The 57,671-nt window shown below is 71.9% G+C and carries 42 protein-coding genes, 3 pseudogenes and 1 riboswitch (1 of these 46 running past the window's edge); of the genes and pseudogenes, 22 read left to right on the forward strand and 23 right to left on the reverse strand.

Annotated elements, in window-relative coordinates; genetic code table 11:
- From AB0D48_RS23490 to AB0D48_RS23530, 9 genes and pseudogenes are all read right to left on the reverse strand, one after another.
- A pseudogene (locus AB0D48_RS23490) lies at window positions 1–158 on the reverse strand (sulfate adenylyltransferase small subunit); the annotation flags it as partial.
- Window positions 155–700, reverse strand: coding sequence for an adenylyl-sulfate kinase (gene cysC, locus AB0D48_RS23495; RefSeq protein WP_362400159.1), 546 nt, complete (start codon window positions 698–700; stop codon window positions 155–157). The pseudogene AB0D48_RS23490 and the gene cysC, both read right to left, overlap by 4 nt.
- A gap of 35 nt (window positions 701–735) precedes the next feature.
- On the reverse strand, window positions 736–1,449 hold the full coding sequence (locus tag AB0D48_RS23500; RefSeq protein WP_362400162.1) for a phosphoadenylyl-sulfate reductase: 714 nt from the start codon (window positions 1,447–1,449) through the stop codon (window positions 736–738).
- A complete protein-coding gene (locus tag AB0D48_RS23505; protein ID WP_362400165.1) occupies window positions 1,446–1,625 on the reverse strand; it encodes a hypothetical protein in 180 nt (59 codons plus the stop codon). Before AB0D48_RS23505 ends, AB0D48_RS23500 begins: the two co-directional genes overlap by 4 nt.
- Window positions 1,622–3,331: a nitrite/sulfite reductase gene (locus AB0D48_RS23510; RefSeq protein ID WP_362400167.1), complete on the reverse strand. Its 1,710-nt coding sequence runs from the start codon at window positions 3,329–3,331 to the stop codon at window positions 1,622–1,624. The genes AB0D48_RS23505 and AB0D48_RS23510 overlap by 4 nt, the downstream gene beginning before the upstream one ends.
- 212 nt (window positions 3,332–3,543) lie before the next feature.
- Entirely contained in the window at window positions 3,544–3,627 is an 84-nt protein-coding gene (locus AB0D48_RS23515) for a putative leader peptide (protein WP_362400341.1), read from the reverse strand.
- Window positions 3,628–3,898: 271 nt separating this feature from the next.
- Window positions 3,899–4,462 (reverse strand): GNAT family N-acetyltransferase, encoded by a 564-nt coding sequence (locus tag AB0D48_RS23520; protein ID WP_362400170.1) that lies wholly within the window; start codon window positions 4,460–4,462, stop codon window positions 3,899–3,901.
- 5 nt (window positions 4,463–4,467) lie between these two features.
- Window positions 4,468–5,778 (reverse strand): GAF domain-containing protein, encoded by a 1,311-nt coding sequence (locus tag AB0D48_RS23525; RefSeq protein WP_362400173.1) that lies wholly within the window; start codon window positions 5,776–5,778, stop codon window positions 4,468–4,470.
- 365 nt (window positions 5,779–6,143) lie between these two features.
- The gene (locus tag AB0D48_RS23530) at window positions 6,144–7,787 is read right to left on the reverse strand and encodes an acyl-CoA dehydrogenase family protein (RefSeq protein WP_362400176.1); all 1,644 of its coding nucleotides are present in this window, start codon (window positions 7,785–7,787) and stop codon (window positions 6,144–6,146) included.
- A 17-nt stretch (window positions 7,788–7,804) separates the two neighbouring features.
- On the opposite strand from AB0D48_RS23530, the gene AB0D48_RS23535 reads away from it, so the two are divergent.
- Window positions 7,805–8,929: a YihY/virulence factor BrkB family protein gene (locus AB0D48_RS23535; protein WP_362400179.1), complete on the forward strand. Its 1,125-nt coding sequence runs from the start codon at window positions 7,805–7,807 to the stop codon at window positions 8,927–8,929.
- 99 nt (window positions 8,930–9,028) lie between these two features.
- The gene (locus tag AB0D48_RS23540; protein WP_362400182.1) at window positions 9,029–9,763 is read left to right on the forward strand and encodes a helix-turn-helix domain-containing protein; all 735 of its coding nucleotides are present in this window, start codon (window positions 9,029–9,031) and stop codon (window positions 9,761–9,763) included.
- Here the strand turns inward: AB0D48_RS23540 and AB0D48_RS23545 are convergent.
- Together AB0D48_RS23545 and AB0D48_RS23550 are read right to left on the reverse strand one after the other, a co-directional pair.
- On the reverse strand, window positions 9,694–10,095 hold the full coding sequence (locus tag AB0D48_RS23545) for a VOC family protein (RefSeq protein ID WP_362400185.1): 402 nt from the start codon (window positions 10,093–10,095) through the stop codon (window positions 9,694–9,696). The two genes, AB0D48_RS23540 and AB0D48_RS23545, sit on opposite strands and share 70 nt — an antisense overlap.
- A 78-nt stretch (window positions 10,096–10,173) precedes the next feature.
- Window positions 10,174–10,575, reverse strand: a complete 402-nt coding sequence (locus AB0D48_RS23550; protein ID WP_362400188.1) for a hypothetical protein — start codon at window positions 10,573–10,575, stop codon at window positions 10,174–10,176.
- 176 nt (window positions 10,576–10,751) lie between these two features.
- Between AB0D48_RS23550 and AB0D48_RS23555 the strand changes: the two genes are divergently transcribed.
- The 4 genes from AB0D48_RS23555 (at window position 10,752) to rsgA (ending at window position 14,895) form a co-directional block, all read left to right on the forward strand.
- Window positions 10,752–12,032 carry a histidine kinase gene (locus AB0D48_RS23555; protein ID WP_362400191.1) on the forward strand — a complete coding sequence of 427 codons (1,281 nt, stop codon included), beginning with the start codon at window positions 10,752–10,754 and terminating at the stop codon, window positions 12,030–12,032.
- Window positions 12,020–12,676 (forward strand): response regulator transcription factor, encoded by a 657-nt coding sequence (locus AB0D48_RS23560; protein ID WP_362400194.1) that lies wholly within the window; start codon window positions 12,020–12,022, stop codon window positions 12,674–12,676. The genes AB0D48_RS23555 and AB0D48_RS23560 overlap by 13 nt, the downstream gene beginning before the upstream one ends.
- Window positions 12,673–13,521 (forward strand): hypothetical protein, encoded by an 849-nt coding sequence (locus tag AB0D48_RS23565; RefSeq protein ID WP_362400197.1) that lies wholly within the window; start codon window positions 12,673–12,675, stop codon window positions 13,519–13,521. Before AB0D48_RS23560 ends, AB0D48_RS23565 begins: the two co-directional genes overlap by 4 nt.
- A gap of 264 nt (window positions 13,522–13,785) precedes the next feature.
- Window positions 13,786–14,895: a ribosome small subunit-dependent GTPase A gene (rsgA, locus tag AB0D48_RS23570; protein ID WP_362400200.1), complete on the forward strand. Its 1,110-nt coding sequence runs from the start codon at window positions 13,786–13,788 to the stop codon at window positions 14,893–14,895.
- A gap of 318 nt (window positions 14,896–15,213) precedes the next feature.
- Here rsgA and AB0D48_RS23575 read toward each other — a convergent pair whose 3' ends face one another.
- The 3 genes from AB0D48_RS23575 to AB0D48_RS23585 all read right to left on the reverse strand — a co-directional run bounded on the left by AB0D48_RS23575 (window position 15,214) and on the right by AB0D48_RS23585 (window position 17,186).
- Entirely contained in the window at window positions 15,214–15,612 is a 399-nt protein-coding gene (locus tag AB0D48_RS23575; protein ID WP_362400202.1) for a VOC family protein, read from the reverse strand.
- 86 nt (window positions 15,613–15,698) lie between these two features.
- A complete protein-coding gene (locus AB0D48_RS23580; protein ID WP_362400204.1) occupies window positions 15,699–16,184 on the reverse strand; it encodes a DUF456 domain-containing protein in 486 nt (161 codons plus the stop codon).
- A 24-nt stretch (window positions 16,185–16,208) separates the two neighbouring features.
- Entirely contained in the window at window positions 16,209–17,186 is a 978-nt protein-coding gene (locus tag AB0D48_RS23585) for a helix-turn-helix domain-containing protein (protein ID WP_362400207.1), read from the reverse strand.
- A gap of 201 nt (window positions 17,187–17,387) precedes the next feature.
- On the opposite strand from AB0D48_RS23585, the gene AB0D48_RS23590 reads away from it, so the two are divergent.
- The 4 genes from AB0D48_RS23590 to AB0D48_RS23605 all read left to right on the forward strand — a co-directional run bounded on the left by AB0D48_RS23590 (window position 17,388) and on the right by AB0D48_RS23605 (window position 25,515).
- Entirely contained in the window at window positions 17,388–21,170 is a 3,783-nt protein-coding gene (locus AB0D48_RS23590; protein ID WP_362400209.1) for a S8 family serine peptidase, read from the forward strand.
- Window positions 21,171–21,272: 102 nt separating this feature from the next.
- Entirely contained in the window at window positions 21,273–23,120 is a 1,848-nt protein-coding gene (locus AB0D48_RS23595) for a protein phosphatase 2C domain-containing protein (protein ID WP_362400212.1), read from the forward strand.
- Between the two features lie 90 nt (window positions 23,121–23,210).
- Window positions 23,211–24,953 (forward strand): pyruvate dehydrogenase, encoded by a 1,743-nt coding sequence (locus AB0D48_RS23600; protein ID WP_362400215.1) that lies wholly within the window; start codon window positions 23,211–23,213, stop codon window positions 24,951–24,953.
- 31 nt (window positions 24,954–24,984) lie between these two features.
- Complete coding sequence (locus AB0D48_RS23605) at window positions 24,985–25,515, forward strand: ATP-binding protein (protein WP_362400218.1); 531 nt, start codon at window positions 24,985–24,987, stop codon at window positions 25,513–25,515.
- A gap of 50 nt (window positions 25,516–25,565) precedes the next feature.
- Here AB0D48_RS23605 and AB0D48_RS23610 read toward each other — a convergent pair whose 3' ends face one another.
- Window positions 25,566–26,627, reverse strand: a complete 1,062-nt coding sequence (locus AB0D48_RS23610; protein WP_362400221.1) for a DUF2637 domain-containing protein — start codon at window positions 26,625–26,627, stop codon at window positions 25,566–25,568.
- 197 nt (window positions 26,628–26,824) lie between these two features.
- Complete coding sequence (locus AB0D48_RS23615; protein WP_362400224.1) at window positions 26,825–27,697, reverse strand: (2Fe-2S)-binding protein; 873 nt, start codon at window positions 27,695–27,697, stop codon at window positions 26,825–26,827.
- 103 nt (window positions 27,698–27,800) lie between these two features.
- Between AB0D48_RS23615 and AB0D48_RS23620 the strand changes: the two genes are divergently transcribed.
- A complete protein-coding gene (locus AB0D48_RS23620) occupies window positions 27,801–28,460 on the forward strand; it encodes a GntR family transcriptional regulator (protein WP_362400227.1) in 660 nt (219 codons plus the stop codon).
- Between the two features lie 394 nt (window positions 28,461–28,854).
- Here AB0D48_RS23620 and AB0D48_RS23625 read toward each other — a convergent pair whose 3' ends face one another.
- Entirely contained in the window at window positions 28,855–29,637 is a 783-nt protein-coding gene (locus AB0D48_RS23625; protein ID WP_362400230.1) for a hypothetical protein, read from the reverse strand.
- 167 nt (window positions 29,638–29,804) lie between these two features.
- Window positions 29,805–31,484: a PucR family transcriptional regulator ligand-binding domain-containing protein gene (locus AB0D48_RS23630; protein ID WP_362400233.1), complete on the reverse strand. Its 1,680-nt coding sequence runs from the start codon at window positions 31,482–31,484 to the stop codon at window positions 29,805–29,807.
- Window positions 31,485–31,738: 254 nt separating this feature from the next.
- On the opposite strand from AB0D48_RS23630, the gene AB0D48_RS23635 reads away from it, so the two are divergent.
- The 6 genes from AB0D48_RS23635 to AB0D48_RS23660 all read left to right on the forward strand — a co-directional run bounded on the left by AB0D48_RS23635 (window position 31,739) and on the right by AB0D48_RS23660 (window position 40,054).
- Window positions 31,739–32,635, forward strand: a complete 897-nt coding sequence (locus AB0D48_RS23635) for a xanthine dehydrogenase family protein subunit M (protein ID WP_362400236.1) — start codon at window positions 31,739–31,741, stop codon at window positions 32,633–32,635.
- 2 nt (window positions 32,636–32,637) lie between these two features.
- Entirely contained in the window at window positions 32,638–33,249 is a 612-nt protein-coding gene (locus tag AB0D48_RS23640) for a (2Fe-2S)-binding protein (protein WP_362400239.1), read from the forward strand.
- Between the two features lie 2 nt (window positions 33,250–33,251).
- Window positions 33,252–35,657 carry a xanthine dehydrogenase subunit D gene (gene pucD, locus AB0D48_RS23645; RefSeq protein WP_362400242.1) on the forward strand — a complete coding sequence of 802 codons (2,406 nt, stop codon included), beginning with the start codon at window positions 33,252–33,254 and terminating at the stop codon, window positions 35,655–35,657.
- 332 nt (window positions 35,658–35,989) lie between these two features.
- Window positions 35,990–37,453, forward strand: coding sequence for an NCS2 family permease (locus AB0D48_RS23650; protein WP_362400245.1), 1,464 nt, complete (start codon window positions 35,990–35,992; stop codon window positions 37,451–37,453).
- A gap of 74 nt (window positions 37,454–37,527) precedes the next feature.
- Window positions 37,528–38,688 (forward strand): XdhC/CoxI family protein, encoded by a 1,161-nt coding sequence (locus AB0D48_RS23655; RefSeq protein WP_362400248.1) that lies wholly within the window; start codon window positions 37,528–37,530, stop codon window positions 38,686–38,688.
- Between the two features lie 130 nt (window positions 38,689–38,818).
- Window positions 38,819–40,054, forward strand: coding sequence for a YncE family protein (locus AB0D48_RS23660; RefSeq protein WP_362400251.1), 1,236 nt, complete (start codon window positions 38,819–38,821; stop codon window positions 40,052–40,054).
- A 140-nt stretch (window positions 40,055–40,194) separates the two neighbouring features.
- Here AB0D48_RS23660 and AB0D48_RS23665 read toward each other — a convergent pair whose 3' ends face one another.
- Complete coding sequence (locus AB0D48_RS23665) at window positions 40,195–42,411, reverse strand: germacradienol/geosmin synthase (protein ID WP_362400254.1); 2,217 nt, start codon at window positions 42,409–42,411, stop codon at window positions 40,195–40,197.
- Window positions 42,412–42,522: 111 nt separating this feature from the next.
- Window positions 42,523–43,089 (reverse strand): annotated as a pseudogene (locus tag AB0D48_RS23670) (ABC transporter ATP-binding protein); the annotation flags it as partial.
- Window positions 43,090–43,221: 132 nt separating this feature from the next.
- On the opposite strand from AB0D48_RS23670, the gene AB0D48_RS23675 reads away from it, so the two are divergent.
- The 4 genes from AB0D48_RS23675 to AB0D48_RS23690 all read left to right on the forward strand — a co-directional run bounded on the left by AB0D48_RS23675 (window position 43,222) and on the right by AB0D48_RS23690 (window position 49,148).
- Window positions 43,222–44,682 (forward strand): site-specific integrase, encoded by a 1,461-nt coding sequence (locus tag AB0D48_RS23675; RefSeq protein WP_362400257.1) that lies wholly within the window; start codon window positions 43,222–43,224, stop codon window positions 44,680–44,682.
- Window positions 44,683–44,759: 77 nt separating this feature from the next.
- Window positions 44,760–46,499, forward strand: coding sequence for a hypothetical protein (locus AB0D48_RS23680; RefSeq protein WP_362400260.1), 1,740 nt, complete (start codon window positions 44,760–44,762; stop codon window positions 46,497–46,499).
- A 247-nt stretch (window positions 46,500–46,746) separates the two neighbouring features.
- The gene (locus AB0D48_RS23685) at window positions 46,747–48,675 is read left to right on the forward strand and encodes a hypothetical protein (protein WP_362400263.1); all 1,929 of its coding nucleotides are present in this window, start codon (window positions 46,747–46,749) and stop codon (window positions 48,673–48,675) included.
- The gene (locus AB0D48_RS23690; RefSeq protein ID WP_362400266.1) at window positions 48,672–49,148 is read left to right on the forward strand and encodes a hypothetical protein; all 477 of its coding nucleotides are present in this window, start codon (window positions 48,672–48,674) and stop codon (window positions 49,146–49,148) included. Before AB0D48_RS23685 ends, AB0D48_RS23690 begins: the two co-directional genes overlap by 4 nt.
- Window positions 49,149–49,238: 90 nt before the next feature.
- Here AB0D48_RS23690 and AB0D48_RS23695 read toward each other — a convergent pair whose 3' ends face one another.
- From AB0D48_RS23695 to cobN, 3 genes and pseudogenes are all read right to left on the reverse strand, one after another.
- A complete protein-coding gene (locus tag AB0D48_RS23695; RefSeq protein WP_362400269.1) occupies window positions 49,239–50,267 on the reverse strand; it encodes an aminoglycoside phosphotransferase family protein in 1,029 nt (342 codons plus the stop codon).
- Between the two features lie 150 nt (window positions 50,268–50,417).
- Window positions 50,418–51,869: pseudogene (locus tag AB0D48_RS23700) on the reverse strand (ABC transporter ATP-binding protein/permease); the annotation flags it as partial.
- 518 nt (window positions 51,870–52,387) lie between these two features.
- On the reverse strand, window positions 52,388–55,996 hold the full coding sequence (gene cobN, locus AB0D48_RS23705) for a cobaltochelatase subunit CobN (protein ID WP_362400272.1): 3,609 nt from the start codon (window positions 55,994–55,996) through the stop codon (window positions 52,388–52,390).
- A gap of 53 nt (window positions 55,997–56,049) precedes the next feature.
- Window positions 56,050–56,131, reverse strand: a riboswitch (cobalamin riboswitch).
- Window positions 56,132–56,547: 416 nt separating this feature from the next.
- Between cobN and cobG the strand changes: the two genes are divergently transcribed.
- Window positions 56,548–57,671 carry the 5' portion of a precorrin-3B synthase gene (cobG, locus tag AB0D48_RS23710; RefSeq protein WP_362400275.1) on the forward strand. Its footprint extends 175 nt past the window's final position, so 1,124 of the gene's 1,299 nt are visible here — the first part of the coding sequence; its start codon is at window positions 56,548–56,550; the stop codon falls past the right edge of the window.

Raw genomic sequence — 57,671 nt, forward strand, 5'->3', positions numbered from 1 at the left:
ATCGAGTCCTTGCCACCGGAGAACAGGATCACCGGCTTCTCGAACTCACCCGCCACCTCACGGAAGATGTGCACCGCCTCCGACTCGAGGGCGTCGAGGTGCGACAGCGCGTAGGGAGCGTCCGTCTCGTCGTGGACGTGTGCGACGGTCGTCGTCATGCCAGACCCCTCTCGGTGAGCAGCGCGTGCAGGGCCGAAGCCGACTCCTGCACGGACTGCGTGTGCGACTCGATACGGAGGTCCGGGGACTCCGGTGCCTCGTACGGGTCGTCGACCCCGGTCAGACCGGAAATCTCGCCCGCCGCCTGCTTGGCGTACAGGCCCTTGACGTCACGCTCGGAGCAGACCTCGACCGGGGTGGCCACGTGGACCTCCAGGTAGGAGGTGCCCTCGGCGCCGTGCCGCTTGCGGACGGCCTCACGGCTGTCCGCGAACGGCGCGATCACCGGCACCAGCGCCTTGACGCCGTTGCTCGCGAGGAGTTCGGCGACGAAGCCGATCCGCTGCACGTTGGTGTGCCGGTCCTCGCGGCTGAAACCGAGGCCGGCGGAGAGGAACTCGCGGATCTCGTCGCCGTCGAGGACCTCCACGCGGTGCCCCTCGGCGCGCAGCCGCTCGGCCAGCGCATAGGCGATGGTGGTCTTGCCCGCGCTCGGCAGCCCGGTCAGCCACACGGTGGCGCCCTGGTCGCTCACGCTCATCTGCTCTGTCTCCGTAAGTTCTTCGCTGGTCGTCATCAGCCGTGCAGTCCGCACTCGGTCTTGCCGCGCCCGGCCCACCGGCCGGCCCGCGCGTCCTCGCCCTCCGCCACGCGGCGGGTGCACGGGGCGCAGCCGACGGAGGCGTATCCGTCCATCAGCAGCGGGTTGGTCAGCACCCCGTGTTCGGCGACGTAGGCGTCCACGTCGTCCTGGGTCCAGCGGGCGATCGGCGAAATCTTGACCTTCTGCCGCTTCTCGTCCCAGCCGACCACCGGGGTGTTCGCCCGGGTCGGGGACTCGTCGCGGCGCAGGCCCGTCGCCCACGCGTCGTACGCGGTCAGGCCCTCTTCGAGCGGCTTGACCTTGCGCAGCGCGCAGCACAGGTCGGGGTCGCGGTCGTGCAGCTTCGGGCCGTACTCCGCGTCCTGCTCGGCGACCGTCCGGCGAGGGGTGAGGGTGATGACGTTGACGTCCATCACCGCCTCGACCGCGTCACGGGTGCCGATGGTCTCCTCGAAGTGGTAGCCCGTGTCGAGGAAGACCACGTCCACGCCGGGGAAGGCGCGGGACGCCAGGTGGGCGACGACCGCGTCCTCCATGGAGGAGGTCACGGCGAACTTCTTGCCGAAGGTCTCGGCCGCCCAGGTGAGGATCTCCAGTGCGGAGGCGTCCTCCAGGTCGCGGCCCGCCCGCTCGGCCAGTTCCTTGAGCGTCGCGGCTTTGAGACTCACGTCTTGAGTGGTGGTCATATCTCGTCCCCTCCAGCGGTCTTGGACTGAACGCCCCGGGCCAGCAGCCCGAGGTACTTCAGCTGGAAGGCTCGGTTGCAGGCCCTGCATTCCCAGGCGCCGTGGCCCGTCTCGTGGGGAAACAGGTCCTCGTCGCCGCAATACGGGCAGTAGAACGGTGCGGCGCGCTCGCTCACGAGAGGCTCTTCTCGTCCGCGCGGGCGACCCACGCCGCGAAGCGCTCGCCGTCCTCGCGCTGCTCCTCGTACTGCTTGACGACCCGCTCGACGTAGTCGGGCAGACCGGCGGAGGTGACCTTGAGGCCGCGGACCTTGCGGCCGAAGCCGGCCTCCAGGCCGAGGGCGCCGCCCAGGTGGACCTGGTAGCCCTCCACCTGGTTGCCGTCGTCGTCCAGGACCAGCTGGCCCTTGAGACCGATGTCCGCCACCTGGATACGGGCGCAGGCGTTCGGGCAGCCGTTGATGTTGATGGTGAGCGGCTCGGCGAAGTCCGGCAGGCGGCGTTCCAGCTCGTCGATCAGCGAGGCGCCGCGCGCCTTGGTCTCGACGATGGCCAGCTTGCAGAACTCGATGCCGGTGCAGGCCATCGTGCCGCGGCGGAACGGGGACGGGTTGACCCGCAGGTCGAGCGCCTCCAGGGCCGCGACCAGCGAGTCGACCTGGTCGGCCTCGATGTCGAGGACGATCATCTTCTGCTCGGCCGTGGTGCGCAGGCGGCCTGAGCCGTGCTGCGCGGCGACGTCCGCGATCTTGGTGAGGGTGGCGCCGTCCACGCGGCCCACGCGGGGCGCGAAGCCGACGTAGAAGCGGCCGTCCTGCTGCTGGTGGACGCCGACGTGGTCGCGCCACTGGCCGCTGGGCTGCTCGGGCGCGGGGCCGTCGGTCAGCTGGCGCTTCAGGTACTCGTCCTCCAGCACCTGGCGGAACTTGGCCGGGCCCCAGTCGGCGACGAGGAACTTCAGGCGGGCGCGGGTGCGCAGCCGGCGGTAGCCGTAGTCGCGGAACACCGAGATGACGCCCTCGTAGACGTCGGGGACCTCGTCGAGCGAGACCCAGGTGCCCAGGCGCACACCGAGCTTGGGGTTGGTGGAGAGGCCGCCGCCGACCCAGACGTCGAAGCCGGGGCCGTGCTCGGGGTGGTTGACGCCCACGAACGCCACGTCGTTGATCTCGTGCGCCACGTCGAGCAGCGGCGAGCCGGAGACCGCGGACTTGAACTTGCGGGGCAGGTTGGAAAAGGCGGGGTTGCCCACGATGCGGCGCTGGATCTCGTCGATGGCGGGCGTGCCGTCGATGATCTCGTCCTGCGCGATACCGGCGACGGGCGAACCGAGGATGACGCGGGGCGTGTCACCGCAGGCCTCGGTGGTCGAGAGGCCGACGGCCTCCAGACGGCGCCAGATCTCGGGGACGTCCTCGATCCGGATCCAGTGGTACTGCACGTTCTGCCGGTCCGTGAGGTCGGCGGTGCCGCGCGCGAACTCCTGCGAGATCTCGCCGATGACGCGGAGCTGCTCGGTGGTCAGCCGGCCGCCGTCGATGCGGACGCGCAGCATGAAGTACTTGTCGTCCAGCTCCTCCGGCTCCAGGATCGCGGTCTTGCCGCCGTCGATCCCGGGCTTGCGCTGGGTGTAGAGACCCCACCAGCGCATGCGGCCGCGCAGGTCGTTGGGGTCGATCGAGTCGAAGCCCGACTTGGAGTAGATCGTCTCAATGCGTGTCCGCACGTTGAGACCGTCGTCGTCCTTCTTGAACTGCTCGTTGCCGTTGAGGGGCGTGTGGTGTCCCACGGCCCACTGACCCTCACCGCGGTGTCGGCCGGTCTTGCGGCGCGCGGCGGCTGCGGGAGCTGCGGCTGCGGGCGTTTCGGGGGTGGCGGCCATGGCGGTACGTCCTTCTTCGGCGGCTCAAGGCAAGGGCAGGGGGAGGCGGCGGCGTAGCGTGACCCCTGGACTCTGAGCGGGTGTGGCAGATGCCCGCTCCCTTGCCGGGGTTGCCGGCGGGCAGGGCGGTACATCGGCCTCAGGGGGCTATCGGGTGATCGGCGCGTCCGCGGCGGCGGGGACGGCGACGACGTGCGGCGTGGCTGGTTCCGTCAGCGCACCGGACAGATGGCGCTGGACATGCGGCCGAGGTCGACGTGCCGCCGACTCACCAAGGCAATTCCAGCTCCATTCATGGCGGAAGCGTGTCATGTGCCGATTGGAGGAGTCCACTACTGTCCATGATGCGGACGAACTCGTCCCGCATGGTGGACGACGTGATCGGGGTCACGCACCGCGGCCCTTCTCGTGGAGCCGGATGCGGCGCCGTTGCCAGGGTCTCTGCCCCCGGACTCTTCCGGAATCCGTCCGGGGGACCCCAGCGCCTCGAACCCCAGCGGCCGTCGGGGAGGCACCCACGGCGGGGCCGGAATCGCCCTGCGGGCGATCCAGCCGCAGCCAGACCGGCTACGCGCCCGGCCAGGGGCCCGGCGTCGGGGTGTCCTGCTTGGTCTCCGTTTCCGTCTTGAAGAGCTTGAAGCCGCGGCGGAGGTAGTTGTCCATAGCCGTCGGGCCGTCCTGGCTGCACGTGTGGAGCCAGACCCGGCGGGTCGGCTCGCGGGCCGGCCAGCGCTCCGCGAGGTCCCAGGCGCGGGCGATGCCCACCGACAGCAGGTGCCCGCCGATGCGGCGGCCCCGGAAGTCGGGGAGCAGTCCGAAGTAGATGATCTCCACCACACCGTCGGCCTGCGGGTCGAACTCGACGTAGCCCGCCGGCGTGCCCCGGTCGTACGCCACCCACGTCTCCACGCCCGCCCGGCCCAGCTGCTCCACCCACTGCGCCCGCGTCAGGGACAGCCGGTCCGTCCAGTGGATGTCACCGCCCACCGACGCGTACAGGAAGCGGCTGAACTCGGGGGAGGGCACCTCCGCCCGGGCGATGGTGATCTCCGGGCCCGGGGGAGTCGCGGGTATCAGGTCCTCCGGGGAGGTCATCTCCAGGGACCAGGTGGTGAGGGTGATGGTGTCCATGCACGTCAGGGAATCACGCCGGGCCCGGAACGGCCCAGGCGGGCCCGGATCACCGCGGGAGCGGTGGAATGGGGGAGGAGTGCGACCGGGGCCTCCGGGCGGATCAGCTCCACCTCCACGTCGTCCGCGAAGCGGTACGGCCGGTGGGTCAGCACCCCCGCCAGGTTGCGTCGTACGCGGGACATCTCCGCGCGGACCGTGACCGTGCGCGTCGGGTCCCCGAACAGCTCTCCGGACAGCTCGGCCGCGGAGCGCCCCCGCGGGCTCTCCGCCAGCAGGAACAGCAGCTCCGCGTGGCGCGGGCTCAGCTCCTGCGACCAGCTCCCGGCGGCCCCGTACACCGTCACCGACCAGGACCCCGCCCGGCTGACGTCGAGCACGACCCGGGTCACGCCCGTGCTCGTACGGTCCTGCGCGATCCGCAGCAGCCAGCCGCCGGGCAGCGGCTCCACCGCGCAGTCGCCGAGCTGCGGCACCCACACCCTCCCCGGCCCGAAGGACTTCGGCAGCGGGACCCGGTCCACGGGGGCCAGCCCCGTCACGGCCGCAGTCCAGCCGTCGGGGTCCACGGCGAGCGCCCGCCCCGGCAGCCGGGCCAGCAGCGGGGCCGCCACCGCCCGCAGCCGCTCCAGCGACTCCAGGTGCCGTACGCGCAGCTCCCGCTCCGCCAGCCGGGCCACCGAGCTCACCCACGCCAGGGTCGCCGGGTGCATGGTGGCCAGCGGCCCGCTCACGTCGACCACACCGAGCAGCCGGCCGTCCCGCGGGTCCCGTACGGGGGCACCCGCGCAGGTCCAGTCGTGGTGACTGGAGACGAAGTGCTCCGCGGAGAACACCTGGACGGGCCGCCGGACCACCAGGGCGGTGCCCACCCCGTTCGTGCCGACCACGGCCTCGTCCCAGTCGGCCCCCACCCCGAAACCGAGCCGGTCCGCCTTGCGCAGGATGGAGGCGTGGCCCTCCCGCCACAGCAGCCGCCCCTCCGCGTCGGCCACGACCATGATGTGCAGGGCCTCGTCCAGCGCCGGCAGCAGTCCCTCCCGCAGCACCGGGAGGATCTCCCGCAGCGGCGACACGTGCCGCCGCTCCTCGGTCTCGGCGGCCGACAGCATCCGCGACCGCGTGTCCCTGTCCGGGTGCACCCCGCCCGCCAGCATCCGCCGCCAGGACTCGGCGATCTCCGGCCGCGGCGCGGCCGGCGGGCGGTCCCCGGCCAGCGCGGCCGCCCGTACGCCCTTGAGCAGACGCGCGGCGTCCCGCGCGTCCATGGCCGAGATGCGGGCCACATCGACCGTACGGCCGGTGGTGTCGGCCATCGGAACCTCCCCGTGCGAACAGGACGTACGACGCCAGCCGCCGGGGCGGCTGCCGGGTTCAAAGGTTGCAACGGTATGCAACTCTCGCCAAGTCCCGGTCGCCCGACCGAAACTGTCCGGACGTCGCTGAGCGGCGTGACAGCTCCTCCTCGGGGCTTCTCGGATCAGGGGTGGTGCCGAGTCGGCGCGGCACCATCCCTGTTCCCGGTACGGGCCCGGATCCCGGCTGGGAGCGGTTCGGGGACCGCAGGGGTGCCCGGCGGCCCCCCGTCCCCATGGGGTGTCCTGCCGATCAAGCCGGGCTGACACCCCCGGGCCGTGTCGTCAGAGTCCCGTCTGGCCGGCGGGGCTGTCGACGACACTCCCTAGCCCGCGATCCGTGCCCGTTCCACGACCGTCCGCAGGTCGAGGCTGTGCGGCAGCGTGCCGAAGGCCGCGCCCCAGTCGCCACCCAGCCGCGAGGCGCAGAACGCGTCCGCCACCTCCGGCGGGGCCCACCGGACCAGCAGCGACCCCTGCAGCACCAGAGCCATGCGCTCCACCACGCGGCGGGCCCGGGCCTCGATGCCGTCCAGGTCGGCGAGGTCCGTCAGCAGGTCCTTGATGGCCGAATCCAGCCGGTGGTCAGCGCCCCGGGCCAGGCCGACCTCCTGGAGGAAGGCGTTCAGTGCCTGCGGCTCACGCTGGAGCGCGCGGAGCGCGTCCAGTGCCTGGACGTTGCCCGAGCCCTCCCAGATGGAGTTCAGCGGGGATTCGCGCAGCAGTCTCGGCAGCCCGGACTCCTCGACGTAGCCGTTGCCGCCCAGACACTCCAGGGCCTCTGCCACCATCGGCGTACAGCGCTTGGTCACCCAGTACTTGGCGGCGGGCACCGCGAGGCGCAGGAAGGCCTTCTCCTGCTCGGTCCCGGCGTCGTAGGCGGCTGCGAGCCGCAGGGTCAGGGTGGTGGCCGCCTCCGACTCCAGCGCGAGATCGGCGAGGACGTTGCGCATCAGCGGCTGGTCGATGAGCGGTGCTCCGAAAGCGGAGCGGTGCTCCGCGTGGTGCACGGCCTGCGTCAGCGCCTGCCGCATCAGCGAGGCCGAGCCGATGACGCAGTCCAGCCGGGTCGCCGCGACCATCTCGATGATGGTCCGCACGCCACGGCCCTCCTCGCCCACCCGCCGCGCCCAGGTCCCGTCGAACTCCACCTCGCTCGACGCGTTCGACTTGTTGCCCAGCTTGTCCTTCAGCCGCTGGATCGCGAAGACGTTGCGCGTGCCGTCGGGCAGCACCCTCGGCACCAGGAAGCAGGTGAGGCCTCCGGGCGCCTGCGCCAGCACCAGGAACCCGTCGCACATCGGCGCCGAGCAGAACCACTTGTGCCCGGTCAGCAGGTACTCGCCCGACGCGTCCAGCGGCACCGCCGCCGTCGTGTTCGCCCGTACGTCGCTGCCGCCCTGCTTCTCCGTCATCCCCATGCCGAAGAGCACACCCGCCTTCTCGGCGGCCGGCCGCAGCCCCTCCTCGTACACGTGCGAGGTCAGCCGGGGCTCCCACTCGGCGGCCAGCTCCGGATCTGCCCGCAGCGCCGGTACGGCCGCGTGCGTCATCGAGACCGGGCAGCCGTGTCCCGCCTCGGCCTGGGACCAGACGAAGAACCCGGCGGCGCGGCGCAAGTGCCCGGCCGGGCGCCCCCAGGCGTCGGTGAGCCCGGAGGCCACCGCCTTGCCGAGCAGGTGGTGCCAGGCCGGGTGGAACTCCACCTCGTCGATCCGGTTGCCGTACCGGTCGTGCGTCCGCAGCTTCGGCGGATTCTCGTTCGCCTGCGCCCCCCATTCCTGGGCCTGCGCGGAGCCCGCCGAGCGCCCGATGCGGGTGAGCTCCTCCTGTACCTCACCGAGCAGTTCGGGGTCCGCCGGGGCGAGATGACGCTCCACGCCCTCGGTGAGGGCCCGGTCGCCCCCGTAGACGTCGTGGCCCACGAGGGGCGGGGCCTGATTCGTGACTGTGTGGGTGGTGGCTGCCATGCGGATACCGTAAGGACGTGCAGCCAGCAAAAGAAACACCCGAGCGGATCCTCGGACGCCAAGGACGGCTCCACCGGGCCCGCGCCCTTTACCGCAACGTCTCGAAGCGGAAGATGGGCTGGCTGCTCCTGAAGGACACCGTCAACTCGTGCATCGAGTACCGGATCCTCGGGCTCGCGGCCGAAGCGGCCTTCTTCACCCTGCTCTCGCTGCCCCCGCTCTTCCTCGGCCTGCTCGGCCTCCTCGGCTACGTGGACGGCTGGACGGACACCCGTACCGTCGAGAGCATCGAGGAGAACATCCTGCGGGCGGTCGGCACGGTCCTGTCCGACCGGGGCGTCAACGACATCGCCAGGCCGCTGCTCGACGACGTCACCGGGCGCGGCCGCCCGGACCTGATCTCGCTCGGCTTCGCCTTCGCCCTGTGGTCCGGCTCGCGCGCCGTCAACGTCTTCATCGACACCATCACCGTGATGTACGGGCTCGACGGACAGCGCGGCATCGTGAAGACCAGGCTGCTGGCCTTCCTGCTGTACGTCATCGCGCTGCTGATCGGCGCGATCGTGCTGCCGCTGATGGTGGTCGGACCCGACGCGGTGGTCCGGCTGGTGCCCTGGGGCACCGAGGTGATCGCGGTCCTGTACTGGCCGACCGTGACCCTGCTGTCGATCGCCTTCCTGACGACGCTCTACCACGTCTCGGTACCGGTGCGCTCGCCCTGGATCGAGGACGTGCCGGGCGCGCTGGTGGCCCTGGCCATGTGGGTGCTGGGCTCGTTCCTGCTGCGGATCTACCTGACCAACACCGTGGAGGGGCCGACGATCTACGGCTCGCTGGCCGCGCCGGTGGCGGTGCTGCTGTGGATCGGCATCTCGGCCTTCGCGGTCCTCGTCGGCGCGGCCGTCAACGCGGCGATCGACCGGGTCTGGCCCTCGGTGGCCACGGCTGCGGCGCGCGAGGCGAACGAGCGGGCCCGCGAGGCGGAGGCCGCGCAGCTGATCGCGCGGGCCGCGGCCTGGCGGGCGATGGCGGAGGGCGAGTCGGAGGACGACGAGGACGAGGGGATGCCGTCCGAGTTCCCGGAGCGCTGGTCGAAGTTCCTGCCGCCGGAGGACTACTCGTCGCGGCTGCGCAAGCACTGACGCGCGGGCACTGGCGTGCGGCTGCGCCGGCACTGACGTCCGCTGCGGGGCACTGGCGTGCGGCTGCGCGAGCACGGACAGCGCACCTAGCCTGAAGGGGTGTACGAGGAGCAGCGGTCGCAAGCCGTGCCCGGGGCCGTGCTGTGGCGGGCCGGAGGCGGCAGCGGGGTGGTGCTTCCCGACGGGTGCATGGACCTGCTGTGGGCCGACGGGCGGCTGCTCGTGGCCGGGCCCGACACCGGGCCGCACCCCGCCGGGGAGGTGCCGGGCGGGGCCTTCGCCGGGATCAGGCTGGCGCCCGGCGCCGCGCCCGCGCTGCTCGGCGTACCGGCGCACGTGCTGCGGGACCGGCGCGTCGAGCTCGCCGACCTGTGGCCCGCCCGGGAGGTGAGGCGCCTGGCCGCGCAGGTGGCGGCCTACGGAGACCCGCGCGCCGGGCTGGAGGCGCTGGCCGCCCGCCGCGCCGCCGACACCGGCCCGCCGGACCCCCTAGCCGCCGAGGTCACGCTCCGGCTCCGGGCCGGGGAGGGCGTGGCGCGGATCGCCGCCGCGGTCGGCCTGGGCGAGCGGCAGCTGCACCGGCGCTCCCTCGACGCCTTCGGGTACGGGCCCAGGACGCTGGGGCGGGTGCTCCGGCTGCGGCGCGCCCTCGCCCTGGCCCGCGCGGGCACGCCGTACGTGGAGGTCGCCTGCGTCGCCGGGTACGCCGACCAGGCCCATCTCGCCCGCGAGGTGCGCGCGCTGGCCGGGACCACACTGAGCGCCTACGTCGCGGGCTCCGAGGGAGCGAACAGCGAGACCCCGCAGCCGTCCGGATCGAGGACCACGGCGTAGCGCTGGCCCCAGAAGGCGTCCCAGGGCTTCAGGTGCCCCGGGTGCCCGGCGCCGGTCAACTCGGCGTACAGCGCGTCCACCTCGGCGGGGGAGTCGCACAGGAAGGCCAGCTCCCGGCGGCTGTCACCGGTGGGCCGGGTCCATGACGGGTCGAAGGAGCGGACGGTCTCCTCCGTGTCCCATCCGATCCGCAGTCCCCCGGGCAGAGCCGCTTCCACGTGCGGCTGGTCGTCGGCGCCGGCCGGGACGTCCAGCCCGAGGCGCCGGTAGAAGGCGAGCGAGGCGGCCATGTCGGAGACGACCAGGCCGATCATGTCGAGTCGAGGAGTCATACGGGCAGGCTAGGCACGCCCCGGCCGGTCCGTCTTGAACGAAACGGACACGCCCTGCCCCGCCGGAGGACGCGGAGCTCAGCCCTGCCGGCGTACGGCCACGGCCGCGCACGCCACGGCCAGGGGCAGCTCGGCGCCCGCCGCCAGCAGCAGCGCCATGCCCTGCTGGCCGGTCCCGAGCGAGGTGGTGACGTCGAACCAGGCGTCCATCGCCAGCAGTGCGGCGGTCGCCGCCGCCACCGCGGACGCCCGGGGGTCCCCCTTGCGCAGCAGCAGCCCGGTTCCGGTCAGCCCGGCGGCCAGCATCAGGTCCAGGCCGATCCACGCGGCGGCCCAGTTCGAGACCTCGGCCGTCCGCGGCATCGTCTTCGCCAGCACCAGCATCCACGGCACCAGCGCCACCCCCGCTCCGGTGAACAGGGCGGCCGTCGCCGTACGGGGGGTGCGCCAGGCGCGGGCCTGCGGGGCGACAAGTGCCATGGCTGGGGGTCTCCTTCCGGCCCGGCGGTCCGTCCCCCGGGCACACCACCAGCCTGGTCCGCCGGGTCATCGAGGTCACTCACACCACTGTCCGAAGCCGGGGTGGTGCCAGGTACACCCCCGGGCGGGTACCAGGGTGATGGCACCCCCCTGACCAGTGCGATTACCGTACGGGCATGGCAATTTCCGGCGCGCCGAGGCGTATCTACACCTGGATCGCGGCGCGCACCCCGTGGTCGGCGTGGGCCCGGCACCACACGGTGTTCACGGTGGCCGCGATCCCGCCGGCCCTGCCCGCCCTCCTCGGCTTCACGTGCACGGCCCTGGCGCCCGGCCGGAGCCCGGTCCCGTTGCTCCTGCTCCTGGTTCTGGTCCTCTCTCCGCTGCTCACCACGCTCCAGCGCAGCCGCTTCCGGGCGCTGCTCGGCCTCGACGTGCCGGAGATCGTGCGGGAGCGGCGCTGGTGGAGCCCCCGCGGGCTCGCCGAACGGCTGCGCTCGGAAGCCACCTGGCGGCAGTACGGCTACCACCTCCTCGTCAGCCCGCTCGCCGCCGCCGCCGGGGCGCTGGTGGTCCTGGCGTGGGTCTGCGGCGCCGTCGGCGCGAGCGTCTACGCCTGGTGCTGGATGCTGCCCGCGGACACCCGTACCCCCGGCTGGACCGGCGACTACGACCTCATCACCGGCGCCGGCGTCCTGCTGCTGCTCGCCGCGCCCTGGTGGGCCGTCCTCGTGGCCCGCCTGGACGCCTTCGCGGCGGCGGCCCTCCTCGGCCCGAACCGGTCCCGGGAACTGGAGCGGCGGGTGGAGGACCTCGCGGAGAGCCGGGCCGGCGTCCTGGACGCCGCCGACCTCGAACGCCGCCGCATCGAGCGGGACTTGCACGACGGCGCCCAGCAGCGGCTCGTCGCCCTCGCCATGAACCTGGGCATCGCCCGCGCCACCCTCCCCGACCTGCCGCCCGAGGCCAAGGCCGTCATCGACGAGGCCCACCGCGAGGCGAAGGAGGCCATCGAGGAGCTCAACAACCTGGTACGGGGCCTGCATCCGGCCGTACTGGAGGACCGCGGGCTCGACGCGGCGCTCTCCGGGATCGCCGCCCGCGCCCCCTTCCCCGTCGAGCTGACCGTGGACATCGGGACCAGGCCGGGAGCCACCGTGGAGGCCGTCGCCTACTTCGTGGTCTCCGAGACCCTGGCCAATGTGGCCAAACACGCCCGGGCCGACCGGTGTTCGGTACGGGTCGTACGCGGTCCCACGCCGGGCGGGGCCGGCTGCCGCGGAGACCTGCTGCGCGTCACCGTCACCGACGACGGGGTGGGCGGAGCCGACCCGTCGGGCGGCACCGGTCTGGTCGGCCTGCGCAAACGCGTAGGGTCGGTCGACGGAACCATCATGATCGACAGCCCCCTCGGGGGCCCGACCGTCATCACCGTGGAGCTGCCGTGCGGGCTGTGATCGCCGAGGACTCCGTCCTGCTGCGCATAGGACTCGTCAAAGTCCTCGAAATGGCCGGTTTCGAGGTGGCCGCCGAGACCGGCGACGCCGAGGCTCTGCTCGCCGCCGTCGAGGAACACCGGCCCGCCCTCGCGCTCGTCGACGTACGGATGCCGCCCGGTTTCACCGACGAGGGCGTCCGGGCGGCCCTGATGATCCGCCAGCAGAGCCCCGGTACGGCCGTGTTGCTGCTCTCCCAGTACGTGGAGGAGCGGTACGCCGCCGACCTGCTGGCCGCCCCCAGCGGTTCCGGCATCGGCTACCTGCTCAAGCAACGGGTCGCCGACGTCGAGGAGTTCATCGACGCCCTGCGGCGCGTGGCTTCGGGCGGCACGGCGCTCGACCCGCAGGTCGTCGCCCAGCTCCTGCTGCGCCGCGGCGGCGGCCCGGACCCGCTGGAGCGGCTCACCCCGCGCGAGCGCGAGGTGCTGGCCCTGATGGCGGAGGGCCGCTCGAACGCCGGGATCGCGGCCGGACTCGTCGTGAGCGAGAGCGCGGTGGCCAAACACATCAACAACATCTTCGCCAAACTCGACCTGCCCCCGGCCGACGGCGACCACCGCCGGGTCCTCGCGGTCCTGCGCTTCCTGGACGGCACGCCGTGACGGCAGCCCCGGCTCCGGGGCCGGATCCGGTCGCTCCCGCCCAGTCCCCTGACCGTTCCGGGCAGCGGCTCGCGTGGACCGTCGCCGCGTTCCTCAGCGCGCTGCTCGTCGTCGCGCCGCTCACCTGGCAGGCATGGTCGTACGGGACCGCGCGGAGCCGCGTCCTGCAGGGCGGCAGCGGCGGCCGCCCGGTGACCGCCCTGGAGATCGTGGGCGGCGACTCCGACGTCGCCGTCACCCCCCGCGGGGACCAGGAGGTCGGCTACCGCGCCGAGGTCAGCTGGTCGCTCGAGGCGCCCACCATCGAGCAGAGCTGGCTCGGCGACACCCTGCGGCTCACCCCGCACTGCCCCGGCGCGGGCTCCTGGGTGACCGCCGGGGCCGGCTGCTCGGTGCGGCTGCGGGTGACCGTACCCCTGGGCATCCCGGTGAAGGTGACGGCCGGCGCCGGCCGGGTCTCCCTCAGCGGCCTGGGCGGCAACGTCGACGCGCAGGTCGACTCCGGCCAGGTCGACATCACCGGACTGCGGGGCGCCCTGCGCGCGGAGATCGGCTCCGGGCGCCTGCGGGCCGCCGACCTCACCTCCGCCCAGGCCGACATCCGGGTCGGCTCCGGCCGCGCCGACACGGCCTTCATCGCCCCGCCCGACCACGTGACCGCCCGCGTCGGCTCCGGCCACCTCGCCCTCACCGTGCCCGCGGCCACCCGCTTCCGGGTCCGCTGCGAGGCCGGAGCCGGCCACTGCGGGATCCCGGACGCCCTGCGCGACCCCGGCTCGCCCCGCACGCTGGACATCGAGGCGGCGTCGGGCCACGCCGAGGCCTCGTACCCGGACAGCCCTTAGCTTCTTCCGGGCCGCCGAAAAAAGAACTGGCGGGCGCGTGAGGGGACTTGTTAGGGTGAGCCCGTTCCCGCCGACCGGTGCGGAACCGTCAGCACGTGCATGACCCGGAGGTGAGTTCATTGATGACTGTCGTCACGCAGGGCGCTGCCCGCACTCAGAAGACCATCAATGTCACTTCCGTGGTCTCCGGCTGACCTCACACACTTCTTCGCGTGCCGCCACCGGGCGGGCGCGCTGCCGGGGCCACCCTGTGAAGGGTTTCCCTTGTCTTTCTCTTCTTTCCCGCAGGCCTCTTCGCTCTCGCACGTGCTCAGCCCGCTCGGCTGGGACGACGCCTGGGCGGCCGAGTTCACCCCGTACGCCGAGCAGGGTCTCGTGCCCGGCCGGGTCGTACGCGTCGACCGCGGTCAGTGCGACGTCATGACCGAGGACGGCATCGTCCGCGCCGACACCGCCTTCGTCACCCCGCACGACCCGCTCCGGGTCATCTGCACCGGCGACTGGGCGGCGGTGGAGGCGGCCGGCATCCCGCGCTACGTGAAGGCGTACCTGCCGCGCCGGACCGCCTTCGTACGGTCCACCTCCTCGCAGCGGTCCGAGGGGCAGATCCTCGCCGCCAACGTCGACCACGCGATCATCGCCGTCTCCCTCGCCGTGGAACTGGACCTCGGGCGCATCGAGCGCTTCCTGGCCCTGGCGTGGGAGTCGGGCGCCCAGCCGCTGGTCGTCCTCACCAAGACCGACCTGGTCCCCGACCCGGCGACGCTCGCGCACCTGGTCCAGGACGTGGAGACCACCGCGCCGGGAGTCCAGGTCCTCACCGTCTCCTCCCTCACGGGGGAGGGCACGGACATCCTCTCCGCCGTCGTCGCGGGCGGTACCAGTGTGCTGCTCGGCGTCTCGGGCGCCGGGAAGTCGACGCTGGCCAATACGCTGCTCGGCGCCGATGTCATGGAGGTCCAGGAGGCCCGCGAGGTCGATGGCAAGGGCCGCCACACCACGACGACGCGCAACCTGCTCGCCCTGCCGGGCGGCGGCGTCCTGATCGACACGCCGGGACTGCGCGGCGTCGGGCTCTGGGACGCCGAGGCCGGGGTCGGCCAGGTCTTCTCGGAGATCGAGGAGTACGCGGAGCGGTGCCGCTTCCACGACTGCGCGCACGAAGCGGAGCCGGGATGCGCGGTGCTGGCCGCGGTGGCCTCGGGCGAGCTGCCGGAGCGCCGCCTGGACAGCTACCGCAAGCTGCTGCGGGAGAACCAGCGGATCGTGGCGAAGACGGATGCCAGGCTCCGCTCGGAGATCCGCCGCGACTGGCGGATCAAATCGGCGGAGGGCCGGGCCAATTACGCGGCGAAGCGCGGCGGCCGGGCCTGACCCTGGGCGAAGCACCGCCCACCGGCTGCGCCGGCCCAGCCCCTGCCGCGGCCTTGGCGGGGCAGGGCCGGCGCCAGGATGGGCGGGCGCGCCGCGTTGCTGGGGGCGGAGCCCCAGGGCTTTGAGGCGCGCCCGGGACGGGGTGGTGCGGGTCCGGGCAGAGCCCGGTCGGGAAGGGGCGGGCCGGGGGAGAGGCTCCACGCAGCGGAAGCCGTGGGCCCGGGCCGTCAGCCGCCGGCCTCGCGGCTGCCGAGTCCCGCGGCATCGGGCTCCGGACCTGGCCGGCCTCGGCCGAAAGGCCCCGGTCCGCCCCCGCCGTCACGCCGGCAGGTTCAGCTGCCAGGAGACGCCGAAGCGGTCATTCACCCAGCCGAACTTGAGGCTGAAGCCGTACGAGCCCAGGGGCATCAGCTCCGTGCCCTGTTCGGCGAGGGCGCCGTAGAGGCGGTCGAGTTCGGCCTCGGTGTCGCACTGGACGAAGAGCGACACCGCCGGGGTGAAGCCGAAGCCGTGCTTGACGTGGCTGTCGATGCACATGAAGCGCTGTCCGGCGAGCGAGAACGTGGCGACCTGGACCGTGCCCTCCGCGCCGGGGCCCTCCGGGCCGTAGCGGGCGATGTCGACGACCTCGGCGTCCTCGAACAGCGAGGTGTAGAAGGTCAGCGCTTCCTCCGCCCTGCCCTCGAACATCAGGAACGTGGTGATCTTCTGCGGCATCGAGGCCATGGTGCTGCCCTCCAGGTGCTGGGGTGCCTTCCAGGCCGAGGCTAGGACACGCCTCCGACCATCGGCCCCACGGACACTCACGGCCCCGCCAGCACCGCCCCCAGCCACGCCCCCACCACCATCAGGCACGCGACCAGCTCCACCAGCACACTCGTGCCCACCGCTCGCATCACAGCCCGTACCGACGCCCACGCCTCGCCGTGGGACCCGAGGCGGAGCCGCTCGCAGAGGTAGATGCCGCCCACGAAGCCCGGGACCGCCCCCACCACCGGGATCAGCACGAAGCCCAGTACCGCGCCGGCGCCCGCGTACACCAACATCCGGCGGCTCACCCCGACGCCCCGCAGCCGTCGTGGCGGGAGCAGCCACTTCACCACCTGGACCACCAGCAGCAGGGCCGTCGCCGCGACCAGCAGGGCCCAGGCCGGCGCCGACCGCACGTGCAGCGCCCACCACATCAGCCCCGCCCACACCAGCCAGGTGCCGGGGACGCCGGGGACCAGTACCCCGAGCACCCCGAGCAGCAGCACCAGCCCCACCAGGAGCAGCTGAGGCGGATCCATCTGCTCAGCGTGACCGATCAGGGGCTACCGGGCCACCCAGCCCCGCTCGTACGCGTGCCAGCCCAGCTGGAGCCGCGTCGTGACCCCCGACAGCTCCATCAGGCCCTTCACCCGCCGCTGCACCGTCCGCAGGCCCAGTTCCAGGTGCTTCGCCACGCTCGCGTCCGTCATCCCCGCCAGCAGCAGGGTCAGGATCTCCAGGTCCGTGGCGTCCGGACCGCCGTCGGACTCCTCGGGCGAGCCCGACGCGCCCAGCCGCAGCGGCAGCGCCTCCCGCCACACTGCCTCGAACAGTCCCATCAGGGACTCCAGCAGCCCCGACGCGTGGACCACCAGCGCCGCCGGCTCCGCCCCGCGCGCCGTCAGCGGGACCATGGCGAGGGTCCGGTCTGCGATCACCAGTTTCGTCGGGACCTCCCCCGTCACCCGGACCCGTTCGCCCCGGGCCAGCGCCGTCGACGCCTCCCGGATGCCGCTCGGCGCGCTCAGCACCTCCCGCTCGATCACCACCCGGTAGTCGACACCGCGTACGGAGGCCCGGTCCTCCGCCTCGTTGTCGGTGCCGGTCACCACCTGCGGGCGGCCGGTGACCAGCGCGCACACCTCCTTCTCCGCGCCCAGCTGGAGCTGGTGGAAGCGGTGCGCCACGGCGCTCGCGCCCTGCACCACCTCCACGAGGTCGTGCACGGCGGGCTCGGCCGCCTCCGCCCGGAACTCCTCCGCCAGCAGCGCGGCTGCCAGCTCCGCCTGCTCCAGCTCGTGCCGCTGCTGGGTGAGCAGCGCCCCCAGCGCGACCCCGGGCGGCGCCGCAACCCAGCGCCCCGGGCGCGCCGACGACTGGGCGGCCAGGCCGTGTCGCTCCAGGTGCCGCAGCGCCCGTTCGGTCTGCGGCACGGGCAGGGTCAGCCGGTGCGCGAGGTCGGGCACCTCCGCCGCCCCCAGCGCCACCAGCGCGCGGTACGCCGACTCCTGGCCCTCGTCCAGGCCTATCGCACCCAGCAACCCGTCCACCCACCTCTCAGCACACGCCGCCTGGCGGGAAGCGGCCACGGCGCGAACCCGCCGCGCACATCATCGCCGCACCCCCCGCCACTCTGCCAAGGTGACGCCACCGCAGCACCAACATCCGCTGGCCAGAAGCCATTTACGCGGCAGCTTTGCCGTGCAATGCAGCAGTTGGCCGGAATTCACCTGGGGAGAGCGATGCGCCCGATATCGCGTACGGCACTAGGGGCGGCCACCGCGGCCGTCCTGGCTGTCACCGCCGTCGGCCCGTCGACGGCACAGCCGAGCGACGGAGCGTCCGGAGCGGGAAAGCGACCACTCGTGGGGAGTGAGGCGGCCGGAAGACAGCCCACCGCCCCCGTCACGGTGACCCTCGTCACCGGCGACCGGATCGCGGTCTCCACCGACGCGGCCGGCCGGACCGCCGCCACCGCCATGCCGCGGGAGGACGGCTCGCAGCCGGTCGTACAGACCCGCCGGTCCGGCGAGGAGCTGTACGTCTACCCCGAGAGCGCGGTCAAGGCGCTCGCCGCGGGCAAGGCCGACCACGAACTCTTCAACGTCACCGGACTCGTCCGGCAGGGCTACGACGACGCGCACGCCAAGAAGCTCCCGCTCATCGCCGTCTACGACGGCTCCGTGAACGTGGCGCGCAGCGCCCCTCCCGTGCCCCGCGGCGCCGACCGCTCCCTCGTCCTCGGCTCCATCGGCGGAGTCGCCCTCGCCGCTGACAAAGCCCAGGCCGCCGCCTTCTGGGCCGACGTCACCGCCGACGCCACCGGTACGGACGCCCGCACGCGCTCCGGCTCCGGCGGGCTGAAGAAGCTGTGGCTGGACGGCAAGGTCCGGGCGAACCTGGAGCGCTCCACCAAGCAGGTGAACGCCACCGCCGCCTGGGCCGCCGGATACGACGGCAAGGGCACCAAGGTCGCCGTCCTCGACACCGGCACCGACCTGGAGCACCCCGACCTCAAGGGCCGCGTCTCCGCGTCGAAGAACTTCACCGACTCGGACACCGACGCCGACCGGCAGGGTCACGGCACCCACACCATCTCCACCGTCGGCGGCTCCGGAGCCGAGAGCGGCGGCGCCAAGAAGGGCGTGGCCCCCGGCGCCGAACTGCTCAGCGGCAAGGTCCTGGGCGATGCGGGCTACGGCCTCGACTCGTGGATCATCGCCGGCATGGAGTGGGCCGTCGAGTCCAAGGCCGACGTGGTGTCCATGAGCCTCGGCGACCCCTCGCAGACCGCCTGCGACGACCCCCTCGCCGCGGCCGCCGAACGGCTGTCCCAGCAGGGCCCGCTGTTCGTCATCGCCGCCGGAAACTCCGGCCCCGGCAACAACACGGTCTCCTCGCCCGGCTGCGCGGCCAGTGTGCTGACGGTGGGCGCCGTCGACCGCGACGACAAGACGGCTTCATTCTCCAGCCGCGGCCCGGCCGGGCTCCGGCACACCCTGAAGCCCGAGATCGCGGCCCCCGGCGTCGGGATCTCGGCCGCCGCGGCGGGCGGGCGCGGGGTGTACGCGTACCAGTCCATGTCCGGCACCTCGATGGCCACCCCGCACGTCGCGGGCGCCGCCGCCATAGTCAAGCAACGCCACCCCGAATGGACGTCCCAGCAGGTCAAGGCCGCTCTCGTCGGCTCGGCCGACACGGGCGTCCCCGGGGACGTACGGGAGACCGGAGGCGGCCGCCTCGACGTACGGGCCGCCATCGGCACCCCCGTCACCGGCGCGCCCGCCGTGCAGGGCGGCACGTACAACTGGCCGCAGGACCGCAGCGACCGCACGACGGTCGAGGTCCCGTACACCAACACGGGCAAGAGCCCGGTCACGCTGAACCTCGCCGTCGAGAAGGTCACCGGCAACGACGGCTCCGCCGTCCGCAGCCAGGTCGCCCGCCTCGACCGGCGGGCGGTGACCGTCCCGGCCGGCGCCACCGTCACCGTGCCGCTCGCCCTCGACCCGGCCGCCGGACTGGAGCGCTCCCAGTACGGGGACGTCACCGGCCGCGTCGTCGCCACGGCGAGCGGCGTGCGCGTCTCCACCCCGTTCTCCCTGTACGTGGAGCCCGAGACGGTGACCCTGCGGGTCAAGCTGATCGACCGCTCGGGCGAGCCGGCCGCCGGACCGTCCTCCCTGGACGTGATCGGGACCGACGACGCCACCGGCGAACGCCGCTTCAACGGGGGCTCCGTGGACCAGGTCTACCGGGTCCGCCCGGGCGCGTACTTCCTCTCGGCCTTCGTCGCCACGCCCGACGCGGGTGAAGGGGCCGAACTGACCGACTCCCTCACCTACCTCGGCCGCCCCCAGGTCGAGGTGAAGAAGGACACGACCGTCGTACTCGATGCCCGCAAGGCCGGGCGCCTGGCCATCGCGGCCGACAAGCCGGCCGAAGCCCGAAGCACCACCCTCGCCTTCGCCCGCAGCTGGGACGACGCCTGGCTGCACGCCGGCACCGCCATGGGCGGCCGCACCATCCGCGGCTACTACGCCTCCGTCGAAGGCCGCGCCGAGGACGGGGACTTCGAGTTCGGCAGCTACTGGCGGGCGGGCGCGCCGCTCGTCTCCGAGCTGAAGGCCGTGGGCGGTCCGGTCCTGCACCCCATCACCGCGTCCACCGGCAGCGACAACCTCGACGGGAACGGCAACGCGCCGCTCGTGAACGCGGGCACCGGCACCCCCGAGGAGCTCGCCGCGGTCGCCGCCAAGGACGCGATCGTCCTGGTCAAGGCCACGGACGGAGCGCTGTACGAGGTCGCGCGGAACGCGCAGGCCGCCGGTGCCAAGGCACTGCTCGCCTACCGCGAGGCCCCCGGCCGCTGGGTCGGCTTCACCGGCTACGCGGGCGGCGCACTGCCCGCCCTGGCCATCGAGGCCGCCGAGGGCAAGGCGCTGCTTGACAGGCTGGCGGCGGGCCGGGTCACGCTGTCCTGGAAGGCCACGGCGAAGAGCCCGTACGTCTACTCGCTCGCCTTCCCCGAGACGGGAGAGGTCAAGGGCGGCCACACCTACCGGGTGCGCGACCGCGAGCTCGGCCAGGTGGAGTCCACCTACCACTCCATGGGCGTGGCGGCCGACTTCGTCGACCTGGCCGGGGCCTACCGGCCGATCGGCAGCGCGGTGTACTTCGGCGGGTTCGAGAGCGTGGCGGCGCCGGGCCGGCGGACCGAGTACTACTCCGCCGGGGAAACGGCCTGGGACCAGGTGCTCTCCAGCAGCTTCCCCTGGGGCGAGTTCATGGTCGGCGCGCAGCACACCTACGCGAAGGGCCAGAAAACCAAGGCCAGTTGGTACGACGGGGTGACCGGCCCGGTCGCGCCGCGTGACAGCGCGGGCAAGGAGGTCCTGGCTGCCGAGAGGCAGGGCAACCTGATCGGCTTCGCCTCCGCGATGTGGGGGGACAGCAGCCACTCCGCGCAGCCGGGCAGCTTCGGTGACATCGGCAGCCTCCAGCTCAAGCGCGACGGGGAGGTCATCGGCGACAGCTGGTACCCGTTCGGGGTCTTCGAGATCCCGGCCGAGGAAGGCCGGTACGAACTGACCCAGGCCATCGAGAAGATCGGCCCGCCCGCGCGGGTCTGGCAGCGGTCCACCGCCGTCCGGACGACCTGGGGTTTCACCTCGAAGCTCGACGCGTCGGCCTACTCGCAGGGGCTGCCGATCCTCTTCCCGCGCTACGAGGCTCCGCTGGACGGGATGAAGACGGTCGCGGGGGCGAACGGCCAGAGCATCGGACTGGGCGTCACCGGGCACGCGGGCTACGCGCCCGGAGCGCTGAAGTCTGCGAAGCTGTCGTACTCCTACGACGGTGAGCACTGGACCGAGGCGAAGGTGAGCGAGCGCGGCGGAAAGTGGACCGCGGTCGTCGACCACGCCGGAGCCGCGGGCAAGCCGGTCTCGCTGAAGGTCGAACTGACCGACGCGAACGGCGCATCCGTGACCCAGACGGTCGCTCGGGCGTACGACGTCCGCTAGTCCGTACGGGTAGTGCCGGAGGGGTCCACCGGGCGGCGGTCCGGTGGACCCTTTTCGCGCATTCGGCGTTTTCCGCCCGTGCGGTAGGCCGAGAATGAGGGCATGAGTCAGCAGGGCGCGGGCGCGGACGACTGGTGGCAGAAGCTCTACGAGGACCCGGACGCGGTCCCGGAAGCCGACCCGGGGGACACCCTGGACAACCGCTTCCGCTCGGCGTCGGTCCTGACGACGGACCCGGTGCCGGGAGCGGACCCGGGCCCGGCGTCCGGCCCAGGACCGGGCTCGTTTACGGGCTCGGTTCCGGCGCCGCCGGGGCCCGAGCCGGTGCCCGGGCGCCCGCCGGCGCCGCCGCCCGCCGCCCCCGCCCCGCCCGCCGCGGAGCCGCTGCTCCCGGGCCCCCGCCGTTCCCCGCCCCCACCCCCGCCGGGCTGGCCGCCCGCCCCACCTCCGGCTCCGCCACTGCGGTCCGCCGCACCGCAGCCCCCGCTGCCGGGCACGGACCGGGCGCCGGGCCGGGATGCGGCCCAGCCGGGAGGGCCGCCGCAGGGGGCGCCTATGGCGGGGGCGGACCCGACCCCGGCGGCTCCGCCGTCCTATCCGGCGAGGGAGTCGGGGCCGCCGCAGCCCCCGCTGCCGGGCACGGGCCGGGCGCCGGGCCGGGGTTCGGCCCAGCCGGGAGGGCCGCCGGACGCGGCTCCGCCGGTGGGGGACTGGTCAGCCCATGTGGCCGTGCCGTCACCCGTGGCCCCGCCGGGGGAGTTCGCCCCGGCGGAGCCGACGGAGGTCCCGCCGCCCCCGGCTGCGCCGCCGGGCCCGGGGCCGGCCCCGGAAGGAGGTCCGCCGGGGCCGGGGCTGCTTCCCGGGCCGCGGGTGGCCGCTGAGCAGCAGCCGCCCGCACCGCCCGCCCCGCCCGCGCCCCCGCAGGATCCGCGGGCCGGGGGTGTCACCGGGTACGTCCTCGGGGACGTGGACGTGCCGCCGGTGCAGCCGCCCGGGCTGCCTGCCCGGCGCCGGGACGCACCGCGGCCCGGACCCGCACCCGTACCCGAGCCGGCGGAGCCGGACCGGAGGGCCGAGGTGCGTCACCTCGGCGACCGCGCGCCCACGTACGCCGCCGAGCCCGGCGCGCTCCCGCCCGCCGACCCGGCCGCACTCGACGGGCTGATCCCCGACACCGTCCTGGAGGGCGCCCGCTACGGCACGTACACCCTGCGCGCCGCCTCCCTGCGCGGGGACTCCGCCCGCTTCCGCGGCGAGGCCCGCCGGGACTTCCTGCTCACCGCCCGCTTCGGCGGCGGCGACGACGCCCTGGTCCTGGTGGCCCTCGCCGGCGGCGACCGGGCCGCCCCCGGAGCCTCCGAGGCCGCCGCCGAGCTCTGCCGGACCATCGCGGCGGCCGTCGGGCGCAGCCAGGAGCGGCTCGCCTACGACATCCGGGCCGGGCGCCGCGACGCCCTTCGCTCCGGCCTCCAGCGCCTCACCGACCGGGGGTACGGGCGGCTGCGGGCCCGCGCCGCGGAGCTGGGGCTCGCCGAGGACGCGTACACCGCCGGAGTGCGCGGGCTGCTGCTCCCGGTGGACCCCGAATGCCGGACCCGGGTGTGCTTCGGCGCGGGCGCGGGCGGGCTGTTCCGGCTCCGGGCCGGTGCGTGGCAGGACCTGGAACCGGTGGCCGGGACCGTCCCGCCCGCGGACTCCGCCGAAGCCGGCGAGCCCGCGGACGGCGGCTTCCGGTTCCGCGCGTCCGTGGCCCGCCCGGGCGACACCCTGCTGCTGTGCTCCGGCGGCATGGCCGAGCCGATGAGGGAGGAGGCGGTCCTCGTGGCCGAGCTCGCCGCGCGCTGGGCCGACCCGGAACCGCCCGGCCTCGCCGCATTCCTCGCGGACACCCAGCTCCGCCTCAAGGGCTACGCCGACGACCGCACGGCCGCCGCCGTCTGGGAGGCGTAACCGGCGCACACATGGCTGGATGGGAGGCACACGCATCGGAGAACCGGACGGGATCCGCCCGGACCGGAGACCGCGAAGGGTGCCTCCCCCATGGCCAAGCAGAACGTGGCAGAGCAGCTCGTCGACATCCTCGTGCGCGCCGGCGTCCGCAGGATGTACGGGGTCGTCGGCGACAGCCTCAACCCCGTGGTGGACGCGATCCGCCGGTCAGGTGACATCGACTGGATCCAGGTCCGCCACGAGGAGACGGCGGCCTTCGCGGCGGGCGCCGAGGCCCAGATCACCGGGCGTCTCGCCGCCTGCGCGGGCTCCTGCGGCCCGGGGAACCTGCACCTGATCAACGGCCTGTACGACGCCCACCGCTCGATGGCCCCGGTCCTCGCGCTCGCCTCCCACATCCCCTCCTCGGAGATCGGCCTCGGCTACTTCCAGGAGACCCACCCCGACCGGCTGTTCACCGAGTGCAGCCACTACTGCGAGCTGATCTCCAACCCGCGGCAGATGCCCCGCGTGCTCCAGACCGCCATCCAGCACGCCATCGGCCGCAGCGGCGTCGGCGTGGTCGCGCTGCCCGGCGACATCGCCGCCGAGCCCGCGCCGGAGAAGACGGTGGAGCACGCTCTCGTCACCGCCCGGCCCTCCGTACGCCCCGGTGAGGGAGAGATCGAGAAGCTGGTCCGCCTCGTCGACGAAGCCGACAAGGTCACGCTCTTCTGCGGCAGCGGCACCGCCGGAGCGCACGCGGAGGTGATGGAGTTCGCCGGCCGGGTCAAAGCGCCCATCGGGCACGCCCTGCGCGGCAAGGAATGGATCCAGTACGACAACCCGTACGACGTCGGCATGAGCGGGCTCCTCGGCTACGGCGCGGCCTACGAGGCGACCCACGAGTGCGACCTGCTGATCCTGCTCGGCACGGACTTCCCGTACAACGCCTTCCTCCCCGACGACGTGAAGATCGTCCAGGTGGACATCCGCCCCGAACACCTGGGCCGCCGCTCCCAGCTGGACCTCGCGGTCTGGGGGGACGCACGGGAGACCCTGCGCGCCCTGAACACCCGGGTGAAGGTCAAGACCGACCGCCGCTTCCTGGACCGGATGCTGAAGAAGCACGCGGACGCGCTGGAGGGCGTGGTCAAGGCCTACACGCGCAAGGTGGAGAAGCACACGCCCATCCATCCCGAGTACGTTGCCTCCGTGCTCGACGAACTCGCGGACGAAGACGCCGTGTTCACCGTCGATACAGGCATGTGCAATGTGTGGGCCGCGCGCTATCTTTCCCCGAACGGAAAGCGGCGCATCATCGGCTCCTTCAGTCACGGTTCCATGGCCAATGCCCTCCCGCAGGCCATCGGGGCACAGTTCACCGACCGGAACCGTCAAGTGGTGTCGCTGTCGGGCGACGGCGGTTTCTCAATGCTGATGGGAGATTTCCTCACCCTGGTGCAGTACGACCTACCCGTCAAAGTGGTCCTCTTCAACAACTCATCCCTCGGTATGGTCGAGTTGGAAATGTTGGTTTCCGGCCTGCCCTCCTACGGGACGACGAACAAGAACCCCGACTTCGCCGCCATCGCCCGCGCGGCGGGCGCCTACGGGGTCCGTGTGGAGAAGCCCAAGCAGCTCACAGGGGCTTTGAAAGACGCGTTCAAGCACCGGGGACCCGCTTTGGTGGACGTGGTGACCGACCCCAACGCCCTGTCGATCCCGCCGAGGATCAGTGCCGAGATGGTGACCGGATTCGCACTTTCCGCCAGCAAGATCGTGCTGGACGGCGGGGTGGGACGGATGATCCAGATGGCTCGATCCAACCTCCGCAACGTACCGCGCCCATAAGCCCGCAGGAGTGCGGAACCGCCCGGGGGGCATGCATCCCGTAGACCTGTTCGAGAGCAGTGGACGCGGGAGGGACATCGCCGTGCGGGTGGGGGCGAAGACAGGGAAGCCGTGGAGGAGGGGCCGGCCCGTATCGCGCGAACCGTCGGTCGAGGACGGGGGAGCGGTGGAGGGGGCGGAGATCACCCGGAGCGTGCCCCGGGCGGATCTGAAGGCCGTGGGCGAAATCCGGCGGGCACTGCGGGAGTTGATGCGCCACCGGTGCCGGACCGACAGCGCGGAGGTGGCCGAACTCCTGGTCACCGAACTCGTCACCAACGCCCTGGTGCACACCGAGCAGGGCGCGGAGGTGTCCGCGAGCCTCGCCTCCACCCGGTTACGGGTGGAGGTCCGGGACTACGCCTCCCGCCGGCCCCTGCAGTACGTACCGGCCGCCGACGACGGTACGCACGGCAGGGGGCTGATGCTGGTGCAGGCGCTCGCCGACGCGTGGGGCGTGGAGGCGGTGGAACCGGGCCGCGGCAAGGTCGTCTGGTTCGAACTGGACGGAGGGCTCGCCTGAGAAAGGCGAGCCCTCCGGGGTACGAACCGGATGTTCCGGTGCAGGACCGGTCAGCCGAACTGCTGCTCCAGGTCCTTCAGTTTGCGCTCCAGTGAGTCGAGCCGGGGGATCGTCTGGGTGTCGTCCTCGGCGGTGAGGTCCACCGTCCGGGGGCCGGTCACCTCAAGGGACTCGGTTGCGTTGACGGCCTGCAGGGAGGGCCTTCGGCGCAGGGATGGCAAGGGGTCCCGTTCCGGTATGGCCGGCTCCGCGCCGACCGGCGCGGAGCCCGTTCCGGGGGCCAGCCCCGGCATGTCGCCCTCGCGGGCGCGTGCCCGCCCGAATGCCCTGTTCTGCCGGCCCAAGGCCCTGATGTGCGCGCGGTCCAGGCGGTGTTGCTCCCGCCTGCGGTGCCGGTCGTTCTCCTTCTCCTTCTTGTCCTCGCGCACCTCGTCCACGGCCTCGTCGAGGGTGCGCACCCCCTCCAGCAGCATGAGCGACCACGCGCCGAAGGTCTCCCGGGGCGCCCGCAGCCAGCGGACCATGCGGATCTGCGGCAGCGGCCGGGGGATCAGACCCTGTTCGCGCAGCGCCGCCCGGCGGGTCTGCTTGAGGGCCCGGTCGAAGAGCACGGCCGCCGAGAGCGACATGCCGGCGAAGAACTGCGGGGCCCCGTCGTGGCCCATGCCGCGCGGCGCGTGCACCCAGTTGAACCACGCGGCCGCGCCCGCGAACAGCCAGACCAGCATGCGCGAGCCGAGGGCCGCGTCGCCGTGGCTGGCCTCGCGGACGGCGAGCACCGAGCAGAACATGGCCGCGCCGTCGAGCCCGAAGGGGACCAGGTACTCCCACCCTCCGGAGAGGTTGAGGTTCTGCCGGCCGAAGCCGACCAGCCCGTGGAAGGAGAGCGCGGCGGCTACCGCCGCGCAGCAGAAGAGCAGGACGTACGAGGCGGTTCCGTAGACGGCTTCCTTGCGCCTGCGGCGCTCCTCGCTGCGCTCCCAGCTGTCCTCGGCCGCGGCCTTCTCGCTCTCGCGCTTGCCCCGGGCCAGTACCGCAACTGCCGCAAGTACGCCCAGGATCAACAGGCTGCCGGGCAGCAGCCAGTCCAGCGATATGTCGGTCAGTCTCATGCGGATTTCCTTGCCTCGCGTCTGCGGCTGTGCGGCTTCCGGGCGCCATAGTGGCGCAGCCGGTCGGCCGTACACGCGGGATTCGGGGCAAGTGGACGCCATCGGGGGGCGGGGCCCGCCGGATAGGGTGTTGTTCTTCGAACTGGCGCCCGTACGGCCTGAGTTGAGTTCGATTACGGTCACCCCTGCGGGTGGGTTCAGGCGGTGGCGGCCGCGGTGAGCCGGGTGACGCGGTCCGCGTCGCAGGTACGGGGGCAGGTGACGCACGTGTCGTCCGGCCGGATCGTGTAGAAGAGGCAGCAGCTGGCCCGGTCCCGCGTGGGCAGCTCCGCGCCGTCCGGGCCCGTGAGGGTACGGAATCCCGCGCCCCCGGTGTACGGGGCGGTCGAGCCGGGCAGGAGCGCCTCCAGCTCGGCCATGGCCCGCTGCTCCTCGCCGAGCAGGTGGCCTGCGTACCAGAGGCTCTCGACGACCTCGTCGGTCACCATGCCCCACAGGGCGCGCCGGCCGCGCCGCATGCGCGGGCCGAAACCTTCCAGCACGGGGCCGAGGTGTTCGGCCACCGCCGCCCGCACTTCACCGCGCAGCGCCTCCTCGTCGGGCACGACACGGGCCCCCGGGAGAGCGGCAGCCGGGTCGTCCGGCAGGCAGGCGAAGCCTTCGACCCGGACGGTCATCCGGCCCAGCGTCCGGTGGAAGGCCACCTCGGAGGCAGGGAGCCGGGGCACCCGCCGGTGCAGGAACCAGGGGACCGTGATCAGCAGGCAGGCCGGCCACGCGTACCGGTGCAGCCCGAAGCTCGCGACCACGTCAGGGCGGGCCTGGCGCCCGTAGTCCCGCAGTACCTGGGCGCCGTCCCAGGCGAGGAAGGTGTCCAGGGCCGGTCCGCCCGTCGCGAGCTCGTCCGCGCCGACCCAGCCCACACCGCTGGGCGGATCTTCGTGCGCGGCCCGTTCGGTGACCCGCAGCCCGGCGAACGCCTCCGCCAGACGGGCGTACGCGTCCGCCACCGCAGAGCCGGGCGGGGCGGACGTGACGTCCTGGGTGGGGGGTACGGCCGTGACTGTCATGACGGACCACCGAATCGCGCGATCGTTAACAGGTTAGCCTTACCTTACCCGATGGCGATCAGGTCGTATCCTCAGAACAGGTCGAGACCTGTAGGAGGACCGCGTGCCGTCGATTCCGGCGCAGAAAACCGCCCGGAAGGTGCTACGCCATTCGGTGCGCGGGCAGATCCTCGACGCCCTGCGGGCGGCGCTGGTGGAGGGCGAGCTGGTGCCGGGCGAGATCTACTCCGGGCCGGCGCTGGGGGAGCGCTTCGGGGTGTCCGCGACCCCCGTACGCGAAGCGATGCAGCAGCTGGCGCTGGAGGGGGCGGTGGAATGCCTCCCGAACCGCGGCTTCCGCGTCCGCTCGCACACCCCGCGCGAGCTGGCCGAGCTGGCCGAGGTACGGGCCCTGCTCGAAGTCCCCGTGATGCTGCGGCTGGCCCGCGGGGTGCCTCCGGAGACGTGGGAGGCGCTGCGGCCGTCGGCCGTCGCGACGGCGGAGGCGGCGGCGGCGGGCGACGTGCCGGGGTACGCGGAGGCGGACCGGGCCTTCCACCGCGAGGTGCTCGCGCTGGCCGGCAACGAGCAGCTCGTCCAGGTGGCCGAGGAGCTCCACCGGCGGGCGCAGTGGCCCCTGCCGGGTGCTCCGCGGGTGCGGCGGGCGGATCTCGTCGCCGATGCGGCGGAGCATGCGGCCCTGCTGGAGGCCCTGATCGCCGGTGACCTGCCGGTGGTGGAGTCCCTCGTGCGCGAACACTTCGCGGGCGCGGCCGCCCTCTGACCCCGCGGCCCGGCTGCCGGGGCTCCGCCCCGGACCCCGCGCCTCAAACGCCGGCGGGGCTTGAAGGTGCGGCGCCGCTGCCGGCGGCTCCGCCCCCGGACCCCCTCCCCCAGACTCCGTCCGGGGGGACCCCCAGCGCCTCAAACGCCGGCGGGGCTGGATTTGCCTGGCGGCAGCCCAGAAGTGCGCGCAGCGCAACCGTGCGCCCGGCGGGGCTGGATTGCCCGCAGGGCAATCTCAGCCTCGCCGGCGATTGAGGCGCGGGGTCCGGGGCGGAGCCCCAGGTCTTTGAGCCGCGCCGGCGATTGAGGCGCGGGGTCCGGGGCGGAGCCCCAGGTCTTTGAGCCGCGCCGGCGATTGAGGCGCGGGCCGGAGCGCCGTGTCGGTTGGGGGGTTACGCCGCCGGCGAGGGGGCCGGTTGGAGTTGGTCCGCCAGCCAGGTGGGGATGCCGCCCAAGAGGTGGAAGAGGCGGCGGGCCTCCGCGCGGAGGCGGGCCGCCTCGGGTTCCGGCTCGGCCTCGGCCAGGGCGGCCAGCGCCGGGGCCGTGCCGATCAGGAAGCCCAGCTCCTCCCGGATCCGCAGGGACTCCAGGAACCCCTTGCGCGCCTCCGCCACCTCGCCGTCCCGCAGGGCCAGCGCCGCCAGGTGCCGCCAGGTGAAGGACAGCAGCAGCGTGTCCCCGTGGGCCACCGCTCCGGCGTGGGCCCGGTGGTACGCCGGACGGGCCGACTGCGGGGCGTCCGCCAGGTGCTCGGCCACCAGGCCGCGACGGAAGTCGAGCAGCGGGCGGGTCCGGGACCCGGGGGACAGCAGGGCCGCGGCCCGGCCCAGCGCCGAGCGGGCCTCGTCGGCCCGGTCGCGTACGCCGAGCACGGTGGCCGCGTACGCCAGGTGACCCCGTTCGCACGCGGCCGCGCCCCGGTCGTCGTCGTCGCGGGCCACCGCCTCGGCGACCCGCAGCGCGTCCTCGGCCTCGGCCCAGCCCTGACCCGTGAACAGGCACCGCTCGACCAGCAGCGCGGTCCGCTGCACGGCGGCTCCGGCGTGCTCCACGTGCGGCGTCAGCAGCGCAGCCGCGTCGGTCCAACAGCCGCGCGAGCGCAGCCGCCATATCGCCCGCTGGAGGGGGTCGTCTCCCCCGGTGGATCCCGCACCCGACATGGCGGTATCCGCCACATTGCCCTCCCCAAAGCAATCAAGCAGCACATCGTTGAGCCCTGGGGCGAAATGAGAGCACGGATCGGCGGCTCCGGCCAAGGGGTCGGGTGAACCTTTTCACAAAGTCCGGACGGATCATCAGCCACCCCCCGGGCCGGACCCGCCGGCCGGGGAGGTGGATCTTCTCAGCTCATGCGCAGTGCCAGGAAGAAGTCGAGCTTGTCCTCCAGCCGGGACAGGTCACGTCCCGTCAACTGCTCGATTCGCCCGACCCGGTAGCGCAGCGTGTTGACGTGCAGGTGCAGCCGCGTCGCGCAGCGGGTCCAGGAACCGTCGCAGTCCAGGAAGGCCTCCAGCGTCGGGATGAGCTCCGCCCGGTGGCGCCGGTCGTAGTCCCGCAGCGGGTCCAGCAGCCGGGCCGTGAAGGCGCGGCGCACGTCGTCCGGCACGAACGGCAGCAGCAGCACGTGCGAGGCCAGCTCGTGGTGGCCCGCCGCGCAGACCCGGCCCGGGCGGGCAGCCGCCACCCGGCGGGCGTGCCGGGCCTCCTCCAGCGCGCCGCGCAGCCCCTCTGCAGAGTGCACGGCCGCGCTGACGCCGAGCGTGAGGCGCCCGTCGTCGGCCAGACCGGCCTGCAGGGGGTCCCGGACGGCCGTGAGCAGCTCGTCGGCGTGCAGGGCCGAGTCGGGGCCCTTCTCCTCACCGCCCTCCCCGGACAGCGACGGCAGGGGGACCAGGGCGATGGCCTCGTCCGCGGCGTGGGCGACGGCGATCCGGTCCGAGGGCTCCGGTCCCGAGACGGACGGGTCGACGAGGATCTCCTCCAGCAGCGACTGGGCCACCGGGCCGCCGGGGATGTCCCCGCCGTCCCAGTCGACCCGGGCCACGACGACCTGCCAGTGCGGGGCGGCGCCCAGTCCGGGCAGCAGCACCGGGGCCGCCACCCGCAGGCGTGCGGCGATCTCGGCGGGCGGGGCACCCGTCTGGACCAGCTCGAGGACTTCCTGTGCGAGGCGGCGGCGCACCGTGCGGGCCGCGTCGCGCCGGTCCCGCTCGACCGCGATCAGCTGGGTGACGCCCTGCAGCAGGTCCAGGCGCTCGGCGGGCCAGTCACCGGCGTCCGCCTCGACGGCCAGCAGCCAGTCCGACAGCACGCTCTCGCGCACGTCCCGGGAGGCCGGACCAGCGGCTCCGCGGCCGTGTCCCCTGATCGGGAAGAGGGAGTAGGTAATACCCTGAATGGAGATCCGGTGCGGCCCCCTGCGGCCTGTCCGGACCGCCGCGAGGTGCTCACTCGCCAGCGCCGAGCAGATGCCCGGTGTCAGCGGCTCCCCGGCCCCGGCGATCTGCCGGCCCGTGGGCGAGAGCACCCAGGCCCGGAGATCGAGGTCGGTGGTGAGCAGATCCAGCACCACATCGGGTCCGCCGCCCGCCGGGCCCGAGGTCATCAGACGGCGATGGCGGTCGACGACGGCCGCAAGATCGCCCGCGCGCTCGCCGGAAACCTGGCGCACCACGTACTCGGTGATCGTGGCGAATGCAACGTCTTCGTTCACAGCGAACAGCGGCAGCCGGTTGCGCCGACAGGCTGATACCAGATCATCCGGGATGTCTCCCAGCTCCGCCTCGCCCGCGGCGAGCCCGGCGACGCCGGCGCTCGCGAGGATTCGTACGAACGGCTCTGAGTCGGCTGAATTTCGCCGCCAGGCCAGGCCGGTGAGGACGAGTTCGCCCCCGGAGAGGTATCGGCTGGGATCGCGCAGGTCGGTCGTCATGACCCCGCGCACCGTCCGGTCGAGTTCGTCCTCGCCGCCCAGCAGCCGCAGCCCCAGCGCCTCGGTTTCCAGCAGTGCGCGCAGCCGCATGATGTCGCCGCCGATCTGTCTCGAATGTTGCCGTTGGAAATCGGGCAGGTCGTTGCATCCTGCCTTTCATACGAATCTACAAGACGAGGGAGGGCGCCAGCCAACTCCTTCATGGTTTCGGTGACTGCACCCGGGGGACGCGCGGCTTGTGTACTGACTCCACACCGCATTAACAGCACGTGAACGACCGGTCGAGGGCCCCATGGACTCCTGGCTTGAAGTGAACGACACGATGAAGAAGAAGAGAGCCGCTCATGGACTTCCTTCGCCCCGCCAGCTGGGAGGAGGCGCTCGCCGCTAAGGCCGAGTTCCCCACCGCTGTGCCGATTGCGGGTGGCACCGACGTGATGGTCGAGATCAACTTCGACCACCGCCGGCCGGAGTACCTTCTGGACCTGAACCGCATCGGTCTGCTGCGGGAGTGGGAGGTCGGCGAGGACGTGGTCCGTCTGGGCGCCTCCGTCCCGTACACGCAGATCATGGAAAACCTCCGCACGGAGCTCCCGGGACTCGCGCTCGCCTCGCACACGGTCGCGTCCCCGCAGATCCGCAACCGCGGCGGCGTCGGCGGCAACCTCGGTTGCGCCTCGCCGGCCGGTGACTCCCACCCCGCGCTCCTCGCGGCGGGAGCCGAGGTCGAGGTGGAGTCCGTACGCGGCTCTCGCCTGATCCCGATCGACGAGTTCTACACCGGCGTCAAGCGCAACGCGCTCGCCGCCGACGAGCTCATCAAGACCGTCCACGTCAAGAAGGCGGACGGCCCCCAGCAGTACTCCAAGGTCGGCTCCCGCAACGCGATGGTCATCGCGGTCTGCGCGTTCGGTCTGGCACTGCACCCGCAGACCCGCACGGTCCGCACCGGCATCGGTTCGGCGGCGCCGACCCCGATCCGTGCGAAGGCCGCCGAGGAGTTCCTGAACGCCGCGCTCGAAGAGGGCGGCTTCTGGGAGTCCGGCAAGGTCATCACCCCGTCGATCGCCAAGCAGTTCGGTGACCTCGCCTCCGGCGCGGCCAACCCGATCGACGACGTCCGCGGCACGGCGAAGTACCGCCGTCACGCGGTTGGCATCATGGCTCGCCGCCAGCTCGTCTGGACCTGGGAGCAGTACCGCGGTACCGGCAACGGCCGCTCGCTTGAAGGGGCTGCGTAATCATGCGCGTCAATTTCACTGTCAACGGCCGTCAGCAGGAAGCCGACGACGTGTGGGAGGGCGAGTCCCTTCTCTACGTCCTGCGCGAGCGCCTGGGCCTGCCGGGTTCGAAGAACGCCTGTGAGCAGGGCGAGTGCGGTTCCTGCACCGTCCGTCTCGACGGCGTGCCGGTGTGTTCGTGTCTGGTGGCCGCCGGTCAGGTCGAGGGTCGCGACGTCGTGACCGTCGAGGGCCTGGCGGAGTTCGCCAAGCAGCGCGAGGAGCACGGCCACGGAGGTGCCTGCGGCACCGGCGGCGGCTGCGGCGGCAAGGGCGTGTCCCTGGACGCGGCCAAGCAGTGGCAGGCGCACGGGCGGGCGGGTGACTCGCAGACCGGCGAGGGCGTGGAGCTCTCCAACATCCAGCAGGCGTTCATCGACGCCGGCGCCGTCCAGTGCGGTTTCTGCACCCCGGGCCTCCTGGTCCAGGCCGACGCGCTGCTGGAGGAGAACTCCTCCCCGTCCGACCAGGACATCCGTGAGGCCCTGTCCGGCAACCTGTGCCGCTGCACGGGCTACGAGAAGATCCTCGACGCGGTCCGCCTCGCGGCCGCCCGTCAGGCAGAGGCGGTCTGACCATGGCCCAGAACACGCGCACGGTTCCGGCGGGCAAGCCGACCAACGTCACGCAGAAGCACAACAAGGGCGGCATCGGCGAGTCCACGCTCCGCCCGGACGGCACCCTCAAGGTCACCGGTGAGTTCGCGTACTCCTCGGACATGTGGCACGAGGACATGCTGTGGGGCCAGACCCTGCGCAGCACCGTCGCCCACGCCGAGATCGTCTCCATCGACATCTCCGAGGCTCTCGCGATGCCCGGCGTGTACTCGGTGCTGACGTACGACGACCTGCCGGCCCAGATGAAGAACTACGGCCTGGAGATCCAGGACACCCCGGTTCTCGCCAACGGCCGGGTACGCCACCACGGTGAGCCGGTCGCCCTCGTGGCCGCCGACCACCCGGAGACCGCCCGCCGCGCGGCCGCCAAGATCAAGATCGACTACCGGGAGCTGCCGGTCGTCACGGACGAGGCCTCCGCCCTCGCCCAGGACGCGCCGCTGATCCACGAGGGTCGCGACGACCACCACTCCGGTCACGTCCCGCACCCGAACATCGTGCACCGCCAGCCGATCATCCGCGGCAACGTGGAAGAGGCCCGCAAGCGCGCCGACGTCATCGTCGAGGGCGAGTACACCTTCGGCATGCAGGACCAGGCCTTCCTCGGCCCGGAGTCCGGCCTGGCCGTGCCCTCCGAGGACGGCGGTGTCGACCTCTACGTCGCCACGCAGTGGCTGCACTCGGACCTCAGGCAGATCGCCCCCGTCCTCGGTCTCCCCGAGGAGAAGGTGCGCATGACGCTGTCCGGCGTCGGCGGTGCCTTCGGTGGTCGCGAGGACATCTCGATGCAGATCCACGCGTGCCTCCTGGCCCTGGCCACGAACAAGCCGGTCAAGATCGTCTACAACCGGTTCGAGTCCTTCTTCGGCCACGTGCACCGTCACCCGGCGAAGCTCTACTACGAGCACGGCGCCACCAAGGACGGCAAGCTCACGCACATGAAGTGCAAGATCGTCCTCGACGGCGGCGCCTACGCCTCGGCCTCCCCGGCCGTCGTCGGCAACGCCTCGTCCCTCTCCGTCGGCCCGTACGTCATCGACGACGTCGACATCGAGGCGATCGCGCTCTACACGAACAACCCGCCCTGCGGCGCGATGCGCGGCTTCGGCGCCGTCCAGGCCTGCTTCGCGTACGAGGCCCAGATGGACAAGCTCGCGGCGAAGCTGGGCATGGACCCGGTCGAGTTCCGCCAGCTGAACGCCATGGAGATGGGCACGATCATGCCCACCGGCCAGGTCGTGGACTCCCCGGCCCCGGTCGCGGAGCTGCTGCGCCGGGTCAAGTCCCGCCCGCTGCCGCCGGAGCGCCAGTGGGAGAGCGCCGGCGAGGGTGCGGACGTCCGCGCGCTGCCCGGCGGTCTGTCCAACACCACCCACGGCGAGGGCGTCGTCCGCGGCGTCGGCTACGCGGTCGGCATCAAGAACGTCGGCTTCTCCGAGGGCTTCGACGACTACTCGACCGCCCGCGTGCGCCTCGAGGTCATCAACGGCGAGCCCGTCGCGATGGTCCACACGGCCATGGCGGAGGTCGGTCAGGGCGGTGTCACCGTCCACGCGCAGATCGCCCGTACCGAGCTGGGTGTCACGCAGGTGACCATCCACCCGGCCGACACGCAGGTCGGCTCCGCCGGTTCCACGTCCGCCTCGCGGCAGACGTACATGACCGGTGGCGCCGTGAAGAACACCTGTGAGGCCGTGCGCGAGGCCGTCCTGGAGATCGGGCGCCGCAAGAACGGCTCCTACCACCCGGCGTGGGCCACCGCCGAGCTGCTGCTCGAAGGCGGCAAGGTCGTCACCGACGGCGGCGAGGTCCTCGCGGACATCGCCGACATCCTGGAGGGCGAGGACGCGATCGACCTGGAGCTGGAGTTCCGGCACCGGCCGACCGTCGCCTTCGACCTGAAGACCGGCCAGGGCGACGGCCACGTCCAGTACACCTTCGCCGCGCACCGCGCGGTCGTCGAGGTGGACACCGAGCTCGGCCTGGTCAAGGTCGTCGAGCTGGCGACCGCCCAGGACGTCGGCAAGGCGCTGAACATGCTCTCCGTGGTCGGCCAGATCCAGGGTGGCACCACCCAGGGCCTCGGCGTGGCGATCATGGAAGAGATCATCGTGGACCCGAAGACCGCGAAGGTGCGCAACCCCTCCTTCACGGACTACCTGATCCCGACCATCCTGGACACCCCGACCATCCCGGTCGACGTCCTGGAGCTCGCCGACCCGAACGCGCCGTACGGCCTTCGCGGTATGGGCGAGGCCCCGACCCTCTCGTCCACCCCGGCCGTCCTCGCGGCGATCCGGCAGGCGACCGGTCTGGAGCTCAACAAGACGCCGATCCGTCCGGAAGCCCTCACGGGCACCCTCTAGGACGGCATGGTCCGGGGGCCGCGAGGCCCCCGGACCCCCTCAGACTCTCCGGGTGGTGCGACATGGGAACGTCACACTTCGCAACGCACCGCCCGGAGTACGAAGTGCCGCACCGCTCGCGGTTCGCTTCCCCCCCCGCAGTACCCCTGCACCCAGCAACACCCCAGCAGTACCGGAATACCAGCGGTAACCCCCGCAGTACCCGCAGTACACGCAGAACTTTCGCGTCGCCTCGGGCCGTCACCCCGGGTCGTGCAGCCAACGCATTTTCCCAAATCCCGCGTCTCCAATCTTTATGCGGGTGCCCCTTTGAACCTTGGGAGTTAGGCACCATGACCCAGTCGTCTGTGGAGCCCAAGACCACCGCGGAAGAGGCCGGCGACGGCACTCGCACTCCCGCCGGGCGTTCTTGGCTCGACCGGTACTTTCACATAACGCACAGAGGATCCAACGTCGGCAACGAAGTTCGTGGCGGTATCACGACCTTCATGGCCATGGCGTACATCCTCCTGCTCAACCCGCTGATCCTCTCCGGCAAGGACGTCGCCGGAAACACGATGGCCCCCGCGGCCCTCATCACGGCCACGGCGTTCGCCGCGGCCCTGACCACGCTGCTGATGGGCTTCGTCGGCAAGGTGCCGCTCGCCCTGGCCGCCGGGCTCTCCGTCTCCGGTGTGCTGGCCTCGCAGGTCGCCCCCCAGATGACCTGGCCGCAGGCCATGGGCATGTGCGTGATGTACGGCGTCGTGATCTGTCTCCTGGTCGTCACCGGCCTCCGAGAGATGATCATGAACGCGATCCCCCTCGCGCTCAAGCACGCCATCACCATGGGCATCGGCCTGTTCGTCGCCCTCATCGGTCTCGTGAAGGCCGGCTTCGTGGGCCGGGGTCCCGAGTTCGGCCCCCCGGTCCAGCTCGGTTCGGTCGGTGAACTCGCCGGCTGGCCCGTCCTGCTCTTCTGCGTCACCCTGCTCGCCATCTTCATGCTGCAGGCCCGCAAGGTTCCCGGCGCGATCCTGATCGGCATCGTCGGCGGAACCGTCCTGGCGGCCATCCTCAACGTCATCGTCGACATCGACCCCAAGGCGTGGAAGAACGGCCCGCCGGAGCTGTCCGGCTCGGCGGTCTCGATGCCCGACTTCTCGCTCTTCGGCAAGGTCGAGTTCGGCGGATGGGGTGACGTCGGCGTCATGACGATCGGCATGATCGTCTTCACGCTCGTGCTCGCCGGCTTCTTCGACGCGATGGCCACCATCATCGGCGTCGGCACCGAGGCCAAGCTCGCCGACGACAAGGGCCGCATGCCGGGCCTGTCCAAGGCCCTGTTCATCGACGGCGCCGGTGGCGCCATCGGTGGCATCTCGGGCGGCTCCGGCCAGACCGTGTTCGTCGAGTCCGCCACCGGCGTCGGTGAGGGAGCCCGCACAGGCCTCGCCTCCGTCGTCACCGGTCTCTTCTTCGCCGCCTGCCTCTTCTTCACCCCGATCACGCAGATCGTCCCGGGTGAGGTCGCCTCCGCGGCCCTGGTCGTCATCGGCGCGATGATGATGCAGAACGCCCGCCACGTGGACTGGGCCGACAGCGCGACCTCGATCCCGGTCTTCCTGACCGTCGTGATCATGCCGTTCACCTACCAGATCACCGCTGGTGTCGCCGCCGGTGTCATCTCCTACGTGGCCATCAAGGTCGCGCAGGGCAAGGCCCGGGAGATCGGTGCCTTCATGTGGGCGCTGACCGGCATCTTCCTGGTCTTCTACGCCCTCCACCCCATCGAGGCGTGGATGGGCGTCAAGTAGGCAGGCCCGCGCAGAACGCCTGACCCCTCCACTCATCCGATACTGGAACCCGAACCCCTCCGAGGAGGCCGCACATGCTGGACATCGCCGAAGAACTGAACCGGTGGGTCGAGCAGGGACGTGACTTCGCCGTCGCCACGGTCGTGGCGGTCGGCGGGAGCGCACCCAGGCAGCCCGGGGCCGCACTCGCCGTCGACGGCGAGGGCACGGCCATCGGCTCGGTATCCGGCGGATGCGTGGAGGGCGCGGTGTACGAGCTGTGCCGACAGGCGCTGGAGGACGGCGAGACCGTCCAGGAGCGCTTCGGCTACAGCGACGACGATGCCTTCGCCGTGGGCCTGACCTGCGGCGGCATCATCGACATCCTCGTGACCCCGGTCCCCGTGGGCTCTCCCGTACGGGAGGTCTTCGCGGCCGGACTGGCCGCCGCCGCCCGTGGGGAGGCGGCGGCGGTCGCCCGGATCGCCGAGGGCCCGGCCGAGCTGATGGGCCGCGCCGTACTCGTCCGTACCGAAGGCGCCTACGAGGGCGGCTTCGGCGGACACCCCGAGCTGGACCGCACCATCGCCGAAGAGGCCCGCGCCATGCTCGACGCCGGCAGGACCGGTGTGCTGGAGATGGGCGCCGACGGCCGGCTCTGCGGAGAGCCGCTCAAGGTGCTCGTCGAGTCCAGCGTCCCGCCCCCGCGGATGATCGTCTTCGGTGCCATCGACTTCGCCTCCGCCCTGGTGCGGATCGGCAAGTTCCTCGGCTACCGGGTCACGGTGTGCGACGCGCGGCCGGTGTTCACGACGAAGACCCGCTTCCCCGAGGCGGACGAGATCGTCGTCGACTGGCCGCACCGCTACCTGGAGACCACCGCCGTCGACGGCCGGACCGTCCTGTGCGTGCTCACGCACGACGCCAAGTTCGACGTGCCGCTCCTCGAACTGGCCCTCCGGCTCCCCGTCGCCTACGTCGGCGCCATGGGCTCCCGCCGCACCCACGAGGACCGCAACAAGCGGCTCCGCGAGGTCGGCGTGACCGAGCTCGAACTCGCCCGGCTGCGCTCCCCGATCGGCCTGGACCTCGGCGCCCGCTCCCCGGAGGAGACCGCGCTGTCCATCGCCGCCGAGATCGTCGCGAACCGCCGCGGCGGCACCGGCGCCGCCCTGTCCGGGGCGCACATCCCGATCCACCCCGACCTCCAGGCCGCCCCGACCACGGTGATCGGCCGGCTCGGCTCCGTCGCTTGAAGAGGTGACGCGGGAAGGTGAGCAAAGGGCGCACCCCGTAGGGGTTGCGCCCTCTTCGTGTTCCGCCTATTTTACCGGCCGGTAACAGGAGGCACCCTCTCCATCCCTTCCCCCCACCGGAGTTGAACGGATGTCACGTACCCTCCGCACCCTGGGCGCGCTCGCCGCGGCCACCCTGCTGACCTCCTTCGCGCCGGCGGCGGCCGCGCCCGGAGACGGCCTGCGCGAGGTGCTCTTCGTCGGGAACAATTGGGAGGGGACCGCCGACGTCCTCGCCTCCACCGGCGATCTCGCCAAGGTCGGCCGGATCAACGTGATCCCCGACAAGGAGGAACGGCTCCGGGAGATCTACCTCAACCCCGTGAAGCTCGGCTTCTTCCTGGGGATCCGCGCCACGGCGGGGGAGGGCCACGACCAGTTCGTGGACGACATGTACACCACCCCCGACGGCTCGGCGGTCGTCGCCTCCCGGCCCAGTTTCGCCGACGTCGTCTCGGTCGACGTGCGGACCGGGCGGATCAACTGGCGCTTTCCCGTCGCCGGTTACCGCGCCGACCACATGGCCGTCTCGCCGGACGGCACCCGGGTCGCCGTATCGGCTTCCACCGCCAACACCGTGCACGTCCTCGACATCGCCACCGGCCGGCAGGTCGGCTCCTTCAGCACCGGCGACAAGCCCCACGAGAACACCTTCACCCGAGACGGCCGCTTCCTGTGGAACAGCTCCATCGGGGACGTGACCTCCGCCCTCGACGCGCCCTGGCTGGACTGGACGAAGGGCGACCGGAAGATCACCGTCGTCGACGCGCACACCTTCGCCCCGGTCCGGGTGATCGACATGCGGGAGCGCCTGGACGCCTTCGGCCGCAAGGACCTGTCGGACGCCGTGCGCCCCGTCTCCTTCAGCCCTGATGAGTCGAAGCTCTACTTCCAGGTGTCGTTCTTCAACGGCTTCCTGGAGTACGACGTGACCACCGACCGGATCACCCGCCTCAAGACCCTCCCCGAGAACCCCGCCACCCCCACCGACCGCACCAAGTGGGTCAACGACTCCCGCCACCACGGCATGTCCATGAGCCCGGACGGGACCAAGCTCTGCATCGCGGGCACCATGGACGACTACGCGACCGTCGTGGACCGGGCCACCCTCGCCGAGGGGCCGCTCGTGCCCGCCGACAAGCCGTACTGGGCCACCGTCGACGGCGACGGCACGGCCTGCGTGATCTCCGAGAGCGGCGCCGACCGGGTCACGGCCATCGACTTCGCCACCGGCGCCAAGCGGGTATCCGTCCCCGTCGGAGACCACCCGCAGCGGGTCAGGATCGGCCACGTCCCGGCGGGCTGGACCGGTACCGCCGCCCGGTAGCCGCGACGGCCGGGGCGGGCCACGACGGCCACGACGGCCGGGGCGGGCGAGCGGACCGCCCCGGCCGTCGGGCAGAGGTGCGGAGGTCAGGACGCAGGAGGGCAGGACTCGGGAGGGCGGAAGGGTCGGCAGGGCAGGGTTCAGGAGGGCAGCGAGATGCTGGCCGCGGCCATCCCGAAGTCCGTGCCCCAGACGCGGGTGGACAGCGCGTCGGGGAGCCCGTGGAGATCCTCCTCACGGTAACGGCGGCACTTCCGGTGCCAGTTGAGGATGCCCGCGAGCCAGTCCTGGAGCTCGCCGACATAGGCGTCGAGCCCGGCCCGGGCGTCGGCGTCCAGCTTCCAGTCGTCGTAGAGCAGCGGCAGCTGGTCGGCGACGATGTGCTCGAACTCCTCGGTGCGCTGCGTCATCAGCGCATGGCAGATGTGCAGGGCCTGCGGGTATCCGATGTCGAAGAAGTTCCGGGTGACGAGCACGAAGTTGTGCACCTCGCCCTCGACTTCCACCTCCTTCTGGTACGAGAAGATGTCGTTGAGCACGCAGGCGGTGTCGGCGGCCGCGTTCTCCAGGGACCGGATGGTGCCCGAGGCGTAGATCTCGTCGGGGATGCCCCGCCCCGCCTGGCCGAGCCGGCACAGGTACATCGTGAGGTGCGAGCCGAAGGTGTGCCGACGCATCTCCGCGTAGTCCACCGGGTCGGGGATGCGGTTCAGGATCTGGTTCTCCGCCTCCCACACCCAGCTTTCCAGCATCCGCACGAGGGTGGCCCGGAACTCGGCGCGGACGGCCGGGCCCATGCCCTGGCTGGTCCGCACCCACAGGTCGGCGAGGGAGCGCTCCATCGCCGTCAGCGGGACGCCCCGCTCGGCGTGGTCGACCGGGATCATGCTGATCAGCCGCGCCGTGGTCGCCTTGGCGGCGGCCAGGTTCTTGGCCTGCGCGAACATCACCGGGTAGTAGTCGTCCCCGTACGTCCCCCAGGTCAGCCAGCAGGCGTTGAGCAGCAGCGCCTCGGGCGTGGCGTCCGGGTCGATGCCGGCCGAGCAGAGCGCGAAGTCGTAGCCGCGCAGCTTCTGTTCGTTCCAGATGGCGGATCCGGGGTCGCCCGGCTGCGGGTGCAGCAGGCCCATCCGCCGGGCCCAGGCGACGGATCCCTCGCGGGCGTGGTCCAGGTGGGGGCTGAGGGAGAGCGTGAACGGCATGTAGACGTCCGGGATCACGGACGGGCCGGTGCGCTCGAACGGGACGTGGGTGAAGGACCGGCGGCGCATCTCCATCGAGCGCTGCGTGAACACGGACCGGAGGTCGAGCGCCGTGGTGCCGAGCCCGGAGGGGAGGAAGGGCAGGGTGAGCGGGGCGGTGGCCCGGGCCTCCTTGTTCATGTAGCGGCTGGAGACCATGTGCCATTCGTGGCCGCCCGACTGCCAGTCCTGGAGGCCCTTGGCGTAGGCGAGGACGGCCGCGATCTCCGCCGGGTCCATGGCGTGGTCGGCGAAGAGCTGGGGGAGCTCGGCCAGCGCGGTCTGCTCGAACTGCTGGAGGCGGGAGGTGAGCAGATCGTTGGCGGCCTCGGCGGCCTCCTGCGTGGTGCAGCCGAGGAAGGTTTCCAACACCAGTACGGCGTTGGACAGTTCACCCTCGTGGGCGACCTCGCGTTCGTAGGAGAAGAGGTCGTTCCTGATGTGCACGGCGTCGGAGAAGGCGTCGCGCAGCACCCCGAGCGGCCGCGCGTGCGCGACGCGCGCCGGGACTTCGGCGGAGACGTACTCGGTCAGGCCTGCCGACCAGGGGGCGCCGCCCACCTTGCGGCGCATCTCGATGTATTCGAGCGGGTTCGCCACGCGCCCGATGTTGATGTTGGCCAGTTCCCACATCGACTCGTTGAGGAGGTTCCTCGTGGACTCGGAGAATCGTTCCCGCCAGTCCGCCGACATGGCCGGTACGGTCCGCTGCCAGAGGTCCGCGAGCCCCGCCTCCACCGGGTTGGTGGGCTCGGGAAAGCCGTCGGCCAGGTCCATCGGCATGAAGGCGGCGAGCTTGTCGAGGTAGTCCTTGGCGCCGTCGCGGTCCTGCGAGCGCTTGTACGTCTCCAGGAAGTGGTCGTCGAAGAAGAACACCCACACGTACCAGTCGGTGACCAGGGACAGCGCCTCGCTGCCGCAGTCGGGGTGCGTGTACGAGCACAGCAGCGCGTAGTCGTGGGAGTCGAGGTCGCTCTCCTCCCAGACGCCGGAACCCTCCAGCATCCCGAGTGCGCGGGCCCACTGCTTCGTGTGGACCCTCGCGTCCTCCAGGTGGGGGTTCAGTCGCGCCGGATAAGGCACGTAGAAATCCGGCAGTTGGAACGGCTGCGTCACGGCGGGGTCGGCCTTTCGTCCATGAGTGCGGGGGCCGGTGAGCCCGGCCCCCGCACGAGATCAGCAGTGCCCTACCCCCGGTGCCCGGGGGATAAGGGGGAGTTCACCGCTTCAGGTGACGGACGCGTCGTTCTGCGCCGGTGATGCCTGGCACGGGATAGAGACGCCCTGTGCGGGCCGGTCGCCGTACTGGGCGGCCTGGATCCGGAACATGGTGGCGTAGCGGCCGTTCAGCGCCAACAGCTCGTCGTGGCTGCCCTGTTCGACGAGCCGGCCCTCGTGCAGGACGTAGATGACGTCGGCGTACCGCACACCCGACATCCGGTGCGAGACGAGGACGACCGACCGCTGCGGACCGGCCAGGCCGCGGATGCTGTCGAAGGCGGCGATCTCCGCCTCCGGGTCGAGGGCGGAGGTGGGCTCGTCCACGATGAGGACGCGGGCGTCGCGGAAGCGGGTACGGGCCAGGCCGAATTTCTGCCACTGCCCGCCGGACAGCTCCGAGGCCCCCCTGAACACCCGGGCGAGCAGGGTCTCGTAGCCGTGCGGAAGTTTCTCCACGACCCGGTCGGCGCCCGCGTGCCGGGCGGCGGCGACCACTTCCGCCGCCTGGTCCACGGCCCCGTCCGGGCCCTCGGCGGCCGGCCTGCCGATGGCGATGTTGGTACGGGCGGTCATTATGTTGGCACTTCCAGGTGTCTCACAGGCCCGATGCTCGTTGGGCATGGGGAGACCGTCCCGCAGGGCTCACGGGGGTGTTGGGTGGATTCCGATTTTGACGCATCTGACGGTGTCGAGTTGTCACACACGGTGGCCGAGGCAGTAGTTGCCTCGCATCGGACTTCGTTCGAGCAGACCGCGCCCGGCTCACTCCCGGACGCCGTCCATGTGCTGCGCCGAGCAGGCGTCACCGAACGCGTTCCGTTCATCCTGGCACCCGACGGGTCGTACGACCTCCCGCTGAACCGGTTCATTCGGGAGTTGCCCGAGTGGGGCGTGAAGTCGGAGAACGGGGTCAGTGGTTACTGCTCGGACATCATGCTGATCTGCCGTTTCCTGCACGAAGCCCGGGGTGGGAAGAGCATCTGGCAGATGGACGGGGACGATCTCCGGGCCTATAAGCAGGCCCGGCTGTTCGCGGCGGATCCGGACGACCGGATCAAGGAGAGCACCTGGGGTCGGGCGATGGCCGCGTTGGACAAGTGGGTGCGCTGGTCGTTGTACGAGGGCCTGTTGGAAAAGGAGCCCTTCCGGTACGTCGACAAGACGGTGATGACTGCTCAGGGCGCCAAGCAGATCCGGGTGATTGCCGAAGGCGAGGTTGAATGGCATCGCGAGCCGATCACGTTCGTGCCGTACGAGGAGTACCTCCTGTGGCGGGATGTGGGGCTGCTGGGATGCCTGCCGGGCGGCGGACCTGATCCCAAGTGGCGTGGGCGCAACGGCGAGCGCAACGCCTTGTTCGCGGATCTGCTGGTGTGCACCGGGATGCGGCTGGGTGAGGCGTCGAGTCTGCTGGTCCCCGAGCTGCCGACGCTCGCGCCGGAGCGCGGCGACCTGCACCTGTCGGCGGCCGTCACCAAGCGGCACCGACCTCGGACGGTGTTCATGCGGCGACAGGTCTTGCGGGAGCTGCACCACTACCTGGCCATCGAGCGCGATGAGCTCGTCCAGCGCCGTGGTCTCGGCGGCGCGTACGAGAACTGGGAGGATCCGCTGCTGGTTCGTCGGGCCAATCGGCAGGCCGTTGTTGTTGAGGGTGCAGGGCGATCCTGGGCGTACTCCTCGATCGATGCTGACCGGCGGCGTCGGGTGGTGTCCGTCGACGCCCATGGGCACCGGCCGGCCCACTGTGGCTCTGGCTGGGCGAGGACGGACAGCCGTTGCGGAGCTCGACCCTGGCAGTCGGCGTTCCGGAGGGCCAACGAGCGGTGCGCGAAGTTCGGTGTCGACCTTGAGGTCCATCCGCACACGCTGCGGCACACCTTTGCGGTGCACATGCTGGGTCTGCTGCTGCGGCAGACGGTGCGTGCAATGGGGATGCAGGAGGACCGTCGCTTCACCCTCGCCCAGATCAAGCGGATGCTGATCGGCAATCCGATGCGCAAGCTGCAGCTGTTGCTCGGCCATGCCCGCGAGGAGACCGTCTACGCGTATCTCGACGTGCTGGATGAGGCCCAGGAGATCGTGCTGTCAGCTCTTGCGGAATGGGACGAGCAGGCCGCGGCTCTCGACCAATTGCACGTTCCCGCTGCGAGGGCGGCGCTGTGAGCGCGCGCCGCGTCCGGTTCTCTGCGGCCGAGGAGGTTCCCGCGCCTTGCGAGCCGGTGCCCCAGCTGGGGCCGGTGGTGTTCACAGTGACTTTCAGCGGGCTGGAGGAGGTCGTCGACCTGTCCGACCTGCCGTGCCCCCGCCTCACCCGGGCATTGGCAGAAGCCCTGGTGCAGTCGCCCGTAAGCCGGGGGTCGGTGCAGAACCGGAAGCGCTTTCGGCGTTACCTGCTCGGCACCGTGCGCCAGTTCATCGCCCTCGCGGCAGCAAGTGCGCCAGAGCTGGCGGACGACCTGGATGTGGACGACCTGGAACCCGAACTCCTGGACGCCTACGAGTCGATGCTGATCGCCGAGTACGGCCAGGACAGCAAGGAGCCCTACGTCATCATGTCGTGCCTGGTTGCCTTGCTCCGGTTCGTCCGGGAGGCCCACCCGGGCGGGATCGATCCGGCCTTCGCCGCGCGCCTCGGCTATGCCACCGCGGACGCGAACCGGCGTCGTATGAAGCCGCTGGACTCCTATCCGCTGCCGGTCTTCGAGGCGATGGAAGCCGCCGCGCTCGCCAGCGTTGGAGAGATCCGCGACCGGATCCTGGAGGGCGAGCACCTGGCAGCCACCGGAAGTGATCCGGCCGTCCACGGCTGGGACCGCCTCGAGAACATCCTGTGGCACACCGAGCACCACGGCCCCCTGAGCCCTGTCCACAGCCGCATCCCGGGGGTCATCCGGCACGGCGGTATCCGCGAGATCAACACCCGCCTGTTCCTGACCAACGAGGACGTGATCCCCTTCCAGATCCTGCTGGCCTGCCAGACCGGCATGGAACCCGAAGGCATCAAGCAGCTGCAGACCGGCTGCCTGGCCAACCCTGCGCGCGGCTACGTCAGTCTGGCCTACGTGAAGCGTCGGGCTCGGGGTAATCCCCACAAGACCTTGCGGGTCCGCGACAGCGGAACCCTCCGGTCTCCCGGCGGCGTCGTACGCCTGGCCCTGCGCCTCACCCGGCGGGCCCGCGGACTGGTCGAGGCCCCGGACCTGTGGGTGACCGTTTCACGTCGGACCGGTGAGGTGACGGCCCGCTTCGTGGAGCGCATCGTCGTCGACACCCCGTACCGGCGAGCATGGATGGATGCTCACGGGATCACGGGCATGCAGGACAGAGGAGGAGCCTCCGTCACCCTGGACCTGCGGAGGCTGCGCAAAACCTACAAGTCGCAGCAGTACCTGAGGGCCGGCGGGATCCTGCCGGACTTCGCAAGCGGTCACACACCGGAGGTCGCAGGTAGGCACTATGCCGACATCGGTGCGCACGAGGAGATCCATGACCAGGCGGTGGAGGCGGGCCTGGCCCAGGCGCTGGCTGTCGTACTGCCGTCGCCCGTGATCCTGGACGACGACGGCCGGCGCCTGGACGAAGGAACGGTGGAGATCGCCCCCGATGCGGTTCGCGATGCCCTGTCGGGGGCGACGGATGTGTGGCTGTCCTCCTGTCAGGACTTCTTCGCCTCCCCCTATGCGGTCAAGAGGGGAGCGCCGTGCCCGGTGCCGCCATGGGTGTGCCTGGAGTGCCCAAATGCCGTGTTCGGCACCCGCCACCTGCCAGCGGTGCTGTCCACTCTGGCCACGATCGAGCGTCAGCGCGAGGAATTCTCTGCTGCTGAATGGCAGAGCCGCTTCGGGATCGCGCACCAGCGGATCACCACCGGCGTGGTGGCCCGGTTCAGCACCGCGCAGATCGCTACCGCCCGAGCTATCGCCGAGGGCGACGGGGTCCGCCTCGCCCTTCCGCCTTCCTTCTTGGAGGTCTTGAGGTGACGACTGCTCACGACCCCGCTCTGGAGCCTGCGCTCGAAGCCGACGAGGAGTACGTGCTTCCCGCCCACATGACCGCTGGCCTGGCCGATAGGGGACCACGATTCAGCGACGACGTATGGGACTTGCGTCTCGTCCTGCCCCGGACCGCTATGAGTACACGCCTGATGTTCACCGGATTCGCCCCGGGGGAGGACCGGCAGACTGCCAAGGAATACCTTACTCTCGGCTGCGGCACCCGTCCGGACGGATGGGCCTGCCGATGAAGCCCACCGGCGCCTACGAGGAACTGACATTGTTCGCCCGCGTCCTGCGGGACCTACGCGGCGTCGGTGCGCCACGGCTGCGCGATGTCGAGCGGCACCACCTCACCGCTGCCCTGGCCGTGTGGAAGCAGGAGAGTGCGCATGCGGCCAGTGCGGCAGTCCGCCTGCTCCAGCACGTGGCCGCACACAGCGCTTTCCTGACCCGCGACCGGTTGGGCCTGGTCCCCTGGGTGGGACGATCCGCCAAAGCAGTCGCCGGGTTGGACAAGCCGACCGAGAACACGACCCCGCGCATCCCCGAAGATGTGATGCGTGCATTGCTAGGCGCTGCCCTCTTCTACGTGGAGACCGCCAGCCGGGACATCTTCGCGGCCCAGGAGGAGTTGGCCCGTCTCGAACAGAACTGGAGCCGTCGCTCGAAGGCTAGTGACGGCGAGGTCATGCAGCGGCTGGATGCTTTCATCGAGGCGCGCCGGGCCGCGGGCCGTGGTCTGCCCGCGCTCCCCCGGGCCCTCGTGCACACCAAGCCGGGGGCCCGGATCGTCGACGGGGTGGTGCAGGCCCCCAACCTGCGCATGCTCACCTTGCTCCTCCGCGCCGGGCACATCCACCATTTGCTGCCTCGGATCATGGAGGCGGGTCAGGAGCTGGGCTGGGAGGACGGCGGCCTGGGCACGAGCATCTCGCCGTGGCCGGCCACGGGCCTGCCCTGGCGCCCGGAGATGTCGCCAGCGACCCTGGCCGCCGAAATCGTCAGCCTCCGAGTGGCCTGCTGGATCGTGATCGCTTACCTGTCGGGCATGCGCGACGTGGAGGTGCGCGAACTTGGCCGTGACTGCGCATTCACAGAACCGGGAGCCGACGGCCGCCCGCGCCACAAGCTTCGCGGTCGTGTCTTCAAGGGACGCCGTCTCAGTGGGGACGAAGCCGAGTGGGTGGTCCTCGACGTCGTCCATCGCGCAGTCGAGGTGCTGCTTCACATCAACGACGACCCAACCCACCTGTTCGGCTACACCGGAGGCCCGAACGTCGGCTACGTGATGCTGCGAGCTGTCCCCGGTCGCCTCGCCGTCTTCTGCGCCCACCTCGACGACCTGTTCGGCACCGAGGAGGGACCCTACCTCCCGCTCGTCGCCACGTCGGCTTCACCGGTGGAACCAGCCCCAGAGACCGAAGCCGAAGCCCCGGGAGAGGACCAGGAAACGCCCCAGCGGGAAGGGTGCAATGCTGCACAGCAGGAAACGCAACTGATGCCCTGGGCGTTCAACACCCGACAATTCCGCCGTACGCTGGCCTGGCACATCGCACACCAACCCTTCGGGGTCGTCGCCGGCACACGCCAGTACAAACATGCCGCATTTGCGATCTTCGAGGGCTACGCGGGGACTTCGGCCTCGGGCTTCGCCGATGAGGTCGCCGCCGACCAGATGGTGGCCAGGCTCGACTACGTGGAGGACCTCTTCCACGACTGGAACGACGGCGGTAAATCTGCGGGCGGAGCGGCCCAACGCATCGAGGCCGAGTTCGACCGCATCCGGGCCGAACTGGGCGACCTGCCCGGTGTGGTGTCCAGCCCTGTACGCCTGCGCGCGATGCTCAATAACCTGACCCGCACGTTGCACCCTGGCCTGCTCAACGACTGCTTCCACCAGGCCGAGACGGCCGTGTGCAACAAGCGGGCCAAATCCGTGGGACGGCCGCTGCCGATGCTGAGCATGTGCCTCCAGTGTCCCAACTCCCGCCGGTCCGCCATCCACCTGCCCCGACTGGCTCGGGCCCGAGACCTCGCCCACCAGGACTTCAGCGACCTGGACACCCTGCCACCCCTCCAGCGGATCGCCATCACCGAACACCTGGCCTCGCTGACGCGACTGATCGCCGAGATCAACGACGAGGGAAGTGTCACCGCATGACGTCCAGCGATGCAGGCCCGACTGTCTTTGCCCGCCTTGCCAGGGAACACCCTGACCTGAGCGAGATCGACCGCCGTATCATGCGGGCCTTCGAAGAACTCGCCGACGGCCGCCCGCAGACGACCGACGGCGCTCTGACCGTCGTCAACATCGCGGCGGAGGCTGGCGTAGGCCGGGCCTCGTACTACCGTTCTCCGGTCGCTGCCGCGATCAAGGAGATCCTTGCGGCCCCCGAGGTGAGACGTCCTGAGGTTGACGAACTCAGGGCGGAGATCGCACGCCGACGGGCGGCCGAACGTGACCTACGCAAGGAAAAGGCCACCGAGATCCGCGAACTCAAGGACACGGTGACCGTCTACGCCAACCACATCCAGGCATTGACCTTGCGAAACGCCGAACTGGAGGAGGATGCGCGCAAGCTCCGGGCTCAGGTCGACGAGGCGACCCGAGGAGCGGTGCGTCCACTTCGGTAGGTAGCAGGCAGGACCCACGTGCTTCGAAGGCCGCGAAAAATGGTCAAGAATTGCGGTTCGGGGCCAGCGTTGATCTCCGAGCCTCTTCTACTACGGTCGTTGTGATGGCAGTGGTTTGAGCGCAGGCCATCGGGTGAGGAAGCGGTCGCGCATGTCCGTGCTCAGGCGGCTCAGGCCGGTGAGTTCGCTGTGGTCCGAGGTCATTCGTGCGACGACGCCGAGCCGGTGGACCAGCCGCTGCCGGGCGGTCGCCGTGCCCCATTTCCAGTCGTGGCCGGGAATCCGGGCGAGATGATCGATGGTGCCCCGGTGGGCCCGCTCGACCAATGCGTCGCCGCGGACGAGCCAGCCGGCGCACGTGTCGGCAAGGTCTCCCGTCACCTCGGTGCCGGTCGCGGCGCGCCAGGTCGTCAGATAGGCCGCCTCGGCTTCCTCCAAGAGCGCTTTGGGTGTTGCGGTGACGCACCAGCAGGTCGGGAAGCCGATGCGTAGATAGGCAAGCTCCACGATTCCGTTGCCCAGTGATGCCTGTTCGAAGTCGATGAATCGGACCCCGCTGGGGGTGTGCAGGTCATTGCCGGGGCACGGGTCGCCGTGGAGCAGGCTGTGCCCTGGTGCCCGGGTCAGCCGGTTCACCAGGGCGTCGAGTTCGGTGGGTACACGGGGCGGGACCGGGACCGCCAGGTCCTTGGCCAGGGAGAAGAAGGAGCCGATGTCGTCCGTGGTCGGGCCCGACCACGAGGGCAGAAGGCCGACATCCTGCGGCCTCGTAGCCGCGTGCAGGCGGGCCAGAGCCGTGGCATAGTCGATCGCCCAGTCACTGGAAGGGCGGTGGTGACCCAGGTGTTCCAGGACCAGGACACGCTCGCGCGGATCGGTGGCGAGCAGGCGTGGCACCACGGGCGGGTCGACTCGGGCGGCGAGCTGCAACGCATCAACCTCGCGGGCATACCGCTCAGCGGCGTCCGGACCCTCGACGATCTGCTTGACGACCGCCAGAGTTCCGCTGAGCTCCACTCGCCAGACGCGTGATCGCGGACTGCTGCTCAGTCGGCGGGACTTCTTGGGATCGCCCAGTTGTGTCCGTAACTCGTCTCGAAACGGCAGCCTCGACAACATGCGCTCATCCTAAGCTCCATGGTGGTCAACAGCCATGTGATCCCGCCGGGTTGACGGCTCTACCCGATCCTGCGGCTTACGCGCCCGCCACGACGCATCGAGACTCTGCTGGCGATGAGACAGCCGCCCTTGGGACACCTTGACAGATCACATAACGGTCACCGGCCAGCGTTCGAAGTCCTGGGTGAGCAGGGCGACCCGGTCGAAGACCTGCTCCCGGTCGGCGTCCCCCACCTCCACCCCGTCCCAGGTCAGCGATCCGGAGTCGGGCAGGTGCAGACCGGCGAGGAGTTTGACGAGGGTGCTCTTGCCGGAGCCGTTCTCGCCGACCAGGGCGACGACCCTGCCCGCCTCGATGGTGAGGGAGACGCCGGTCAGCGCGGGCTCGTCCCGGTCCGGGTAGCTGAAGCCCACGTCGACGAGCCGGAGCGTACCGAGCCGCTCCTCCAGCGGGAGCCCGCCGGACGGGATGGCGCGGCGGCCCGCCTCGGCGACGAACCGCTCCATGTCCCGTACGTACAGGGACTCCTCGTGCAAGGTGTTGGTGGTGGCGACCAGCGCGCCGAGACTGGCCGAGCCGGTGCGCACCGCGATCACGGCGGTGCCGGCGACCGCGAGGTCCATCCTGCCGGAGACCATGAGCAGGCCCATCGCCGCGTAGGTGACGAGGGCCGCGACGCCGGAGAGCGCGGCGGCGAGCAGTTCGGTGGCGGCCTTGTCCTTGGCGAGGCGGGTGGCCTCGCCCTCGGCGTGCTCGGCCATGTTGCGGTAGTGGCCGAGGAGGTAGTGCCCGACTCCGTGCACCCGTACCTCGGGGGCCGATGTACGGGAGATCAGCAACTGGCCGATGAGCCGGGCGGCGCGGACGTGCTCCACCCAGGTGATCATGGAGAGGTAGCGGCGCTGGGCCACCCGCATCGCGCCCCAGCCGCGCGGCGCGGCGATCAGCAGCAGCATGGGCAGCAGCAGCGGGTGCAGCACGGTGAGTACCCCGGCCGTGGCGACCAGGGAGATCAGTCCGCCGAGGGTGGCCACGCAGGCTCCCACGGTCCGGCGGGCCGAGGGCGGCCCCCACTGGGCGCTGTCGAGCAGCCGCCGGAACTCTCCGTCCTCGATGGCTTCGAGCTCCACCCCGACGGCGGCCTGCAGGTACTGCACGTGAGCGGCCCGCTCCACCTTGGGCTCCAGCCGCCCGGCGGCCGCCGTCGACCACGAGGCCAGTACGGCGCCCAGTACGGCGACCAGCGCGCCCGCGGCCAGGGCGGGCAGGGCGGCGTGCAGCCGGTCGGCGGCACTGCCCGCGCCGAGCAGGGTACGGAGCACCAGGCTGAGGACGAGCAGCCCGACGGCGGAGGTGATCCCCTGGCCGGCCTCGGCGAAGGCGACGGTGAGCAGGGCGCGCCGGTCGGTCTCCCAGGCGAGCCGGAGCGTCCCGCCTGCCATCCGGGGCATGGAGCGCAGGGTGGTCAGGAGCCGGCTTTCCAGCTGGGCGTAGTCGTGGTTGGCCCAGCCGGCGTCGTAGCGCAGCGGACCGCCGAAGAGCCGGCGCTCACTTTCGGAGACGGCCGGTTCGGCGGGCGCGGGCCGCTTGAGGAGCCTCATGCGCGGCCACCTCCGCCCGGTGCCGGGTCGAACGCCACATGAACGTGCACGGATCGCAAGATTCCTCCCGAGGTGCCGCGGCTGTGAACTGACAGCCGGAAGAACGTGGCTGTTCAGAGCGGCGTCACGGGGGCGCGGGGAGCGAATGTTCGTACAGAGTTCCGGTGCGGCCGGGGATCCCAAGGGGCAGCCGGGGACGGGGTCGTGACGCGGCGTTCGAACCACTCGGAGGTGGGGATGACCCCCTTCGAGGGATTGCGTCGATCGAACGCCCTGGAGCGCCGCGGAGTGCCGCGGAGTGCCGCAGGGCGGGATGATTGTCCGATTGAGTTAGGTTTGCTCTTGTATGCGGTTCCGGCGTTCCGGAGTCGTCGGTTGAACCGGACCGTCGAGGCGAAGTCAGCCGGCGGTCTGTGGCCCCCGGTCCGGGCGGGCTGGAAAGGCCGCCCTCCTCACCCGCTGGAAGGGGGAGGAGGACGGCCTTTCGTGTGCGTGGCTACGGGAAGCGGAACGAACGACTAGTCCGCTTCGCCCTCCAGGTTGCCCTCCGTGTCCAGGTAGACCTGGCGGAGGGATTCGAGGACCTGCGGGTCCGGCTTCTCCCACATGCCGCGGGACTCGGCCTCCAGGAGGCGTTCCGCGATGCCGTGCAGGGCCCAGGGGTTGGCCTCCTCCAGGAAGGCGCGGTTCTCCGGGTCCAGGACGTACGTCTCGGTCAGCTTGTCGTACATCCAGTCCGCGACCACGCCCGTCGTGGCGTCGTAGCCGAAGAGGTAGTCCACCGTCGCCGCGAGCTCGAAGGCGCCCTTGTAACCGTGGCGGCGCATCGCCTCGATCCACTTCGGGTTGACCACACGGGCGCGGAAGACGCGCGAGGTCTCCTCGACGAGGGTGCGGGTCTTGACCGTCTCCGGGCGGGTGGAGTCACCGATGTACGCCTCGGGGGCCGTGCCGCGCAGGGCGCGGACGGTGGCCACCATGCCGCCGTGGTACTGGAAGTAGTCGTCCGAGTCCGCGATGTCGTGCTCGCGGGTGTCCGTGTTCTTGGCGGCGACGGTGATCCGCTTGTAGGCGGTCTCCATCTCGGCGCGGGCCGGGCGGCCCTCCAGACCACGGCCGTACGCGTACCCGCCCCACACCGTGTAGACCTCCGCGAGGTCGGCGTCCGTACGCCAGTCGCGGGAGTCGATCAGCTGGAGGATGCCCGCGCCGTACGTGCCGGGGCGCGAGCCGAAGATACGGGTCGTGGCCCGGCGTTCGTCACCGTGCTCGGCCAGGTCCGCCTGGGCGTGGGCCCGGACGAAGTTCTGGTCCGCCGGCTCGTCCAGCGAGGCCGCCAGCCGGACCGCGTCGTCGAGGAGGCCGATGACGTGCGGGAACGCGTCGCGGAAGAATCCCGAGATGCGCAGCGTCACGTCGATGCGGGGGCGGCCCAGTTCCGCGAGCGGGATCGCCTCCAGGCCGGTCACGCGGCGCGAGGCCTCGTCCCAGACCGGGCGGATGCCCAGCAGGGACAGGGCTTCCGCCACGTCGTCGCCCGAGGTGCGCATCGCGCTGGTGCCCCACAGGGACAGGCCGACGGAGGCGGGCCACTCGCCGTTGTCCGTGCGGTAGCGGGTCAGCAGGGACTCGGCGAGGGCCTGGCCCGTCTCCCACGCGAGGCGGGAGGGGACGGCCTTCGGGTCCACGGAGTAGAAGTTGCGCCCCGTCGGGAGGACGTTGACCAGCCCGCGGAGCGGCGAGCCGGACGGGCCGGCGGGAACGAACCGTCCGTCCAGGGCGGCGACCACGTGGGCGATCTCGTCCGTGGTGCCGGCCAGGCGCGGGACGACCTCACGAGCGGCGAAATCCAGTACCGCGACGACGTCCGCCGAATGCGCCGAGGCGACCGCAGCCACCGCCGACGGGTCCCAGTCCGCGTCCTCCATCGCCTGGACCAGCGCGCGGGCCTGCTCCTCCACGGCGTCCGCCGAGGTGCGGGTGGCAGCCGACTCGTCCAGGCCCAGCGCCTCGCGCAGGCCGGGCAGGGCGGTCGTACCGCCCCAGATCTGCCGGGCCCGCAGGATCGCGAGGACCAGGTTGACGCGGGCCGCGCCCTTCGGGGCGCCGCCCAGCACGTGCAGGCCGTCGCGGATCTGGGCGTCCTTCACCTCGCACAGCCAGCCGTCGACGTGCAGCAGGAAGTCGTCGAAGCCGTCGTCGTCCGGGCGCTCGTCGAGGCCCAGGTCGTGGTCGAGCTTCGCCGCCTGGATCAGGGTCCAGATCTGCGCGCGGATGGCGGGGAGCTTCGCCGGGTCCATCGCCGAGATCTGGGCGTACTCGTCCAGGTGCTGCTCCAGGCGCGCGATGTCCCCGTACGACTCCGCGCGCGCCATCGGCGGCACCAGGTGGTCGACCAGGGTGGCGTGCACGCGGCGCTTGGCCTGGGTGCCCTCGCCCGGGTCGTTGACCAGGAACGGGTAGATGAGCGGCAGGTCGCCGAGGGCGGCGTCCGGGGCGCAGGCCGCCGACAGGCCGGCGTTCTTGCCCGGCAGCCATTCCAGGTTGCCGTGCTTGCCCAGGTGGATCATCGCGTCGGCGCCGAAACCGCCGTCCTCCGCACGGGCCTGGATCCAGCGGTACGCGGCGAGGTAGTGGTGCGACGGCGGCAGGTCCGGGTCGTGGTAGATCGCGATCGGGTTCTCGCCGAAGCCGCGCGGCGGCTGGATGAGGATGAGGAGGTTCCCGCGGCGCAGGGCCGCGAGGACGATGTCGCCCTCCGGGTTCGAGGAGCGGTCCACGAACATGTTGCCGGGGGCCTCGCCCCAGTGCTCCTCCACGCTCTCGCGCAGCTCGGCGGGGAGCTCGGCGAACCAGCGCTTGTAGTCGGCGGCCGGGATGCGGACCGGGTTACGGGCCAACTGCTCCTCGGTGAGCCAGTCCTGGTCGTGGCCGCCGGCCTCGATCAGGGCCCGGATCAGCTCGTCGCCGTCGCCCGAGACCAGGCCGGGGATGCCGTCGGCGGGGCCGAAGTCGTAGCCGCCGGCGAGCAGGGTGCGCAGCAGCTCCACGGCGCTGGCCGGGGTGTCCAGACCGACCGCGTTGCCGATGCGGGAGTGCTTGGTGGGGTACGCGGAGAGGACGAGGGCGATCTTCTTGTCGCGTCGCTCGATGTGGCGGAGGCGGGCGTGCCGTACGGCGATCCCCGCGACCCGGGCGGCACGCTCGGGGTCGGCCACGTAGGCGGGCAGGCCGTCCTCGTCGAGCTCCTTGAAGGAGAACGGGACGGTGATCAGACGGCCGTCGAACTCCGGGACGGCGACCTGGGTGGCGGCGTCGAGGGGGGACAGGCCCTCGTCGTTCTCCTCCCAGTTGCTGCGCGAGCCCGTCAGGCACAGGGCCTGGAGGATCGGCACGCCGAGCGCCGCGAGCGCGCCCGCGTCCCAGGACTCGTCGTCCCCGCCCGCCGAGGCGGTGGCGGGGCGGGTGCCGCCGGCCGCGAGGACGGTGGTGACGACGGCGTCGACCCCCTCCAGCTCTGCCAGCAGCTCCGGCTCCGGGGTGCGGAGGGAGGAGACGTAGAGCGGGAGCGCCTGCGCGTCCTTGGCCTCGATGGCCTCGCACAGGGTGTGTACGAAGGCGGTGTTGCCGCTCATCTGGTGGGCGCGGTAGTACAGCACGGCGACGCGGGGGCCGGTGGTCTGCCGGGCGGTGCGCTCCAGGGGGCCCCACGTGGGGGAGGCGGCGGGCGGCTCGAAGCCGTGGCCGGTGAGGAGGACCGTGTCCGAGAGGAAGCGGGCCAGCTGGTCGAGGTTGGCGGGGCCGCCGTGCGCGAGGTAGCCGTGGGCCTCGGCCGCGATGCCGATCGGGACCGTGGAGGCCTCCATCAGCTGGGCGTCCGGGGCCTGTTCGCCGGTCAGGACCACGACCGGGCGGGTCTGGCCGGGGGCCAGGAGCAGGTCGAGGCCCTCCTGCCAGGCGCGGAGGCCGCCGAGGAGGCGTACGACGACCAGGTCGACGCCGTCGAGGAGGCCGGGGAGGTCGTCCAGGGGAAGGCGGGAGGGGTTCGCGAACCGGTACGGGACGGGGCCGTCCGCGGCGCGGGCGCTGAGCAGATCGGTGTCGGACGTCGACAGCAGCAGGATCATGCGGCGGCAGGCCTTCCTCGGGGTTTCCGCGCCCCGGGCAGTGGGGACGGCGGGAGTTCCTGACTCACCCTTCGGCCGTGGCGGCCGGCGGGTTCACAGTGGCGGGACCGCGCCGGAATCTCACCGGGCTTCCTCCCATGTCGCCGTCCTCGGCGATGGCGGGCCGAGTGGTCCGCCGGAGGTCATCCTAGGGGGCCTTCGCCCTGGCCGGGAGCGGGGGTGGTCCGGGTACGGCTGCGCTGCGCCGGCTTGGGCGGGGTTGGTCTTCGGGTGCGGCGCCGTTGCGGGACTCTGCCCCGGACCCCGCGCCTCGAACTCCCCCGGCTACCGCCGGGAGGTGCCACCGGGCGGGGCCGGTTGTCGCCAGGCGTGGCTGGAACGGCCAAGGACGGAGTCGGACGGGCCGAAGCGAGGCCCGATCGGCCAGGGCGGGGCTGAATCGGCCGGGCGGGGCTGGAGTGGCGGGGCCGGGCTGGATTTGGCTGGTGGGAAGGTGCGGGGTGGTGACGGACACAGGTCGGGGGAGGGGAATCGTGGGTATGCTCGCCGCCATGCCCCAGCCCCCCTCCGCCGCATCGCGGGACGAACCCGTCATACGGGAGCGCGGTGACGCCTGCCCCGGCGCGCTGCGGCTGCACGCGGCGGACGACGGGTTCCTGGCGCGGGTCCGGATCCCTGGCGGGCTGCTCACGCCCCGGCAGGCCTCCGTGCTCGGGCTCGCTGCGGACCGGTTCGGGGACGGGCACCTCGAACTGACCTCCCGGGGCAACGTCCAGCTGCGCGGGCTCGACGACGGATGTGGCGCAGGACTCGCGGACCTGCTGGACGGGGCCGGGCTGCTGCCGGCGCCGAGCCACGAACGGGTCCGGAACATCGTCGCGACGCCGATGTCCGGGCTGGACGGTCCGGCCCGGCCCGACGCGCTGGCCTGGGCCCGCGCGTTCGACGGGCTGCTGTGCGCGAGCGCCCGGGCGGCGGCGCTGTCCGGGCGGTTCCTGTTCGCCTTCGACGACGGGCGCGGCGACGTCGCCGCGCTGAATCCCGACGTGACCGTGCTCGGCGGGCCCGACGGCCGGGCGCTGATCCGGCTCGGCGCGGCCGCCGACGCTGTGGAACTGGCCGCGCCGCACGCGGCCCGGGCGGCGCTGCTCGCCGCCGAGTACTTCCTCGACACCGCCGACACGGCCGGGACCCGGGCCTGGCGGGTGTCCGAGCTGCCCCCCGAACATCCTCTGGACGAAGCCGGGTTCACCCGTCGGCTGGCGGCCGCCGGGATCGAGGCGGCCGTCGTCACCGAGGTGGCCTGGCCGTACGCGCCGCCGCCCCGGCCGTGGGGCGCCGGAACCGGCAACCCGACGCACCTGTGCGTCCTGCCGCCGCTGGGGCGGATGAGCACCGAGCAGTGGCGGGTCCTCGTACGGGTCGCCGACCGGGGCGGCCGCGAGCTGCGCGTCACCCCTTGGCGGAGCGTCATCCTGCCCTCGGCCAGCACCCGCAGGCCCGTCCACGGCGCGGCCCTGATCGAGACCGCCGGCCTGGTCTGCGCCCCGGACGGCCCCTGGGAGTCCGTCACCGCCTGCACCGGCCGGCCCGGCTGCGCCAAGTCCCTGGCCGACGTACGCGCCGACGCGCGGGCAGTCGCCGAGCGGGCGCGGGGGCCGCTGCCCGTGCACTG

It is taken from the genome of Streptomyces sp. NPDC048269 (assembly GCF_040652395.1).
Lineage (GTDB): Bacteria > Actinomycetota > Actinomycetes > Streptomycetales > Streptomycetaceae > Streptomyces.

What these genes read in the sequence shown, in the direction of transcription:
- cysC (WP_362400159.1), bottom strand. Translation starts at nt 700, where the DNA reads ATGAGCGTGAGCGACCAGGGCGCCACCGTGTGGCTGACCGGGCTGCCG.
- AB0D48_RS23500 (WP_362400162.1), bottom strand. Translation starts at nt 1,449, where the DNA reads ATGACCACCACTCAAGACGTGAGTCTCAAAGCCGCGACGCTCAAGGAA.
- AB0D48_RS23510 (WP_362400167.1), bottom strand. Translation starts at nt 3,331, where the DNA reads ATGGCCGCCACCCCCGAAACGCCCGCAGCCGCAGCTCCCGCAGCCGCC.
- AB0D48_RS23515 (WP_362400341.1), bottom strand. Translation starts at nt 3,627, where the DNA reads ATGAATGGAGCTGGAATTGCCTTGGTGAGTCGGCGGCACGTCGACCTC.
- AB0D48_RS23520 (WP_362400170.1), bottom strand. Translation starts at nt 4,462, where the DNA reads ATGGACACCATCACCCTCACCACCTGGTCCCTGGAGATGACCTCCCCG.
- AB0D48_RS23525 (WP_362400173.1), bottom strand. Translation starts at nt 5,778, where the DNA reads ATGGCCGACACCACCGGCCGTACGGTCGATGTGGCCCGCATCTCGGCC.
- AB0D48_RS23530 (WP_362400176.1), bottom strand. Translation starts at nt 7,787, where the DNA reads ATGGCAGCCACCACCCACACAGTCACGAATCAGGCCCCGCCCCTCGTG.
- AB0D48_RS23545 (WP_362400185.1), bottom strand. Translation starts at nt 10,095, where the DNA reads ATGACTCCTCGACTCGACATGATCGGCCTGGTCGTCTCCGACATGGCC.
- AB0D48_RS23550 (WP_362400188.1), bottom strand. Translation starts at nt 10,575, where the DNA reads ATGGCACTTGTCGCCCCGCAGGCCCGCGCCTGGCGCACCCCCCGTACG.
- AB0D48_RS23555 (WP_362400191.1), top strand. Translation starts at nt 10,752, where the DNA reads ATGGCAATTTCCGGCGCGCCGAGGCGTATCTACACCTGGATCGCGGCG.
- AB0D48_RS23575 (WP_362400202.1), bottom strand. Translation starts at nt 15,612, where the DNA reads ATGCCGCAGAAGATCACCACGTTCCTGATGTTCGAGGGCAGGGCGGAG.
- AB0D48_RS23580 (WP_362400204.1), bottom strand. Translation starts at nt 16,184, where the DNA reads ATGGATCCGCCTCAGCTGCTCCTGGTGGGGCTGGTGCTGCTGCTCGGG.
- AB0D48_RS23590 (WP_362400209.1), top strand. Translation starts at nt 17,388, where the DNA reads ATGCGCCCGATATCGCGTACGGCACTAGGGGCGGCCACCGCGGCCGTC.
- AB0D48_RS23595 (WP_362400212.1), top strand. Translation starts at nt 21,273, where the DNA reads ATGAGTCAGCAGGGCGCGGGCGCGGACGACTGGTGGCAGAAGCTCTAC.
- AB0D48_RS23600 (WP_362400215.1), top strand. Translation starts at nt 23,211, where the DNA reads ATGGCCAAGCAGAACGTGGCAGAGCAGCTCGTCGACATCCTCGTGCGC.
- AB0D48_RS23605 (WP_362400218.1), top strand. Translation starts at nt 24,985, where the DNA reads ATGCATCCCGTAGACCTGTTCGAGAGCAGTGGACGCGGGAGGGACATC.
- AB0D48_RS23610 (WP_362400221.1), bottom strand. Translation starts at nt 26,627, where the DNA reads ATGAGACTGACCGACATATCGCTGGACTGGCTGCTGCCCGGCAGCCTG.
- AB0D48_RS23615 (WP_362400224.1), bottom strand. Translation starts at nt 27,697, where the DNA reads ATGACAGTCACGGCCGTACCCCCCACCCAGGACGTCACGTCCGCCCCG.
- AB0D48_RS23630 (WP_362400233.1), bottom strand. Translation starts at nt 31,484, where the DNA reads ATGCGGCTGCGCGCACTGCTGGAAACCGAGGCGCTGGGGCTGCGGCTG.
- AB0D48_RS23635 (WP_362400236.1), top strand. Translation starts at nt 31,739, where the DNA reads ATGGACTTCCTTCGCCCCGCCAGCTGGGAGGAGGCGCTCGCCGCTAAG.
- AB0D48_RS23640 (WP_362400239.1), top strand. Translation starts at nt 32,638, where the DNA reads ATGCGCGTCAATTTCACTGTCAACGGCCGTCAGCAGGAAGCCGACGAC.
- pucD (WP_362400242.1), top strand. Translation starts at nt 33,252, where the DNA reads ATGGCCCAGAACACGCGCACGGTTCCGGCGGGCAAGCCGACCAACGTC.
- AB0D48_RS23650 (WP_362400245.1), top strand. Translation starts at nt 35,990, where the DNA reads ATGACCCAGTCGTCTGTGGAGCCCAAGACCACCGCGGAAGAGGCCGGC.
- AB0D48_RS23655 (WP_362400248.1), top strand. Translation starts at nt 37,528, where the DNA reads ATGCTGGACATCGCCGAAGAACTGAACCGGTGGGTCGAGCAGGGACGT.
- AB0D48_RS23660 (WP_362400251.1), top strand. Translation starts at nt 38,819, where the DNA reads ATGTCACGTACCCTCCGCACCCTGGGCGCGCTCGCCGCGGCCACCCTG.
- AB0D48_RS23685 (WP_362400263.1), top strand. Translation starts at nt 46,747, where the DNA reads ATGGGCCTGCCGATGAAGCCCACCGGCGCCTACGAGGAACTGACATTG.
- AB0D48_RS23690 (WP_362400266.1), top strand. Translation starts at nt 48,672, where the DNA reads ATGACGTCCAGCGATGCAGGCCCGACTGTCTTTGCCCGCCTTGCCAGG.
- AB0D48_RS23695 (WP_362400269.1), bottom strand. Translation starts at nt 50,267, where the DNA reads ATGTTGTCGAGGCTGCCGTTTCGAGACGAGTTACGGACACAACTGGGC.
- cobN (WP_362400272.1), bottom strand. Translation starts at nt 55,996, where the DNA reads ATGATCCTGCTGCTGTCGACGTCCGACACCGATCTGCTCAGCGCCCGC.